Source organism: Flectobacillus longus (assembly GCF_030056705.1).
Lineage (GTDB): Bacteria > Bacteroidota > Bacteroidia > Cytophagales > Spirosomataceae > Flectobacillus > Flectobacillus longus.
In genome coordinates this window covers 115,344-173,014 of the sequence record NZ_JASHIC010000001.1, presented here as the reverse complement: position 1 = coordinate 173,014, position 57,671 = coordinate 115,344, and the positions used below count along the sequence as shown (strand labels likewise).

At 37.1% G+C, this 57,671-nt stretch carries 46 protein-coding genes (2 of these 46 cut by a window edge); 17 read left to right on the top strand and 29 right to left on the bottom strand.

Going from position 1 to position 57,671, the window contains the following annotated elements; all coding sequences use genetic code 11:
- From QM491_RS00725 to QM491_RS00695, 7 genes are all read right to left on the bottom strand, one after another.
- Nucleotides 1-2,241: the 5' portion of a SusC/RagA family TonB-linked outer membrane protein gene (locus tag QM491_RS00725; RefSeq protein WP_283325342.1), read on the bottom strand. The gene continues 873 nt to the left of window position 1, outside the view; only the first 2,241 of its 3,114 coding nucleotides appear in the window; the start codon lies at nucleotides 2,239-2,241; its stop codon lies beyond the left edge, outside the window.
- A 312-nt stretch (nucleotides 2,242-2,553) separates the two neighbouring features.
- Complete coding sequence (locus QM491_RS00720) at nucleotides 2,554-3,006, bottom strand: SRPBCC family protein (protein WP_283325341.1); 453 nt, start codon at nucleotides 3,004-3,006, stop codon at nucleotides 2,554-2,556.
- 387 nt (nucleotides 3,007-3,393) lie between these two features.
- Entirely contained in the window at nucleotides 3,394-3,666 is a 273-nt protein-coding gene (locus QM491_RS00715) for a hypothetical protein (RefSeq protein WP_283325340.1), read from the bottom strand.
- Nucleotides 3,667-3,888: 222 nt separating this feature from the next.
- Nucleotides 3,889-4,653, bottom strand: a complete 765-nt coding sequence (locus QM491_RS00710) for a hypothetical protein (RefSeq protein WP_283325339.1) — start codon at nucleotides 4,651-4,653, stop codon at nucleotides 3,889-3,891.
- On the bottom strand, nucleotides 4,653-5,897 hold the full coding sequence (locus tag QM491_RS00705) for a reverse transcriptase domain-containing protein (protein WP_283325338.1): 1,245 nt from the start codon (nucleotides 5,895-5,897) through the stop codon (nucleotides 4,653-4,655). The genes QM491_RS00710 and QM491_RS00705 overlap by 1 nt, the downstream gene beginning before the upstream one ends.
- 257 nt (nucleotides 5,898-6,154) lie before the next feature.
- Nucleotides 6,155-6,784 carry an alpha-ketoglutarate-dependent dioxygenase AlkB family protein gene (locus QM491_RS00700; RefSeq protein ID WP_283325337.1) on the bottom strand — a complete coding sequence of 210 codons (630 nt, stop codon included), beginning with the start codon at nucleotides 6,782-6,784 and terminating at the stop codon, nucleotides 6,155-6,157.
- A gap of 19 nt (nucleotides 6,785-6,803) precedes the next feature.
- Entirely contained in the window at nucleotides 6,804-7,595 is a 792-nt protein-coding gene (locus QM491_RS00695) for a hypothetical protein (protein ID WP_283325336.1), read from the bottom strand.
- 162 nt (nucleotides 7,596-7,757) lie between these two features.
- Here QM491_RS00695 and QM491_RS00690 point away from each other — a divergent pair, with 162 nt between their 5' ends.
- Nucleotides 7,758-8,756 (top strand): helix-turn-helix transcriptional regulator, encoded by a 999-nt coding sequence (locus QM491_RS00690; protein ID WP_283325335.1) that lies wholly within the window; start codon nucleotides 7,758-7,760, stop codon nucleotides 8,754-8,756.
- Nucleotides 8,757-8,955: 199 nt separating this feature from the next.
- Here QM491_RS00690 and groL read toward each other — a convergent pair whose 3' ends face one another.
- A complete protein-coding gene (gene groL / locus QM491_RS00685) occupies nucleotides 8,956-10,581 on the bottom strand; it encodes a chaperonin GroEL (RefSeq protein WP_095164020.1) in 1,626 nt (541 codons plus the stop codon).
- Between the two features lie 105 nt (nucleotides 10,582-10,686).
- Nucleotides 10,687-10,965, bottom strand: coding sequence for a co-chaperone GroES (locus QM491_RS00680; RefSeq protein WP_095164021.1), 279 nt, complete (start codon nucleotides 10,963-10,965; stop codon nucleotides 10,687-10,689).
- A 578-nt stretch (nucleotides 10,966-11,543) separates the two neighbouring features.
- Here QM491_RS00680 and QM491_RS00675 point away from each other — a divergent pair.
- Nucleotides 11,544-12,260 carry a hypothetical protein gene (locus QM491_RS00675; protein ID WP_283325334.1) on the top strand — a complete coding sequence of 239 codons (717 nt, stop codon included), beginning with the start codon at nucleotides 11,544-11,546 and terminating at the stop codon, nucleotides 12,258-12,260.
- Between the two features lie 170 nt (nucleotides 12,261-12,430).
- Here the strand turns inward: QM491_RS00675 and secG are convergent, their stop codons facing one another.
- The 5 genes from secG to miaB all read right to left on the bottom strand — a co-directional run bounded on the left by secG (nucleotide 12,431) and on the right by miaB (nucleotide 17,360).
- The gene (secG, locus tag QM491_RS00670) at nucleotides 12,431-12,790 is read right to left on the bottom strand and encodes a preprotein translocase subunit SecG (protein ID WP_095164023.1); all 360 of its coding nucleotides are present in this window, start codon (nucleotides 12,788-12,790) and stop codon (nucleotides 12,431-12,433) included.
- A gap of 191 nt (nucleotides 12,791-12,981) precedes the next feature.
- Nucleotides 12,982-13,668 carry a DUF8458 domain-containing protein gene (locus tag QM491_RS00665; RefSeq protein WP_283325333.1) on the bottom strand — a complete coding sequence of 229 codons (687 nt, stop codon included), beginning with the start codon at nucleotides 13,666-13,668 and terminating at the stop codon, nucleotides 12,982-12,984.
- A 224-nt stretch (nucleotides 13,669-13,892) separates the two neighbouring features.
- The gene (locus QM491_RS00660; RefSeq protein WP_283325332.1) at nucleotides 13,893-14,414 is read right to left on the bottom strand and encodes an LptE family protein; all 522 of its coding nucleotides are present in this window, start codon (nucleotides 14,412-14,414) and stop codon (nucleotides 13,893-13,895) included.
- On the bottom strand, nucleotides 14,395-15,765 hold the full coding sequence (locus tag QM491_RS00655) for a sigma 54-interacting transcriptional regulator (protein WP_283325331.1): 1,371 nt from the start codon (nucleotides 15,763-15,765) through the stop codon (nucleotides 14,395-14,397). The genes QM491_RS00660 and QM491_RS00655 overlap by 20 nt, the downstream gene beginning before the upstream one ends.
- A 176-nt stretch (nucleotides 15,766-15,941) precedes the next feature.
- Entirely contained in the window at nucleotides 15,942-17,360 is a 1,419-nt protein-coding gene (gene miaB / locus QM491_RS00650; protein WP_283325330.1) for a tRNA (N6-isopentenyl adenosine(37)-C2)-methylthiotransferase MiaB, read from the bottom strand.
- 376 nt (nucleotides 17,361-17,736) lie between these two features.
- Between miaB and QM491_RS00645 the strand changes: the two genes are divergently transcribed.
- Nucleotides 17,737-19,644, top strand: coding sequence for an AAA domain-containing protein (locus tag QM491_RS00645; RefSeq protein ID WP_283325329.1), 1,908 nt, complete (start codon nucleotides 17,737-17,739; stop codon nucleotides 19,642-19,644).
- A gap of 196 nt (nucleotides 19,645-19,840) precedes the next feature.
- Here the strand turns inward: QM491_RS00645 and QM491_RS00640 are convergent, their stop codons facing one another.
- The 10 genes from QM491_RS00640 to tamL form a co-directional block, all read right to left on the bottom strand.
- Nucleotides 19,841-20,269, bottom strand: a complete 429-nt coding sequence (locus QM491_RS00640) for a hypothetical protein (protein WP_283325328.1) — start codon at nucleotides 20,267-20,269, stop codon at nucleotides 19,841-19,843.
- Between the two features lie 28 nt (nucleotides 20,270-20,297).
- Nucleotides 20,298-20,726, bottom strand: a complete 429-nt coding sequence (locus QM491_RS00635; protein WP_283325327.1) for a hypothetical protein — start codon at nucleotides 20,724-20,726, stop codon at nucleotides 20,298-20,300.
- Nucleotides 20,727-20,850: 124 nt separating this feature from the next.
- Complete coding sequence (locus tag QM491_RS00630) at nucleotides 20,851-22,212, bottom strand: DUF2231 domain-containing protein (protein WP_283325326.1); 1,362 nt, start codon at nucleotides 22,210-22,212, stop codon at nucleotides 20,851-20,853.
- A gap of 5 nt (nucleotides 22,213-22,217) precedes the next feature.
- Nucleotides 22,218-23,327, bottom strand: coding sequence for a twin-arginine translocation signal domain-containing protein (locus QM491_RS00625; RefSeq protein WP_283325325.1), 1,110 nt, complete (start codon nucleotides 23,325-23,327; stop codon nucleotides 22,218-22,220).
- Between the two features lie 41 nt (nucleotides 23,328-23,368).
- Complete coding sequence (locus QM491_RS00620; protein ID WP_283325324.1) at nucleotides 23,369-24,874, bottom strand: DUF1501 domain-containing protein; 1,506 nt, start codon at nucleotides 24,872-24,874, stop codon at nucleotides 23,369-23,371.
- Between the two features lie 139 nt (nucleotides 24,875-25,013).
- On the bottom strand, nucleotides 25,014-28,235 hold the full coding sequence (locus QM491_RS00615; RefSeq protein WP_283325323.1) for a DUF1553 domain-containing protein: 3,222 nt from the start codon (nucleotides 28,233-28,235) through the stop codon (nucleotides 25,014-25,016).
- 408 nt (nucleotides 28,236-28,643) lie between these two features.
- Nucleotides 28,644-31,214, bottom strand: coding sequence for a phosphatidylglycerol lysyltransferase domain-containing protein (locus QM491_RS00610; protein WP_283325322.1), 2,571 nt, complete (start codon nucleotides 31,212-31,214; stop codon nucleotides 28,644-28,646).
- A 98-nt stretch (nucleotides 31,215-31,312) separates the two neighbouring features.
- A complete protein-coding gene (locus QM491_RS00605; protein WP_283325321.1) occupies nucleotides 31,313-32,752 on the bottom strand; it encodes an AcvB/VirJ family lysyl-phosphatidylglycerol hydrolase in 1,440 nt (479 codons plus the stop codon).
- 474 nt (nucleotides 32,753-33,226) lie between these two features.
- Nucleotides 33,227-33,712 carry a PH domain-containing protein gene (locus QM491_RS00600; RefSeq protein WP_283325320.1) on the bottom strand — a complete coding sequence of 162 codons (486 nt, stop codon included), beginning with the start codon at nucleotides 33,710-33,712 and terminating at the stop codon, nucleotides 33,227-33,229.
- Between the two features lie 116 nt (nucleotides 33,713-33,828).
- Nucleotides 33,829-36,306, bottom strand: a complete 2,478-nt coding sequence (gene tamL / locus QM491_RS00595; RefSeq protein WP_283325319.1) for a translocation and assembly module lipoprotein TamL — start codon at nucleotides 36,304-36,306, stop codon at nucleotides 33,829-33,831.
- A 60-nt stretch (nucleotides 36,307-36,366) separates the two neighbouring features.
- Between tamL and QM491_RS00590 the strand changes: the two genes are divergently transcribed.
- Entirely contained in the window at nucleotides 36,367-37,104 is a 738-nt protein-coding gene (locus QM491_RS00590; protein WP_283325318.1) for a TrmH family RNA methyltransferase, read from the top strand.
- A gap of 59 nt (nucleotides 37,105-37,163) precedes the next feature.
- Here QM491_RS00590 and QM491_RS00585 read toward each other — a convergent pair whose 3' ends face one another.
- Together QM491_RS00585 and QM491_RS00580 are read right to left on the bottom strand one after the other, a co-directional pair.
- Nucleotides 37,164-38,039, bottom strand: a complete 876-nt coding sequence (locus QM491_RS00585; RefSeq protein ID WP_283325317.1) for an aldo/keto reductase — start codon at nucleotides 38,037-38,039, stop codon at nucleotides 37,164-37,166.
- A 311-nt stretch (nucleotides 38,040-38,350) separates the two neighbouring features.
- Nucleotides 38,351-39,376: a DNA/RNA non-specific endonuclease gene (locus tag QM491_RS00580; protein WP_283325316.1), complete on the bottom strand. Its 1,026-nt coding sequence runs from the start codon at nucleotides 39,374-39,376 to the stop codon at nucleotides 38,351-38,353.
- A gap of 240 nt (nucleotides 39,377-39,616) precedes the next feature.
- On the opposite strand from QM491_RS00580, the gene QM491_RS00575 reads away from it, so the two are divergent.
- Together QM491_RS00575 and QM491_RS00570 are read left to right on the top strand one after the other, a co-directional pair.
- Nucleotides 39,617-40,843 (top strand): BaiN/RdsA family NAD(P)/FAD-dependent oxidoreductase, encoded by a 1,227-nt coding sequence (locus QM491_RS00575; protein ID WP_283325315.1) that lies wholly within the window; start codon nucleotides 39,617-39,619, stop codon nucleotides 40,841-40,843.
- A gap of 69 nt (nucleotides 40,844-40,912) precedes the next feature.
- Nucleotides 40,913-41,734: a purine-nucleoside phosphorylase gene (locus QM491_RS00570; protein WP_283325314.1), complete on the top strand. Its 822-nt coding sequence runs from the start codon at nucleotides 40,913-40,915 to the stop codon at nucleotides 41,732-41,734.
- A 281-nt stretch (nucleotides 41,735-42,015) separates the two neighbouring features.
- Here QM491_RS00570 and QM491_RS00565 read toward each other — a convergent pair whose 3' ends face one another.
- The 3 genes from QM491_RS00565 to QM491_RS00555 form a co-directional block, all read right to left on the bottom strand.
- Complete coding sequence (locus QM491_RS00565) at nucleotides 42,016-43,284, bottom strand: hypothetical protein (RefSeq protein ID WP_283325313.1); 1,269 nt, start codon at nucleotides 43,282-43,284, stop codon at nucleotides 42,016-42,018.
- 117 nt (nucleotides 43,285-43,401) lie between these two features.
- Nucleotides 43,402-43,779: a hypothetical protein gene (locus QM491_RS00560; RefSeq protein ID WP_283325312.1), complete on the bottom strand. Its 378-nt coding sequence runs from the start codon at nucleotides 43,777-43,779 to the stop codon at nucleotides 43,402-43,404.
- 216 nt (nucleotides 43,780-43,995) lie between these two features.
- A complete protein-coding gene (locus tag QM491_RS00555) occupies nucleotides 43,996-44,325 on the bottom strand; it encodes a tetratricopeptide repeat protein (protein ID WP_283325311.1) in 330 nt (109 codons plus the stop codon).
- A 182-nt stretch (nucleotides 44,326-44,507) separates the two neighbouring features.
- Between QM491_RS00555 and QM491_RS00550 the strand changes: the two genes are divergently transcribed.
- The 11 genes from QM491_RS00550 to QM491_RS00500 all read left to right on the top strand — a co-directional run.
- Nucleotides 44,508-45,242 (top strand): electron transfer flavoprotein subunit beta/FixA family protein, encoded by a 735-nt coding sequence (locus QM491_RS00550; RefSeq protein ID WP_283325310.1) that lies wholly within the window; start codon nucleotides 44,508-44,510, stop codon nucleotides 45,240-45,242.
- Between the two features lie 153 nt (nucleotides 45,243-45,395).
- On the top strand, nucleotides 45,396-46,361 hold the full coding sequence (locus tag QM491_RS00545; protein ID WP_283325309.1) for an electron transfer flavoprotein subunit alpha/FixB family protein: 966 nt from the start codon (nucleotides 45,396-45,398) through the stop codon (nucleotides 46,359-46,361).
- 350 nt (nucleotides 46,362-46,711) lie between these two features.
- A complete protein-coding gene (locus QM491_RS00540) occupies nucleotides 46,712-47,302 on the top strand; it encodes a bifunctional nuclease family protein (protein WP_283325308.1) in 591 nt (196 codons plus the stop codon).
- Nucleotides 47,303-47,471: 169 nt separating this feature from the next.
- Entirely contained in the window at nucleotides 47,472-48,356 is an 885-nt protein-coding gene (locus QM491_RS00535) for a cell division protein FtsX (protein WP_283325307.1), read from the top strand.
- Nucleotides 48,357-48,902: 546 nt separating this feature from the next.
- Nucleotides 48,903-49,106: a DUF3098 domain-containing protein gene (locus QM491_RS00530; protein WP_283325306.1), complete on the top strand. Its 204-nt coding sequence runs from the start codon at nucleotides 48,903-48,905 to the stop codon at nucleotides 49,104-49,106.
- Nucleotides 49,107-49,257: 151 nt separating this feature from the next.
- A complete protein-coding gene (locus QM491_RS00525) occupies nucleotides 49,258-50,061 on the top strand; it encodes an undecaprenyl-diphosphate phosphatase (RefSeq protein WP_283325305.1) in 804 nt (267 codons plus the stop codon).
- A 171-nt stretch (nucleotides 50,062-50,232) separates the two neighbouring features.
- Nucleotides 50,233-50,940, top strand: a complete 708-nt coding sequence (gene truB, locus QM491_RS00520; protein ID WP_283325304.1) for a tRNA pseudouridine(55) synthase TruB — start codon at nucleotides 50,233-50,235, stop codon at nucleotides 50,938-50,940.
- A 63-nt stretch (nucleotides 50,941-51,003) separates the two neighbouring features.
- On the top strand, nucleotides 51,004-51,930 hold the full coding sequence (locus QM491_RS00515) for a bifunctional riboflavin kinase/FAD synthetase (RefSeq protein WP_283325303.1): 927 nt from the start codon (nucleotides 51,004-51,006) through the stop codon (nucleotides 51,928-51,930).
- Nucleotides 51,931-52,582: 652 nt separating this feature from the next.
- Nucleotides 52,583-53,065: a YdeI/OmpD-associated family protein gene (locus tag QM491_RS00510; protein WP_283325302.1), complete on the top strand. Its 483-nt coding sequence runs from the start codon at nucleotides 52,583-52,585 to the stop codon at nucleotides 53,063-53,065.
- A 264-nt stretch (nucleotides 53,066-53,329) separates the two neighbouring features.
- The gene (locus tag QM491_RS00505; protein WP_283325301.1) at nucleotides 53,330-54,682 is read left to right on the top strand and encodes a Gfo/Idh/MocA family protein; all 1,353 of its coding nucleotides are present in this window, start codon (nucleotides 53,330-53,332) and stop codon (nucleotides 54,680-54,682) included.
- Nucleotides 54,683-55,311: 629 nt separating this feature from the next.
- On the top strand, nucleotides 55,312-57,671 hold the 5' portion of the coding sequence (locus tag QM491_RS00500) for a SusC/RagA family TonB-linked outer membrane protein (RefSeq protein ID WP_283325300.1). Its footprint extends 811 nt past the window's final position; only the first 2,360 of its 3,171 coding nucleotides appear in the window; it begins with the start codon at nucleotides 55,312-55,314; its stop codon lies off the right edge, out of view.

The following is a 57,671-nucleotide window of genomic DNA, read 5'->3' as shown; positions in this document are numbered from 1 at the left end:
TGCTGGGTTTGAAATAGCTCCTACATAACTTGGGATACGTGGGTTTTGAAGAATGTTTTTCGTTGTTTTCTGGAAAAACTCTAAAGTCAAAGATAGATTATTGAACAAAGTTGCATCGATACCAATGTTCGCTTGACTCGTTTGTTCCCATTTCAAATCTGGGTTGGCTGGCGCGTTTGGACTATAACCAATAATATAGCTTCCTGAGTTACCAATAGCGTAATTACGACCGCTTCCGATTGTAGATAAGAAAGCAAAATCACCAATAGCATCGTTTCCTACAACACCATATCCACCACGAACTTTCATAAAGTTGACAAAGGTATTTGTTGGGAAAAAGGCCTCACGAGAGGTAACCCAACCTACTGAAACAGAAGGGAAAATACCATATTTGTTGTTAGCGCCAAAGCGTGAAGAACCATCGCGACGAACCAAACCTTGAATCAAATATTTTTCATCAAAACTATAATTCAAACGGGCAAACAATGAAGATACGTTGTGCAACTGACCTTCGCCTGAATCCGAAGAACGTTGGTCATTTGGTACTTTGAAGTTCATCGATGCATCATTGAAATTATCTACAGGGATATTATAGAAGGTAACACTCGTCGAATAAGTTCTATTTTCTGAATAAGCACCTTGACCTAACAACACGCTCATATTGTGTTTTTGAATATCACGTGTGTAAGAAACAGTGTTTTCTAAGTTCCAGTCAAAGCGAGAGTTTAAACCACGGTTATACGAAGTTTGCGACGTGATGTTTGAAGAGTTTAACCAAGAAATAGGCGTAAAGCTTTCATTGCCATAATACGCTACCTTTGAGCCAACAGTTGAGCGAATTTTTAATCCTTGAATAGGACTAATTTCTAAATAAGCATTACCAACAATGTTATCACTCCATCCGTAATTGCCCAAACGTGTAGAGATATACGCCAATGGGTTAATCATTTCTTGTCCTACAGCCGTCGAAATTCCATAAGGAAAGCCATTGGCATCACGACGAATCCCTGTATTTGTGTATGGTGGGGCATTGTAAATAGCTGGGTCTGTAACCACAGCAGCAGTAATAGGGTCGAGGTTGATAGCAGAACTTAAAGGACCACCAAATTCAGAGTTTGTATTTCCCAAACCAACAGATTTGTCATGTGCATAGCCTAAGTTCTGACCAAAAGTTACATATTTTGAAATTTTGTGAGTGCTATTCAAACGGATATTGGCACGTGTGTATTTCGAAATATCTGTAGCTACAATACCTTCTTGGTCAAGGTAGCCAAAAGAAGCATAGTAAGTCGAACGCTCACTACCTCCACTCAAACTAAGCTCATGATTCTGACGACGAGCACTATTATTAAAAATCAAAGCTTGCCAGTCTGTACCCGTACCATATGATTGAGGATTAGCATATACTGGTTGCGCACCAGCATTTACGGCAGACTCATTACGGATTGTCGCATATTGCGTAGCATTCAGTAAATTGAGTTTTTTAGCAGGTGACGAAATACCATAAAAACCATTGTAGCTCACTTGTAACTTACCCGCCTTTCCTTTTTTCGTAGTAACCAAAATTACCCCAGCGGCAGCCCTAGCTCCATAAATAGCCTGTGAAGCAGCATCTTTTAATACTTCAATCGATTCGATGTCTGATTGATTCAAATAACCAATACCACCATTGTCGATTACCACTCCATCCACTACCCAAAGAGGGTCGTTATTATTGAGTGTTGTTACACCACGTACACGTACTGTTGCCCCAGAACCTGGCTGACCAGAACTAGAAGCAATCGTTAAACCCGAAGTACGACCTTGTAATGCTTCCTCCACACGGTTGATAGGCATAGTCTGTAAGTCAGAAGCCTTAACCGACGAGATAGCACCCGTTACCACACTTTTCTTTTGAGCACCATAACCTACCACAACCACCTCATCGAGCTTGTTGATGGCTTCTTCCATCACAAAATTGATGACAGTAGTAGTAGCTTTGACACTCACACTTTGAGCTGATGCGCCCAAATAGTTGGCTACCAAAATAGCTCCTTGGTTTGCCGAAATACTGTAGCGTCCCAACGAGTCGGTAATTGTAGCCTTCGCTGTTCCCATAATAGATACACTGGCGCCAATCAATGGTTCTCCAGAGTTTTTAGAGGTAACTTTACCAGTAACTCTAATACCTTGAGCTAGGAGTGTATTCACGCTACCCAAGAGTAAAAGAATACTAAAAATTAGTAGATGTTTTTTCTGCATTTTGCAAAAGCATTTTGGAGTATAATGAAAAAGAATTGGATTAATCCGATAATGATAGGCTTATCGAACTGCTTTTCGCTTTTGCAAAAGTAGGAGGAAGAACTTCAAATAGTCCAATTAGGTGTTACTACATTACCACTACAAAACCTTTCATTTTGCTCTAAAAGGCATTTTTTACCCCAACATTACCCCAACATGGTAAGTTAAAGTACAAAAAAGATTCATTTATAATAGAAAAACTTGTATTAAAAAGAGTGGAGGAAAATACAAAGTAAGGAGGAAGGAAAGGATGTATTTAAGCGTATTCAAACATCAGATTTCGGCTTGGTATTTTGCGATGGCTAGAGGAAGTTTTTGGGAGAGTAAGCGTTGCCAACTCTTCTGTAAAATAGCATACGGAATCAGGTTTTTAAAACCAATAAATCCTTCTTGTTTGAGTTTCAATAATGTTTGATTAGTGGATTGAGTTTGCAGAGTCCAAGTGATGGTGGTTGCGAGTTGGTGTTGTTCATGGGCGAGTATTCCCTGCCAAGTGTAGCTTATTTCGGAATACTGTTTTAGTTTGAGAATTTGGCAGGAGATCAACCCATCAAAACCAAGTTTTACCCGTGATTTGGTTTTAAACTGGAATTCTCTACCTTTTTCAGGCGTAATGTTGTTGGGCATGAGCCATTCGGACAAAAGACTAGGATTGGTCAAGAAGCTCCAGACGGTTTCAGGTGTTGCCGCCAATTGCGTTTCGATGGTGATAGTTTTGTTTATCATATCAAGGTGGATGCAATAAGTTAAAGGTAGTATGTGACATTTCCTCTAATATGAGAAATTATTCTATTCATGAATAATAATCCCCCTAGTTTTTAATGAATAAATTGATAAATGGTAAGATTTTAGCCCTAAAATTCCGCAATAAACTATTTTATTGGTTGTTGGTAGATTTCAATTTGGAAGGGGGGAGGAGGGTATGATAGAGGATAAAAGAGATTTTGGTATTGAAAAAAGAAGCGACAATGTAAAAAATGAGTCATCCCAAATTTTTGGGAAATAATAAAAAATGTCTCTTCAACCTTTTCCGAATAGGGTGCGACTTAAGTCGCACCCTATTCGGTTTTCTGTTAGACTTATGAAATAAGGTAAATAACCCAAAGCCTAAAATTAAAATTGCTTATCTACCCCAAGGTATTCAATTTTTGACATGTAAGGAAAGTAAGGCAGTATCTCTATCATTTCCTTACATTTAGCTTCGTCTATATCTTTAAATATAAGAACTGCCTCTTTTTTGGTTACAGAAATATAAAAGCTTTCCAAAATACCTTCGTTCTTCCAAAGATGAACATATTCCATTTCCTTTTTAGGAAGCTCTGGCGTTGATTTGATGGTGTCGATACCACTATCTGACAATGTGATGGAAACAATGATTCTGTACATATTCTGGATGATTTAAAAAGTTATGACTTCGCTGAGTTACTAAACAAAATGTTTTATGCCATAAAATTAGGCAGTCTCAATTGCTAAAAATTGTATCAAATCACTTTTTTGCTTCAGAGTCTAAAGAGTATCTACCATTTCAATATCCATTTTTTCAATGAAGTGCTGAATTGCTTGTCTTTGGTTTGATATTTTAGTTTCGGTCTTGGTCATACTGAAATTCTACTTTATTGATTTGAAGCATTGTTTTATCAATTTAAAAACCTCTTCATAATAATCTGTTGGACTATTTTTCAGTAATTGTAATTTTGCTTCGCTCTCTTCAATTTTATCAGGAGCAAATTGATGAGATTCATAATTTCTTATATCATAGACTAATGAAACTTTGTTGTGAGCAATGTATTTTATTCCCAAATATGTTTGAATTGAATTACACTTAGTTCTGAAAGGCATTGTTTTTACACCTTTGTATATTGCTATATAGCTTAATTGAGAATATTGCCTTGTTGGGTTGGCTTCTTCGAACAAAATTAGTTCTGGTTCAAATAGATTAAGGATTCCTTCCAATTGAACAATTAAATATTTAGAGGCTAAACGATGGTCTTCTTTTTTTAAACTTAATTCAAAGAGTTCCAAATTTTTGATTAAAACTTTTTTTAATTCTGTAAGCGTTAGATTTGTAGTTGGAAAATCATTGTAAAAGTGCGAAGCTCTTTTCTCTATTATGCTATCAATTATATCAAACTTATTAGTTACTCTGGTTACTTGGTCAATTATAGTTTCAGTATCCGCTTTTATTGGAATTAGTTCATCACAGCATTCAGATTTACTATTTACTTGTTTTTTCTTTTGAATTTCTGTTTGACTTAATTTTTGAAACAAGGCTTTAGATGCAACTACATCTTGATGATTAGAACCAAGCTCCGCTTCCAACTTGTCAATTTCAAGTTGGACAGACATCATAAATTTTAGTTTCTGTGCATCCATTAAATACCGTATTGTTTTATAGCTGTTTCTATTCCCTTCTTTTCCCACGTTTGCAATAATTCAAGGAGTGATAAAGCGGAATTACTTGGTGTTGAAATGTGATTAGAGTGATTTTTTGGGCTATTCACTGCACTATACAATTCATCAAAACTCATTTTTTGTTTTAAGAATATTTCATCTTTAGCACCTCTAACCATACCCAAGAACAAAATTTTTCCGTAGAGGTAATTATAAAATTGAGGAGTTACACCGCCATATCTTAAAAAGCCCTTTTTCTCAGGAAATTGAGTTAAGAATTTTTGCTGTGTTGCATCAGTTCCAAATTTTTTCCAACACATTAACCAGAAACGAACATCTTTTAAATACTTTCTATCGACATTGCTCTTTCTATTTACAATTATGCCTGTTACAGATTGCCTTTCGCTTCCTTCTTGAAGTCTTTCTTTTTCAAAATTAATTTTGAATTTCTCTTGGACTTCTATTATGTCTATTATTTTTTTCTTAAATGACTCATTAAAGACTGGCTTATTTGATGAAAACGTGATATCGTCAGCATATCTTGAATAAGTTGCATTTATACTTTTAGCAAACTTGTAAAGTTTTTTGTCGAGGCGTTGGCAAACTAAATTTGTAAGTGTTGGAGATGTTGGTGCACCTTGTGGCAAACAACCATTATCGCAACAAAGGTTTGCTATGAGATAACCCAAATAACCTTTCCCCTTTTGCTCCGAAGTTTTCTTTTTTTCTGTATTTGAGTTAATTTCATTCGCATCAGTTAAATAAAATGGTGCTAAACCTAATACAGTTTTAATTCTTCTAAATTCTGTACTTGGAAAAAAGTCTTTCAAATCTGTATTAAAAACAAATTGTTTTCCGATATGCACTTTAGCATTATCAACAATGCTCTTTCTAGGAACAAAACCTGTAGCGGTAAAATGAGGAGTAAAAACAGCATTCAATATTTCGTTGATACATTTTTGAATGGTTTTTAACTTGTAGCGTGGTGCTGAAATTGGTCTTTCACCACCACTTTTCTTTTTTATTGTAAACTGTTTGTATCTATTGGCGGATTTAAAAGCATAATAATTTAAGTGCTTTATCTCAATTATGATAGTTGTTTTTTTGCTACGTTTTGGAAACTTCAAGGCATACACCCAACTTAACAGTTGAGCCAACTCCTCAACGGTCTCCATTTTCGCAAAGCGAACTTTTATTTCTTCTATATTTTCAGGCGTTAATCGCATATTGTTTTTTAAAAAAGAAGTGCCAACTGATTTTCTTTATGGATGAATCCATCATAAATTTAATGATGTCAATATTTATTCATATTTTATTATAATATATTAATTACTGATATATCCAATAACTAAATGTTCATTATAGCTCAATGCTGAACAATGAAAATAACTACCATTTAAACAGCCATTGCTGGCCGACATTGCAAATCGCAATGAACAGTTCAAAATCATTTTGTTGGCACTTCAAAGAACAAATTTATCACTTAATAAATAACTCTGAATGTCAAATTCAGTCTTTCTCCAATTTTCAATGCAGTCTTGGGAACTTGATGTTGCCAAAAATGTTGTGTTGCACCACCCATCACCAAAAAAGTACCGTGTTTTAACTCCACTTCAAATTTCTCTTTGTGGTCGTCAATTCTCCTTAGTTGAAATTTTCGGGTCGCACCAAAGTTCACAGAACCGATAATTGGATTTTTTCCTAATTCCTTTTCTGCATCTGTGTGCCAACCAACGTAATCCTGTCCGTCACGGTAACGATTAATCAACACACTTGAAAATTTTACTTTTGCTTCAACTTCGATTTTTTCCTTTATCAGCAAAAGCTCATCAGTCCAAGGTAATGGATTAAGTGTAATTCCAGAGTAGGTGTATGGCTTGTTGTTATCGCCATACCAAGCAGATAGGCGTGGTAATGGTAATTCCTTTCCGTACATCATTATCTTGTCTTGCTTCCATTCTATAGTTTTTAAAAGCGTTTTGAAGATTCTATCACTTTCCGCTTTATCGAAAAACGAAGGATGATAAAGCAATTCAGCATCTTGCAATTTGATTATTGGATTGGGGGGGGCAATTGTTTGCCCGAATAGATCCGCTTGAATGTTCTTCTCCATATCTTGTAAATTTAATTATTTATAGGTTCGTTTTGAAAATGTATTCCACTCTTGAAATTGACTTTGTTACCTTCCTCATTGCACTTGGTCGGAAAACTTCGGTAACAATGGAACTGCCGTTTGATGATAATAAATTTGACTGACCAAACATTTTGTAAAAGGTCCGTAATCTGAGTCCATTTATTGGGCTTACGCAAACAAAATAATTCAAGCCGTCAAAGTTACTTGTTACATTTTTTAAAACTTGATTCAAGTCTAAAGTATGTATGTCAAGCACATTAGAAAAAAGATGAATTTTAATTTTTCCGCTTGCCTGACAACCTTTAATTGAAAGGCGGGTATCAGCCTTTTTATTTATTGAAAAGGTTTGTGGCTTTGGCTTTCTTTGATAGATAGCATCAATGTGCTCTAATCCTCTTTGTAAAGCCATTGCAGATGGCTCAATTAAAGTGAACTTTGATAAATCAAGTTTGATGTTGTTATTCTTGATAAAGTCGATAAGCACACAAGATGCAAATGCTTGTCCACAACCCCAGTCAATAATTTCAGCCGATTTGTTGTTAAAATCTTCTTTGCCGAATAGTGAAGCGAAAGCAAGGTCTAGTTTGTGTTGGTGCATATCAGCGTATGAGGCTAAATAGGTGTTGAGTTGCTCGGCTGTTTGCAAAATGGCAGTACCATTTCCAAGTTGGCTATAATATCTTGAATATCCATCAACTGGGAATTGTTGGATGTTGAACTCACAAATTGCTTTGAAAGTTGGGTTTACTGCGATTGCAGATTTCACATTGGTTGCGTAATTGGTGCTCATATTTCCCATATTTTGTTTTAAATATTGATTAGATGATGCAAAGATGAAACCTATGTGTTCAGTCAAACTGAACTGATAAGTTTCCGTTTTCTTTGTTTTTTAATTGTTTGTTTGATTACGATGCAAACAAACAATATATTTGTTCAGGCAAACTGAACAGATATGTCAATAAATAAAAAAGCTTTAACACGCTATCTTGCTTACGATAGGTGTTTACGGAATACAGGAGCCAAATACACTTGGCAACGGTTAATAGATGAAGCTAACAAAGCCCTATTAGAAGAAGGGTTGGAAGGTATTGGGAAAACTCAATTTTATGCTGATATGCAGTATATGGAATTGTCGGAATGGAAAGCACCGATAGAGAAATACAAAGACGGTCGAACTGTATATTTCAAATATTCGGATCCTGCTTATTCCATAAATAACCAACCTTTAAATGAAACAGAAGCTAAGCAGTTAAAGTCTGCGTTGCAAGTATTGTCGAGGTTTAAGGGTATTCCGCAATTTGAGTTTATCAATGAAATTATTCCAGCCATTGAATCTAAACTTGGTTTGGTTAGTCTTGAAAGAGAAATTATGTCATTTGAGAGTAATTTAGATTATGAAGGTTCAAAATTTATTACGCCTTTATTCAATGCTATTGTAAACAAACGGTCTTTGACCGTTGAATATCAAGATTTCAAAAGTCCATTGCCTTATTCAATAGCTTTTCACCCATATTACTTGAAACAATACAATAACCGTTGGTTTGTCTTTGGTTATAACGAGTTTACAAAAAGCGAATACTGGAATATGGCTTTAGATAGAATTAAAACTATTGAGGAGTCTAAGACAAAATATATTGAAACAGAAGTTGATTGGGAGGACTATTTTTATGATTTAATAGGCGTTACTAAAAAAGTCGATGATGAGTTACAAACTATCAAGTTGTGGTTTTCTCCTAGTCAAGCCCCGTATGTCGTAACGAAACCAATACATCCAACACAAAAAAGTAAGAATACAGAAGATGGTCTTGAAGTTACCATTAGTGTTGTCCCAAATTATGAGTTAGAAAAGTTGATTTTGTCGTTTGGTGAAACTGTCAAAGTGTTAAGTCCAAAGTCATTTCAAGAGACAATATTAAGTCGTATTAATAAATCTACTTCTCTGTATTGGTAGGTGTTTGATTTGAGTGGTACTTTGTAGAAGTTTTCACTTTTCATAAGCTTTCATAACAAATGCTGTTGGTTGGTTAAACAGTTGCCCTCAAATGAGATACAAAGAGCATTTAACCATCATAGTTGACATTTGTAACCGCTTAACAAAAAAAAGGCCTCTTCCCGTAGAAAGAGGCCTTTGATTTATAAGCAGAAATTGATTACATCATTCCGCCCATTCCGCCACCGTGTGGAGCTGCTGGAAGGTCTGCTGCTGGTTTGTCAGCAATCACACATTCAGTAGTCAACAACAAGCCAGCGATTGAAGCTGCGTTTTCAAGAGCCAAACGAGTTACTTTAGTTGGGTCAATGATACCAGCAACTAACATGTTTTCGTATTTGTCTTCACGAGCGTTGTAACCAAAGTCACCTTCGCCAGCTTTCACTGCGTTGATTACTACAGAACCTTCACCACCTGCGTTAGAAACGATCGTTCTCAATGGAGCTTCGATAGCCTGACGGATGATGTTGATACCAGTAGTTTGGTCATCGTTTTCACCTTTCAAACCGTCCAATGAAGAGATAGCACGGATTAAAGCTACACCACCACCTGCTACGATACCTTCTTCTACAGCAGCGCGAGTTGCGTGTAAAGCATCGTCAACACGGTCTTTCTTCTCTTTCATTTCTACTTCAGTAGCAGCACCGATGTAAAGAATAGCAACACCACCTGACAATTTAGCCAAACGTTCTTGCAATTTCTCACGGTCATAATCAGAAGTAGTGTTCTCGATTTGAGCTTTGATTTGGTTTACACGAGCTTGGATACCATCTGAAGAACCAACACCGTTTACAACAGTTGTGTTGTCTTTGTCGATGATGATTTTTTCAGCTTGTCCTAAATATTCGATAGTAGCGTGCTCTAATTTGAAACCACGCTCTTCTGAAATTACAGTACCACCAGTCAAGATAGCGATGTCTTCCAACATAGCCTTACGACGGTCACCGAAACCTGGCGCTTTAACAGCAGCAACTTTCAATGCACCACGGATTTTGTTAACTACCAATGTAGCTAAAGCTTCTCCGTCAACATCTTCAGCGATGATCAACAATGGACGACCAGTTTGAGCAACACCTTCCAATACTGGTAACAATTCTTTCATTGAAGATACTTTCTTCTCAGAAATCAAGATGAATGGACGCTCTAATTCAGCTTCCATTTTCTCAGTGTTTGTTACAAAGTATGGAGACAAATAACCACGGTCAAACTGCATACCTTCTACAGTTTTAACTTCAGTTTCAGTACCACGAGCTTCTTCAACAGTGATTACACCTTCACGACCTACTTTGTCCATCGCGTTAGCGATCATGTTACCAATTTCAGCATCAGAGTTAGCAGAGATCGTAGCAACTTGAGCGATTTGGTTTGAAGTTTCGATAGCTTTAGATTGAGATTTCAATGAACCTACAACCGCACTAACAGCTTTGTCGATACCACGTTTCAAATCCATTGGATTTGCACCAGCAGCTACGTTTTTAGAACCGATTGTGTAGATAGCTTGAGCCAATACAGTTGCAGTAGTAGTACCATCACCAGCTTGGTCAGCCGTTTTAGAAGCTACTTCTTTCACCAATTGAGCACCCATGTTTTCAACTGCATCTTCCAATTCGATTTCTTTCGCTACCGAAACACCATCTTTAGTGATTGTTGGTGAACCGAATTTTTTGTCGATGATAACGTTACGACCTTTTGGTCCTAAAGTTACTTTTACTGCATTTGCTAAAGTGTCAACGCCTCTTTTCAATTTATCACGAGCGTCGGTGTCAAAAAATAATTCCTTTGCCATTTTTGTATTGTTTATACTATATGTAACAAGCGCTAAATTTGTTACAATGTTAGATAATTAAAGTTTGAAATGCTTACAGCTAATTGCTAAAGCTTACTGTAAAAACTAAACGATTGCGAAAATATCGCTTTCACGCATGATTAAATAATCTTTTCCTTCAACCGCGATTTCAGTACCAGAGTATTTACCGTATAATACAGTGTCGCCTACTTTAACAGTCAACGGCTCATCTTTCTTGCCAGCACCTACTGCTACTACTGTTCCTTTTTGTGGTTTTTCTTTCGCTGTGTCAGGGATGATAATTCCGAATGCAGTTTTTTCTTCTGCTGCTGCTGGTTCAACTAGAACTCTGTCAGCTAATGGTTTGATACTAACTGTTGACATTTGTTTTTGTAAGAGTTATTTTTTGTTTATGTAAATTTTAGGTCAGAGCCAGCCGCAATTATTAGGTGGCTGACATGGCATCTTTGTACATTTTTTGTGCCATTGGGCATTTTGCTGAAATATTGTCAGGTTTTGGCTTCAAACTATGTCATACTCCACTCATTTGTCAATTCAACCTGAAATTTTGTCTACTATTTTGTACTTATTTTATGACAAATTGACTTCAAACAGGTTTCTTCTTTATGCCAATTTCAAAAAGCTCCCTGAATATTTGTTTTTTTTGACAAAGTTTTTAATTTTAAGTGTAGGTGAAATCGCCAGAAAAATTCATGACTCTACAATACTAGTGCGCCAAGGATTGTAAGAATCATCTATTTCGGATATCGGATGTTGGATTTCGGAATTGTACTCTACTTTTTAAGCTATTTTGTAAAAAATAAAAGTATATTTCTTCATTCTCGAAATCAGAAATCCCAAATCTGCAATAGTTATACTTCAAACTCTACCGCAAGAGTCACCTTTAACTTGATTCACCAATTCACACAATCACCACTTAATTTCAAAAAAGGAGGCCCAAGATGAGAAATTTAGAAAAAGATTGGCTCACCGCAGGTTTAATTGACTTCGAGTACAAAAAATATTTGTTGCTCGCCTATCTACAATCTGTCAAAACTAACTTCAAAGAAAAGAAGCTTTACCCTGACTTGTCTGATTTGCAACGTCATTATGAGTACTCAATGTACTTTAAGGATGGTCTTCAACAAATGGCGAAAAATTTTCCTAAAAGAATTAAAGGATTGGATTCGGATGCTTTGCAAGTCGATTATGAAGAAGTAAAACAGCCTGAAAACGAAGTTATATCCGAAATGCAAAGTATTATGGAATATGCTTTGCCAAAATTTAAGTATTCAATTGAAGAAGGAAAGGAGCTTTTATTAAAGGTCGAAAAAGGGATTTCAATTGCGCCCATTGGTGTTTTGCCTTTGTACAAAAATGAAGGTTATTTGTTTTTGTATGAGCCTTGTATTCAAGAAACACGGATTTATCAATTCAATCTGACCATTTTTGAAAATAACCACGAAAAATGTAGAGGTCTAAAAACCTTCTATGTGGATACTGTTCGTCGTTCGATGGCGAATACTTTCGAAAACATGAAGATTGATTTAGTCAAAAAATATAGACACTTGCCAAACCCTGCCACATTTTTGGTTGAATCTTCAAGTATTTTACCCTTAGAAGAAACCTTTTTGCCAATAGCTCAACGCAAAGTAGTTGAAATGGTATCGGCGGCGTAGATGGAGTTTTGAGTGTTGAATTTTGAGTGCGGAGTTGGGAGTTTTGAGGAATCTTCTTGTGTTGAGCTTAACGCTCAAAATGCAACTAGTTCTTGACTAGACATAATTAACAAAAAAAGTCGAACAAGATTTCTTGCTCGACTTTTTTGTTGTATCCGAACCTACGAAAATTATTTCGCTGGTGCAGGCGCTGGTGCTGGAGTTCCTGAAGCTGGAGCAGCAGGAGCTGGTGCAGGTACAGCCGCTGGAATAGTTTTAGTAGCTGCTTTTTCAACGTTCACCGAGTTGATTCCTTCAGAAGCTGTTGGAGTCAAAAACTTAGAACCCAATGTTAACAAAGCAATTAGAATCGCTCCACCCCAAGTAATTTGTTCAAGTAGGTCGCCAGTGCGTTGTACACCGAACATTTGGCTTGCGCCAGCCGAACCGAATTCACCCGATAAGCCACCTCCTTTAGGGTTTTGCACAAGTACTACGAACACTAACAATACCGCTACGATACAAATAATTACAATAACTGCTCCGAACATTTTTTACTTTTACTTTAAATGTGAATATTTTGTATTTGGGAAATGAATTACTAACGCTGTAAGCAATAGCAGTAGGCATTAGGCCAAATTAAGACATTTTAGACGATAAGCTCAAATCGCAAGCTCATTGCTTTGAGAAGAACTTATTGAATGCTTGAAGTGCTAAATTTAGTCAAGTAAATAAACTCTTCCTACTGTAAGGCCTTAATTTTATCCGCAAAGTACGCTTTTTTTTCTGGGAATTTCAAAATTAATTTTTCATACACCTCTATCGCTTTTTCTTTGCGTCCTTGCATGGTCAAAATTTTGGCATAGCTTTCTGTAACAATATCTTTTTCTACTTTCGTGCTTTTGGCAGATAAATCAACATGACTCACAGGCGAATCCATCTGACTTTTAGAGGTGCGAATCAAGCCTGGGTCTTTTTCAATAAACGAATTGATGATGTCAAGCTGTTTTTGTTGCTTATTCAAAATATCGTCCAACAAGGCATCTTCATAAGAGGCAGAAAAAGCCATTAAATCATGATTTGCAAAGTTTTGCGGTTGTTCTTCTGCCGTTGCTTGTTCTATGATTTTATCAACTTTATTGATGTATTCTACTGTGCTAGGAGAATTTTGAGGAACAAGATTTTCGTTCACAAAACTTCCATTGATAATCTTTCTTAAAGCATTACGGTTGAGGGCATAAATAGCAGCCTTACGAATTTTTTCGTTAGCTAACTCTTCAGCGTAATTCGCATGATAGCCTTTTGCCACTAAGGTATGTGCTAGTTGAAAGAAAGGATATTCCTCCAAAATAGCTTCCAAAGATTCAACATCCTTTTTGGAAACTTCATTGGGGTTGGTCACTAAATATGAAAAAGCTTCTTTAGTCATCGAGAAGTTATTGGTAAAAAGAGTGATGAGTTTTTTGAGTGGTGAGTTGGGAGTTGTGAATTATGAGTTTTGAATTGCCTGTATTTTATAGACAAGCTCTTTATCCCCAAACTATAGTCCTACGATGCTAATGCAAGAGATTGATTACTTGAATATTTTCTTAAATAGATTCACAATTCACAACTCATCACTCACAACTCAAAAGACTCATCACTCAAAAGCTCTTACCACTCTCCAGCGGTTTTGTTAAAAATGTCTAAAACAATTTGGTCAAATATCTTAGGGATTAATTCCTTTTCTACCGCTGCAACGGTTTGATTTTGAGGAAAATCCTGATAGAAAGAAAACTCTTGGTCAAAGTTTTTATTCTCGTCTTTAGCATTGGTAAACTTTACTTGAACTCTGATGGTGAGGCGGTTCAAGCCCCCTTTATCGGATGAACTAGTAGCCTTAGCTTCGACATCATATCCTGTAATACTTCCTTCAAACATCAAATCTGGATTGATGTTCGCCATTTTCAATGAAGTGTTTCGTTGAAAGTATTCTTTCATTTTTTCATTGAAAGTCAAGGTTAGATTGGTTGGTCCACCCGCTGCCTGTGTTGTAAAGTTTTGAATTTGGATGGTTTTCAAATTAGGGTCCAAACTAGCCCCACGAAAAGTATAGCAAGCTTGTAATAAACTTGCTATCCCTACAAAAAGTAATATACCAGAAATTTTCCAGAGATTATTCTTCTTCGATATCATATTGCTTGATTTTGCGGTAAAGCGTTCTTTCGGAAATACCCAAATCCTGTGCTGCGTATTTACGTTTATTTTTATTTTTTCTCAATGCTCTAATAATCATATCTTTCTCTTGTTTTTCTAGAGATAAAGATACTTCCTCAGCTACATGAGTAATATCGTAAACATCGTTGGCAGTATTGTTGTCGTCGAGCGAAATAATTTTTAGCTCATTATCACTTGGCGAAACATTTACACTTTGATAGTTAGGCTGCTCGTAATTGGGAGTACTTGGAGGCAAAATACGGTTGGGATTCATTTCTGGCGCTTGATAACTATGTCCATAATTAGTAGGAATCGTTTCACCTTCTAAACCTTGGAAAAGTGTTTCATGCCCTTTGAGAATATCGCCAGTCATTTCACCATTATTTTTCAGCACCTCCAAAAACATCTTTTTGAGTTCAGTCACATCACGACGCATGTCAAAGAGAATTTTGTAGAGTAATTCTCGTTCACTAAAATTTTCTTTATTTTGTGCCTCAAAATCCTTACGTACAAGCCCATTACCTACTTGCTGTCCACTATTCATTTGTAAATAATGGGTCAACTTGTTGGCATCGACAATACGATCATCAACTTCCAAAATGGAGATTTGATCAGCCAAATTTTTCAACTGGCGGATATTGCCAGGAAACCTTTGTGACAACAAAATATTCTGAGCATCCTGAGTCAATTGGATAGGTTTGATGCGATACTTTTCAGCGAAATCCGTTGTGAATTTTCTGAAAAGTAACTCAATATCTAAACCTCTGTCACGCAATGGAGGCACAAAAATTGGAACGGTATTGAGACGGTAGTACAAGTCCTCACGGAATTTGCCACGCTCTACAGCCTGCATCAAGTTGATGTTTGTGGCCGCTACAACTCTGACATTGGTACGCTGTACTTTTGATGAACCCACTTTAATAAATTCTCCATTTTCGAGTACACGTAACAAGCGAGCTTGAGTACCAAGAGGCATTTCGGCAATTTCGTCCAAGAAAATGGTACCGCCATCGGTCACTTCAAAATAACCTTTACGAGCATCTACTGCACCAGTAAAAGCTCCCTTTTCATGACCAAATAATTCTGAATCAATCGTTCCTTCGGGTATTGCACCGCAGTTTACCGCAATAAACTGACCGTGTTTTCGTGCCGAAACATTATGTATAATTTTTGAGAATGATTCCTTTCCCGAACCACTTTCGCCTGTAATCAGCACGGTCATGTCGGTAGGAGCAACCTGTGCAGCTACTTCGATGGCATGGTTCAAGGCGGGAGAATTGCCAATTATACCAAATCGGGCTTTGATGGATTGTAATTCGGAATTAGTCATATATTTATAAGATTTGGATAGGTTGATTGAGTTGTCATTGAGCGATTGAGTGAGTGGTGATTGAGTGATTAGTTAACGATTATTGTTAATATACTGAATGAAATATTAAACACATCTCGGAAAATATTTAATACAATATTCACTAAATCACCATTCACTCAATCACTAACTAAACTCTAAACCACCGCTTCTCCAATGAGGGTTGCTGCGGTACATTCTTTGATAAGAACGTTTACGTAGTCACCTTTTTGGAAGTTTAATTTAGGGAACACCACCACCTTATTTTGGTCATTGCGTCCTTGTAAGAAATCGTCCGAACGTTTTGAGAAACCTTCCACCAATACTTTCTGAACCTTACCAATTGACATTTGGTTTCTTGCCAATGAGTGTTGTTGTTGAAGGGCAATGATTTCATTTAAACGGCGTTTTTTCACGTCTTCAGGAATATCATCTTCCAATTTTTTGGCAGCAGGCGTGCCTGGTCTTTCCGAATAAGCGAACATATAGCCGTAGTCATATTTGACATATTCCATAAGGCTCAAGGTATCTTTATGCTCATCTTCTGTTTCGGTACAGAAGCCTGCAATAAGGTCATGCGAAATACCACACTCTTCGCCCAAAATAGCACGAATCGCATCGATACGGTTCAAATACCACTCACGATCATAAGTACGATTCATGACTTTCAAGACTCTCGAATTACCTGATTGCGCTGGCAGGTGAATATAGTTACAGATGTTATCATACTTTTTCATGGTATGTAGTACTTCATCTGTAATATCTTTAGGGTGTGACGTAGAGAAACGAACACGGAGTTCTGGACTAATCAAAGCCACTCTTTCAAGCAACTGAGCAAAGTTGACAGTCTCACTGCCATCTTCAGATGACCACTTGTATGAGTCTACGTTTTGCCCTAAAAGAGTAACTTCCTTGAAGTTGTTGTCAAATAATTCTTGACATTCTTTTAAGATAGAATGTACATCACGTGAGCGCTCACGACCTCTTGTGAAAGGCACTACGCAGAATGAGCACATATTGTCGCAACCACGCATAATACTTACAAATGCTGTTACGCCATTCGAGTTTAGGCGGACAGGCGTGATGTCTGCATAAGTTTCGTCACGAGAAAGAAATACATTGATAGCTTTTTGACCTTCGTCAACCTCACTGAAAAGGTTAGGTAAATCGCGATAAGAATCTGGACCAGCGACTACGTCAACGATTTTTTCTTCTTCCAAAAATTTCGTTTTCAAACGTTCCGCCATACAACCTAATACACCAACTACAACTTGAGGTTTTTTCTTTTTAAGTGGTGTAAAGTTTTTCAGACGATTTCTCACTTTTTGCTCCGCATTTTCACGAATGGCACAAGTGTTCAACAAGATTACGTCAGCCTCTTCGTATTGGCTTGTTGTAGCATAGCCTTGTTCTTGCAAAATCGAAGTCACGATTTCACTATCCGAAAAATTCATCTGACAGCCGTAACTTTCGATGTATAATTTCTTTTTACTTTCCTTGCCAGTTTCGTCCACTGAAATGCGGGCTACTTCTAACGCTTCTTTGTCTTCGTCTTTGAGTATTTCTAAGCTTCTCATCTTTTGATTAAGAATAATATGATTCGAATAGGGTGTTAGGCGCAATCAGAATACTTTTGCTTCTAATTGACCGCCTCATTCGTTTTAATCTACAAATTTACTGATTTTTCTTGTCAATCCTGCCATTATGTCAGACTTTTGTGGAATTGTGATAATTGTTGATTCTATATCTTAATATGTACAGATTTGACATGATAGTAAAATAGCCTTTTCACAATTTTAGTTCAGCTCCAAAGGTTCATTTAAGGAATTTTAGGAAAATTTAAGCTTTTATCCATTCAATGATGTTGCAATAAGGAGTGAATGTTTTTTCGAAAATAAATTATTGAAAAAACAATTTTGGAATCTCCGCACTCATCATTCATAACTTATACTAATGTCTTATTTTGAAAATTTAACATCTTTATTACAAACTGAGCGAGAAGAAGACCGCACACAATACAAACAACTGACCGAAAGTACTAGTGTAAGTGAGCGTCGAGCCAATGGACTTACGTGGTATCCTGTGGCGATTCGTGGCACAGAGCTGACAAAGGGCGATTATATTAGTGTGGAGTTGGAGCGTACAACACATCATGATTTGGCACATTTGTTTCGCTTTGGTGTTCCTGCAACTTTATTTAGTAACCATAATCCTTCGGATGATAGGATAGAAGGGCTGGTGTCCTATCAAGGTGGCAATAGGTTAAAGCTGACCTTGAGAACTGATGAATTGCCCGACTGGAGTCGCGATGGAAAGTTGGGTATCGATGTCCTTTTTGACGAGAATAGCTATGATGAAATGTTTGCTGCCTTGAAAGTAGCACAAGTACATCTCAATGATAGTAATTCGCCCAAAGCAAACTTGATAAAAGTGCTTACAGGGCAAGCCAAACCTACATTTGATGAATATATTCAGGCTAAACCTAGCATAAAACTAAACGAGTTTCAGAATAAGGCTTTAACAAAAATCCTTCAAGCGCAGGATTTGGCAATTGTTCATGGACCTCCTGGCACAGGTAAAACCACTACCTTGGTTGAAGCCATTCAGCAACTAGCACAAAAAGACCAAGCTCCAATATTGGTAGTTGCTCCTAGTAATGCAGCGGTAGATTTATTGAGCGAAAAGTTGTCTCAAGCTGGGCTCAATGTGTTGCGAGTGGGCAATCCTGCAAGAGTTTCGGATTCTTTGATGGCATTGACTTTGGATGCTAAAATGACGGATCATCCTGCTATAAAAGAAATCAAACGATTTAAGAAGCAAGCGCAGGAGTTCAAAAATATGGCGCATAAATACAAACGTAATTTTGGTAAATCCGAGCGTGACCAACGTAAATTGTTGTTTGAGGAGGCGCATAAAATCATGAAGGAGGTAGAGCGCACGGAGCAATATATGATTGATGATATTTTGACCAAAACTCAAATTGTCACGGCAACGATGGTGGGAGCAAATCATTATACGGTCAGAAAATTGCAGTACAGAACATTAGTGATCGACGAGGCTGGTCAGGCTTTGGAACCTGCTTGTTGGATTGCGATTTTGAAAGCGCAACGTGTGGTATTGGCAGGTGACCATTGTCAGTTGGCACCAACCATCAAATCAAATGAGGCCTCGCAAAAAGGATTAAGTAAAACATTACTAGAAAAATCTGTCGAAACACATCCCGAATCTGTGGTGTTGTTGCAAGAGCAATACCGTATGAATGAGTTGATTATGGGATATTCGTCACAAGTGTTTTATCAGAACTTGCTAAAAGCACATGATTCGGTAGCGCAACAAACCTTGTTTGATGGAGAAATTGCCTTGAATTTTGTAGATACTGCGGGTTGTGGTTTTGAAGAAAAATTAATTGGAACCTCAACCATCAACCCCGAGGAGGCACAATTATTGGTAAAGCACCTTACTCAATTAATAGAAAACTACAAAGCCGATAAACCAGATAGCACCGCACCAAGTATTGCGGTGATTTCGCCTTATAAACAACAAGTGTTAGAGTTACAGCAATTAGTGCAACATTCTGGAATTGAAGAAAGGTATTTGAAAAAGATTTCAGTGAATACCGTTGACAGTTTTCAGGGGCAAGAACGAGATATTGTGTATATCAGTATGGTTCGAAATAATGCAGAAGGGGAAATAGGATTCCTTTCCGACATTCGAAGAATGAATGTGGCAATGACACGAGCAAGAAAAAAGCTTGTGGTTATCGGAGATAGCGCAACTTTGGCACAGTTTGATTTTTATGCAAAATTCATAGAGTATGCAGAGAAGCACGGAGCATATTTAAGTGCGTGGGAGTTTATGTGATTTTTTTACTACTTTTTGAAACTTTGAAAACGAAAAATCAACATTTTTAGGATTGAATGTTGTAAGCCAAAACAGTAAAATTGCTGGCAGAGAGTAAGAAATAATAGTAGAAAGCATATAGTATAGTTAGTGATAGCAAAATATATTCAAATCTACAAAAATATAGCTTTACTTGCATACAAGTAAAGCTATATTTTTATTTCATTTTTGTGTATCTATAAGTAGCATTTGGACATTGGTATATTTCCAAAACTTCTTCGGTTAACTTATTGATATGCCATCCTTTACAGTTAGTGCTGAAACATGAGGCATTTGGGCAAGGTGCTCTAAAACCTGAAAATACTACCCTGTTTTCTACAATCTCAAATTGATTCCCAATATAACCACAGCAATCGTATTCGGCTCCTAGGTGGTTGTTAATCAAAAACTTACTATCCGATGTAAATTCAATATCAGGCAGTAGCATATACGTTTTAATTACTTCCCATTTTTGAGTACTATCATTAAAAATTTCGTAAGTAGGTCGCCACTTACCAATGAGATTTTTAGGCTCAATATCATTCTCATTTTTACATGAGCTAATGAGCATCATAAATACGATTAAAGTACTAAGAAATACTTTCATACATACAGAAGGAAGATACAAATAATGCTTATTTCACTCTCTTGTATCTCATGATTCCGCCTTGGCATTGGGCTATTTCCATTATATCACCTTCTAGTTTTTTGACTGTCCAGCCATCACAATGTAAAGCATAGCAACTGACGTTGGGGCAAGGCTTAAATTCAGAAAAAGTGATTTTAGCATTTTTGAATGAATACTTATTGCCAATAAATCCACAACAGTCTTGATCTCCAGCAGGCTTATCATTTTGTAGTACTTTTCCATCTGCGGTAAATTCGTAAGTTGGTAATGCGACCAGCGTTTGAATAGAATTCCATTTTTGGGTAGCCTCGTCAAATAGTTCGTAAGTCGGAGCCCATTTGCCTACTAAATTTTCCTGAACGCCAATTGACTGACTATCTTGTTTGCAACTTACCACTGCTAATGCCATCAAAATGGCTACAAATAATGTTTTCATAGTTTTAGAAGAATTTTTAATTGAATTTTATATTAAAGAGTTACCGTTTGGGAAAAAGGTTGGAATTAGCAAAAAAATAACCCGATAGATTTAGACTATCGGGTTGTTTATGTAGTTCTAAACTTTATTTACTGATAATTTTTAAAGCATGAGCGTTTGTATCATTATCCTGAATCTCTAAAACCTTGGTTCTCCAAACATATAAATGATTTAATGATTTCAATTTTTTTAATTCATTAACCGTCACATTACTTATCTGTGTTTCGTTGAGATTGAGGGCATTCAGATGCTTTAACCCAAGTAAGTTTTGAGCAAAACCATCAGTAATATTATTTTTTTCTAGACGCAATTTTTCAAGATTCAACATTAAAGCGATGCTTGAACCGATTTTGTTCGAAAGATTTAATTGATTGAGATTTAACCAAACAATATTTTTGGCGATAGGAACGAGCAAAGCCAAGTTGGGAGCAGCTTTTTTATTGATAAAACTCACATCCAACATTACGGGGTTATGATTCATGAAACGGATATTAAAACCTCCATCAATGGCGTTTTGAATAGCTTTTTCATTTACCTTCTTAGGAATATCAGGATTGATGGCTTGTATTTGTGTATTTTCTTGTGGTAAAATAGCTCCAGCGATTCCCAATATGCCAGATGCTGTTGAGGTCATTTTCTCATGATTAGGCACCGTTGTAAAACCAATATTTTCGGCTCCTTTTCCCTCATCTAACCACCATTTCAATAAGGCAATTTCTTCTGGTGTTAAGGCTGGTTTTCCGTCGGTGGGCATGAATTCTTTATGCTCAGAAGGTAAAGTTACACGTCGAAATAGTTCACTTTTTGCAGAAGAACCTAGTATCATGGCAGGACCATTTTTACCTCCTTTAAGTAAATCTTGATAGGTTAGTAGTAACAAACCGCCTTTCTTTTTGCCATTTTGGTGACATTGTTGGCATTTATTTTCTAAGACAGGTAAAACCAAATCCTCAAAAACTTTGGCTTCTTTCAAACTGCTTGGTTTTTCTCTTTTGCTAGCCGTCAAGTTGTCCAAACTCAGGTAGTCTTCTCCATGTGTAAGGTTTCCTCCTTGATGCCCTGAATAACTCAATAAGCACATTTGAGCCAATAATAAGCCTGAAAAAACTTTATCAGAAATCTGAAAAATGCGTTGAACAAATAGGCTTTTTAATCCGTAAAAAATAAAAGAAACTACTGCCACACTAATACCTGTATATTTGTGATTTCGTAAGATTAGATAGTCATAATCACCAGTTTGTGATAAGAGCCATCCCATTACGCAGGCGATTGTAGCTGATATGCCTCCCAAAAGCAAAATTAGAGGAACAGCAGGTTTTAGAAAAGCGTATTTGGACTTATACGTTAAAATGTCGAAAATAGCAGCGAGGACTAAAAAACCAATCGGCAAATGCACCACTAAAGGGTGCATTCGTCCGAGGTAAGAAAAAATATCCAATAAAATCATTTGTATTATACTGTTCGAGTTAGTTTGATTGGCGCGGTATGGTTGGCGTTCCATTGACAGACATAAATGCTATCATCTTCATCAACGCAAACATCATGGCCGTGATTAAAAATTGGATTTGATACCGCTAAAGTTGGTTGTAATTTACCATTTTGATAGTTTGGTGTATTTCCTCCAGGATTACTAATGACTTTGTTGTTTTTGTCTAGAATTGTAACAAAACCAGAGTCGCCCCAGTTTATTTTCCCTTCTTTATCATTGCTCCAACATACACCCGCATATAGGTTGTCGTTGTGAATAACGGCACGACAAGGATACATCCCCGGTAATTCTACTTTGTATAAAAACTTGCCATCGAGGGTAAAAAACTTGAAACAGCTTTCATTTCTCGAAGTACAAATAAGTTTAGGGTTTTTAGGGTCACGCAAATCTACAGATACACCATGAGCATTGCTCAAATTATGGTCTGGATTGGCATTGTGTTTTCCGCCAAAATGACGAATGTATTTACCTTTACTATCATATTGAATGATATAGTCACTGCCATAGCCATCTGCAACATATATGTCTCCATTAGGAGCAACGGCGGTTTCAGTAGGCATAAAGGGCTCGTCGTCTTTGTAAATGCCAATAGTTCTGGGGTGCCCAATAGTAAACATCACTCTACCATTGGTGTCGGTTTTGATAACTTGTCCAGCTTGACTTTTCGATTGTCCTGAACGATCTTGATACCATCCGCAGTCAGTGATAATCAAAAAGTCTTCAGAACCTTCTTTGCTCAAACTCAAACCGTGAGCACCTGGGAACGACAAAGTCCAGTTATCTAATAATTTTCCAGATTTATCAAAAATCAAAATGTTATTTGCCACATGGTCGCCCACCATGATGAGTCGCCCTTTTTGGTCTTGTACCATTTCATGACAATTGAATAGTGGCGTGCGGTTGACGGTGAGCTTTGCCCATCCTTTATCAACTTTGTACTTAAAGTCATTGTGACCAATGAGTAATTCTTGTGGGTTGGTATTAGCCATAGTTTCATAGTTTAGTCCGCCCAAAGCACCAACAGCGGTGATAAGGCCAGTGTTCTTTAGAAAATTTCGTCTGTTATTATTCATAGTTATTTGTTTGGGTCTTTAATAGTTGTATTGATGGTAATTTAGGTCAAAATTCCTTGTACTACTTTTCCACTGAGGTCAGTTAGCCGATATCTACGTCCTTGGGTTTTGAAGGTAAATCTTTCGTGGTCTATCCCTAATAGGTGCATCAAAGTAGCCTGAAAATCGTGTACATGCACAGGTTCTTTGATGATGTTATAACTAAAATCGTCAGTTTCGCCATAACTAATGCCTGCTTTTACACCTGCGCCAGCCATCCACATGCTGAAGGCTCTAGGGTGGTGGTCGCGCCCATAATTTTCGGGCGAAAGCTTTCCTTGAGAATACACTGTTCTGCCAAATTCACCACCCCAAATAACCAATGTGTCTTCTAATAAACCTCTGCGTTTGAGGTCAGTAACGAGTGCAGCACAACCTTGATCAACCTTTTGGCATTGGCTTTGGATACCACTAGGCAAACCAGCGTGATGGTCCCAATCTTGGTGATAAAGTTGTACAAATTTGACGTCTTTTTCTAGTAATTTTCTTGCCATCAGGCAATTAGCTGCAAAAGTACCTGCTTCTCGTGAATCTTTCCCATACAATTCAAATACCTCGTCTGGTTCATCGCTCATATCCATTACTTCAGGAATGGACGTTTGCATACGAAACGCCATTTCATATTGAGCCAATTTTGCATCTACTTCGGGGTCTCCATAATAATCAGCTTGGAGGCTATTGAGTTTGTTCAAATAATCGAGCATCTCACGACGGTCGGCACCATCATAGTTTTCAGGATTATTGAGGTATAAAACGGGATCTTTGCCGTTTCTAAATTGTACACCTTGGTGTTTAGTTGGCAAAAAGCCATTGCCCCAAAGACGAGAGTATAGAGGTTGTCCACCGCCATTTTTCGTAACCAATACAATGAATGAAGGTAAATTTTGGTTATCAGAACCTAAACCGTAGCTTACCCAAGAACCAATAGATGGACGACCCGGTAATTGGTGTCCTGTTTGGAAAAAGGTGATAGCTGGGTCATGGTTGATATGCTCGGTGTACATCGACTTGACGATGCACAATTCATCTACGACTTTGGCTGTATGGGGCAACAATTCCGAAATCATAGTTTTGCTTTGTCCATGCGCATTGAATTTGTACAAAGAAGGAGCTATCGGAAAACGACTTTGACTGGCGCTCATGCCTGTCAAACGTTGATTTCCTCTTACCGAATCGGGCAGGTCTTGCCCAAGCATATTATATAATTTGGGTTTATAGTCAAATGTCTCAAATTGCGAAGGTCCGCCACTCATAAACAAATACACCACTCGTTTGGCTTTGGGAGCAATATGTGGCAAAGCGGCTAATATGTCTTCTTCAATATTGCTTGTGCTCACTTTTTTAGTCGAACTAGCAAACATATCAGTTCCTGCCCACAAGCCGCCAAGGGCTAATGCACCTAGCCCTAAAGAAGTTTTAGTTAAAAAACGCCTTCTATCGTACTTCCGATTGAGTTCATCAAACTCGCCTCCATGTAGGCGAAATTCCTCATCATGTTGATGTGCCATCTGTTTAATTGTGAATTGGTGAGTTGTGAATGAGTGATTTTTATATCGGATTTGGGATTTTTGATTTCGGATATATGATTTTATTTCATTGATAAATAAACTTTATTCCGCAATCCGCAATCCCAAATCCGCAATCTAATTACCTTTTAGTAATAGATGCGTCGGAGTTTAGAATGGTATTGGCAACAATGGTATTGGCCGCAATCCAATCTTGGTCTAAGCTACGGTCTATTCGATAAAGTCCTGTATTGAGCCAACTGTCTTTCTTTTTCGGGTTTGCTTTAAACTTTTGATACAAAGCTTTTTGCTGTTGTAAAAGCAAAGTTAATTCTGCTGGAATTGGTTTACGACCCGTAATTTTCCTAAAAACATGCACTAATGCCGCAGGCGTATTGCCTTCTTTTACCATGTTTTGTCCCATCACTTTACACGCTTCAATAAAAGTAGGGTCGTTCATTAAAGTTAATGCCTGCAATGGTGTGCTCGTTTTTTGTCGTCTTACGGTACAAGAAGCCCTCGCTGTAGCATCGAACGTCGCTAAAGTAGGATGTGGTACAGAACGCTTGACAAGCATATACAAGCTTCGTTTATAAATATCGTTTGTCGAGTCGGGCAAATATGTATCTCCATTAATTGCCCAAAGTCCTTCGGGTTGATAAGGTTTGATACTTTTTCCACCTATTTCATTTTTGAATAAACCACTTGCTACCAGTGCGTTATCTCTTATCATTTCTGCTGTAAGGCGATTGGATGGACCTCTTGCCATCAGTCGATTGTCGGGGTCGAGTGCCAGTAATTCTTTACTTGCTTTTGAGCTTTGTCGATACGTTGCCGAAAGAACAATTTTACGTAAAAGGGCTTTTACATTCCATTGATTTTCTCTAAAATCAACCGCCAAATAATCGAGTAAATCTTTATTAGCAGGTAATTCCCCTTGATTACCAAAGTCTTCAGTTGTTTTTACGATACCTATGCCAAAAAGCATTTGCCAATAGCGATTCACCGCTACGCGTGCCGTAAGGGGATGTTCTTCGTCTGCTAACCAATCGGCCAAACCAAGGCGATTTTTAGCGAATTTGTCTTTAAATGGTAAAATGCTTTCAGGGGTATTCGGAAAAACTTTTTCTCCATGACTATCATACAAGCCTCTTTCCAAAATATAGGCTTGTCGAGGTTTGGGCATTTCTTTCATGACCATATACTCCCGAATTTTTTCGGAACTATCGTTTTGAGCCTTGCGATAATTGGTTATTTCTTTTAACCATTGTTTTGCAACTAGTGATTTTGCGGAGATGAAATAGCCTTTTAACGCATTTTTTTCAACCTCGTTGAGTGCTGTATATGGCTTGTTTAGTAGGTTGTTCCAATGGGCTTTTTCGGCTAAAACAGCAATTTCGTAAGGCGATACCAAACGGTTATATACTTTTAGCTCGTCAACTTTTCCATTTTTTAATCCTAAACCTCTTCCCCAAGCACCCACTTGTAAAGTAGGTTGTACTTTGTAGATATGTTCAAAAAAAACAATATCCCTTGTTAGGTTATCATTGATGACATCGAGCGGAGCTGCTTGCCCATTAACATATATTTTTGCTCCTTTTGCCGACGATGACCCATCATAACTAATCGCCAGATGAATCCATTGGTTTTTGGGTATATCGTTTTGAGTATGTACCACAATAGCATTATCAGGAGCTGTACGAGCCAAATTAAATTCGAGTTTGTTGTTTTTTACCTGCAAATGATAGCCTCTAAAACCATACAAAAGCCCCGAAACACCCCGATGTAGGATTACACCTTCTTTGAGTTCCTTCGGAATGTTCACCCAGATAGATACCGTAAAGGGTTCGTAGCGGTGAAAAGCTCCAACGCCTTGGGTATCAAACCAAAGGTCGCCTTCCATCCAAAGCCCTTTACCTTTTTTGCCTGCTATATAGGTCGCTTTGTCTTTATCGGTGCCACCTACATCACGTGCCATTTTGGGTTGATGTTTTTTGTTTCGTAGGTTGACTAATGCGTCATCGAAAGTATAATATCCCTGTAACCCGACGGTATCGGGCTGAGTTGCCAAGTCTTTTTGGTATTGTTGGCTACTAATCCATTGGTTAAATTCCGTATTGATTTTAGCAGGATAAGCTTTATTTTGAGCTGTTGCAGTAAGTTTGGTTTGGATAAAATTGACAATAGCTTGTTGTTTGACCGTGGGTAATTGCAAGGTTGGCACAGGCAAGGCATCGTCCCACGAAATCTGACCAGCTTCGTTTACATTATTAAAAAAACTAAAAAATTGATAGTAGTTTTTCTGTGAAAGAGGGTCATATTTATGGTCGTGGCATTTAGAGCATTCTAAGGTCATGCCCAAAAATGCTGTGCCAAGGGTATTGGTTCTGTCTACGACGTATTCTACCCGAAATTCTTCTTCAACAATACCTCCTTCCATATTTTGTTGGTGATTGCGTAAAAATCCTGTAGCAATTTTTTGGTCTAAAGTAGCATTGGGCAACAAATCTCCTGCCAATTGATATTTGATAAACTGGTCATAAGGTAAGTTTTGATTAAATGCCTTAATCACCCAATCTCGATATGGACTCATATCTCGAACTCGGTCAACAGTATAACCATGTGAGTCGGCAAAGCGAGAAACGTCCATCCAGTCGGTTGCTAATTTTTCACCATAATGCTGAGAACCAAGCAATTTATTAACTACTTTTTCATAGGCATTGGGCGATTTATCCGCTAAAAAGGCATCTATTTCAGCAATACTTGGGGGTAAACCTGTTAGGTCTAAATATACTCTCCGAAGCAAGGTTTCTTTATCGGCTTCGGGTTGTGGTTTGATTTTTTTCGCTTCAAGTTTGGTTAAAACAAAATTGTCAATTTCATTTTTTATCCAATTTTCACCATCCACCGAAGGCACACGAGGTTTTTCGGGTTTTTCAAATGCCCAATGTGCTTTATATTCTGCACCATCTTTTACCCATTTGATAAGAATAGCTTTCTCTTTATTACTCAAAGAAAGGTGAGATTCGGGTGTAGGCATGATTTCTTTGGGGTTTGCAGTCAGGATACGACGCACCAACTCGCTATCGTCGAGGTCACCCGGGTCGATGGCTACTTTACCAGGGTTTTCGGGCAAATCTCCATAAGCAGCCTCTACCAAGTCTAATCGCAAACCAGCCTTTTGTTTCTTTTTATCAGGACCATGACAAGCAAAGCACTTATCCGAAAGGATAGGCTTTACATCCATATTGTAATCCAGTTCTTCGGGCAGTTGAGCAATTTCCTCCTTGAGTTCTTCAGGCACGTTATCACTACAAGAGGAAAGTACAAATAGAGGAAAAAATAAAAGAAGAAGTTTCTTCATCTGTTACTAGGTTTATTCATAAATATAGTACAATTACTTGTACCTTGTCGATAAAAAGTTGGATGAAATCAATTATACTCAATGCCAAGGCATGATAAGATAAAATGCTACAGGCATTGGCTAATTTTCCACAAAAAGATGGGAGAGGAGGAGGTATTTAAAAATGAAATATTTAGGAAGAGAGATTATTTAGTTAAGACTTAGTCTTGGACTTATTTTTTATACAGTTTCTAAACTGAGGCAAAAGCTAGTCCGAGACCAAGTCTCGAACTAGATAATTTCGAGATCATAAACCCCCAATCTGCAATAGGTTGAAATCCTTCGTAAAGTCCTAATTCACCATTATTACCTATTAGGCAAGGACAAAAATATACTCAGAACTCATCACTCACAATTCAGCACTCATACTTACGGTTTCATGACTTTGCCTAAAGCCATAGGAAGACTAATCAAATCATAGTGATTTTCGTAGACCAAATACTTATTGACCCAAGTTGGGTTAAACTTATCTTTGAAATCCCTTAATCCATGATAATGACGAAACTGCTGAAGTTTTTCGTAGGCAAATTTTACCGTCCATTCTGGAAAATCCTTAGGCTGGTCAATACCAGACATAGGAGCTACGCCCATGTTTAGAGCGCTCAACCCTTGTTCCTTTAACTGGGAGATAAGAGCGATAATCAGGGCATCCATCGAGCCAGAAGGCGCATCTTCGGTTTTTCTAACCAAGTCATACGTTCCTTCATTGGGAGTGTAATCGGGAATGATATTCAAGAAAGATACGATTTTTTCATCACTATTTTCGATAGTAATGATTGTTTGATTTTTCAATTCATTCCAATTAAACATGCCTTGTGAAAATACCATTTCTTTTCGGTCTAAAGAACGTAGCCAGTCATCTGAAACATGTTTTAGTTTTTGTAAAAGCCCGTCTTTGATAGGTGCTTGATGAATCACAGTTTTGAAGCCCTTTTTTTCCAAAGCATTCAAGGCATTTCTTAAGGACTTTTTGTCTTTTCCTTCCAACGTGAAAGTCTGTAAACTCACAATTGCTTCTTGACCGATTGGTAATGATTTTTTACCAAAAGATTCAAAAATAGGTAGTTTGCTCACATCTATTTTGTAGTAAGCAGTTTTTAGACTATTTCTTTTACAAAAAACTTCAAATTCATGAATCAATTTTCGAATAATTTCTGTAGAATTTTCACATACAGGCTCGCCCAAAGCAATGGCAAAACCAGAGGCAATTTTGTAGGCGATAAATCCTTCGGTTTTAGTGCCAAAAAAGAACGTTTTATCGGCATCTACTTTGAAATGGTCGTCGGCTGTGTGTCCATATTTAGCTAATAACTCAAGCGCTTTCGTCTGTTCTTCTTCATCTGAAGAATAGTGAAAAATATAAGGTTTGACAAAAGCATAAATAAGCAAACCCAATGATAGACTTCCTAATAAATTGATAGAATGAATAAAACCTTTAGCAAAACGAGTTAGAGGAGCAACCGTAGTTTCGAGTAGAAAAAAGCTTCTTACACTATTTTCAATAGAATTACTCAGAGAAAAGTCGATACCAAATTCTTTTTTGTCCAAAAAATAAAAGCCAATTACCCCATAAACCAATACCATGGCTAAAACCGAGCTTGCCAATAAGATACCAAAGTTTTGAAGTTTTCGGTCACTTTTAACATAGTATTGTTTTCGAGTAATCACTAAAACACTTATCGTAAATAGCGCTAAGGTAGCTTCTTCGTAATCAATGGCTTTGGTCAAATGTCCGACAAAAGAAATAAGGCTTAATACTAGTGCTATGAACCACGCATTTCGCAATCCTCTTATCAAAAATGCTGCACATACCAATAGCGATATACCTGACATGAGTACTGCCAAATTGGATAAATGCACGGTTGTGATTGGGATAAAATCTTCCAATAATTTGAGGCGCTCGGCTAGAGGAGGTGTCAAAACTGATACGATATTGACCAAGCCTAACAGTGCCAAAAGTATGGCTGGAAGTAACCGAAGTAGTATGTTGCCTCGATTGCATAAAAAACTACCAATCCCTGCTATAAGAGGTGTCCAAAACTCAAATACACGATAAAGTATGGTGATAGAAATAGCTTGGGTTTCACTGAATCCGTAAGATGTTATCAATAAAATCATAGAAACCTCTACAGCTCCCAAACCTCTCAAAAATGGAGAAATAACATAAAAAAGAGTAGCTATCACATATCCAGCAATGCAACTTTCGACGCTTGCAGACAAGCCAAGGGCTTTCATGGCGATACCAAGGTGGAGCATACCTGTGATTTCTATGCCTATCGAAAATACTAATACCAAGAGTATTTCTTTTACCGAAAAATTCCCCACGTTGATTTCCTCCGCCAACATTTCAAACTGGGGATTGACCTTGGTTAATTGTTTGTATATCCATCCTTTTTCCAGAAAAGACCATGTAGCCCACACCAATAATGCCACTAATAAAACAATTCCTGCAAAGGCTATCCATGAACTAGCCGAGGAGCTACGGGCTATTGCTAGATATACCAAAACAGGAAAGGCCACAAGCGCAAGAGAGGCTATACCTACTACAGCATAGATATATGAAGCAAAATTAATTCGAGTTTTGTTAATGCCTTTTCGTTCGATTTCTTGGTTAAAAAAAGCCAATGAAGTAACGCCTCCACCAGGCAAAAATACACTGATAAGGTTGCGTTTAAGAAATAGTTTTATACCATCTTTTACAGAGATGTTACTATCGACTGCTCGGAAGGCATATACATACATTAAACCATTGAGAAGAATATAGAAACCAGTTACCAATAGACCTATGAGGAAGTAATTTGGGGCAGCATTTTTTAATACAGTGATGGACTGCACAATGTCAGATTGTTGTTGTCTGAAGAAATAGATTGCCAGTAATAAAAATAAGAAAGCAATAATTTCTTTTAAATAGTAGTTTCGAGATTTAAGGAGGTTTTTCATATAAGTATTAGATTTTTTGACGGACTAAGAAATATATTATTAGCATAATGCCCTTAATTTCAACTATGTTATGCCTTTGTTACTTTATGTCTTTGCACCTAATTTTCCAGAACTTTATTCACAATACTTGTATAAGCATTGTCAAAATGATGTCCGCCTGGAAGAATTTCTACTTTGGCTCCTGTTTTTCTAAATGAGTTAGTAATGTCGCTGTCCTCATCGCTTCCAAATAGGCAAAGTCGTTTTACTGAGTGAGATAATTCTATTTCTTTTAGTACATCATAAGGGTCGTTATTACCCCCCAAACTGAGCATATCGGCTACATGGATTTCAAAATCCCCTTTAGTATCTGGCGAAAGAAGAGTGATGCCAGATAGTTTTTCTCGGAGAGGTTCGGGAAGTTTGTTGGCAATAAAAGGCGCTACACAAGCTCCGAAAGAATACCCCATAATATGAAATGATTTGACTTCTTTATATTGCAAATAATATTGCGCTATCTCTGCAATTTTTGTCGCTGTTTCTTCTGGAGTTCGAGCATTCCAGAAATATTTCTGTGAGTCTAATCCTACGACAACAACGCCTTTATCTGCAAACGCATTGGCAATACCTTGGTCAAAGCTGGTCCAGCCGCCATCGCCCGAAATAAAGAAAAGTAGTTCTTTATTAGCTACAATTTTGGGTTCGATAACATCAATAGGAAGGTCTGTTTTAAGACTTGCAGGAAGTACTTTGGCAGGATTGACGGATAACTTGCCATAAGCTTGTTTGAACTGAGGCAACCAGTTGCCAGTGTACGAAAAACCATGTCCAACTTTGGGCAAAGTAATAAGTTCCACATTTTTGATACCTTTCAAAAACGAAGCTGTAGCATCGTAAGGGCAGGTTTGGTCTTTTACGCCGTTTAAAACAATAAAGGGAGCAGGAAGTTTTTCGACGCGGTCAAAGTAATATGATTTACCTTCTTTTAGTACATGATACAAAAGCCCATTGCCTTTACAAAAAGGTTTTTTGAGGTCTATATCTGGACAAAACCCAAGCGAAATACCTCCTTTGAAAGTACCAGCAGGTGCCTGAGCGATAAGTCCATAAATAAAAACTGCGCCATAAGAGTATCCTACAAGAATAGGTTTTTGATAAGAGGCAAAATGATATTTGCGTTGAAGCATCATACTTAATTGCTCAAAGTCGGCAGCAGGATACGAACATGCACCTTTGTCTTTTGCCATTGAAGCGGCAAAATATTTTGCATCAATTCCCGCTACCAAGGCTCCTTGATAGGCCAAATAGCGAGCCATACTTAGTACCCCTGACTGCCAGCCGCCATCGCCCGAAACGAAAAGCACTAAGGAATTGGGGGTGCCATTGGGATGGTACATGGTCAGTTTTCCGAATTTTCCATAGCGTAAACTGTCAACGCTAATGGGTTTTGGATCTGAGAATGAATAAGTTTTTACTTGAATGAAAAGAGAACAAGCAGTGAAGAATAACACTTTTTTCAAAAGCGGAATTCTCTTGAGAGTTGAAGCAACCATAGTCATAACTAAATTTAATTTTAGTAAATGTTGACCTAATTTAAAGAAATATAGATGCTCGATTTGGAGCTTAAATATTCAGTAAAATTATTGCTTCATAAGGCGATTGTTGGAGTGGGAATATATAATGCTTGGATAGATTAAGAGTAGAAATGTTTAATGGAGTTGGAACTTTTTTATGAATAATTTATTTGAATTTTGTTATTTTGATGAAAAAGCTGTGCTTAATAATACAAACATGAGTCATTCCTAATTTTAAGATTGGGGTTATTCTCAAAGTTTTCATCCCAAAAGCGGTCGGAAAATATTTTCCGACCGCTTTTGGGATGCTACTATGCTAGATATAACTTGGCTTAAGACGCAATCATTGTGTCTCTACTGCCAGAATACAAATTTTAAATTAATCACTCATTCATTCAATCGCTAAATCACTCAATTAGGGATGAATCATAATAATGCAATTTTATTCTGAATTAATACCTATCGTGTCAGTTCTGAAACAAAACTAATGGCGTCGTCGGGAGTGAGGACGATTTTTTTATTTCCTTCTAGATGAATCATAACAAACTTTTCGCGCTGTGTTGCATACCACAACATTGAACCTTGATTTTTACTGGCATAATAACCAAAATAGCCAAATAAGCCTCCTACACCGAATGTACGAATGGCAAATCCCATTTGTTCTTTGTTCAAAACCTCAACTTTCTCAATTTTTCTTCTTTCATATTTAGCATCATAAAAAAGTCGATTGATGGTCAAATAGTCGCCTGAAATTTGATATGAGCGAGGACTATATCCCAAGCTGAGCGCATAAGTCAATACCAACAAACCACTGATAAAGACGGTTAACCAATAACTTTCATGTTGAAGAATGGGATATTGAAAATATAAAATAAATACAAATAGCAGGGTAATACTGATAGAAGCTATTTTGGCGAGATTATCTAAGGAGGCTTTATATGTCATGACTGTAGGAGTTTAAAAAGCCAAAAATTAGGTATTCAATAAACGTACTTTTAAAGTACTAAAAAAAGCCATCATTTCAAAAAGTGATGTTAAGTGTATTTGTTTTATTCGAATTCTTAGAACGGATACCCAATACCAAAATTGAGTGTCAAAGGGTTTGAATAGGGTTGTTCGGGATAGAGCGGACTTTTGAGGTTATCTCTCAAAAATACCCAATTGTCGCCTTTGAAAGCAGGGTCGAGGACGCGTACAGCCCAATCGAATCGAATCACAAAAAATGACAAGTCATAACGTAGCCCAAAACCAATATCCATAGCTATTTCTTTGTAGAAACGATTCAATTGAAAGTCTGAGCCTGACAAACCCGCCGTGTTTTGATTAGGAAATCTCCAAACGTTACCTGCATCGGCAAAAAGTGCTCCATTCAAATCTCCATAAAAGCGAATAATCTTGAAACGTAATTCGGCGCTAGTTTCCAAAATAATACTCCCAGGATTATCAAACGAACCTGTAAAAGAACCTGGTCCTAAGCCTCTAGGTCGCCATGCTCGTAAGCTGTTGGGTCCACCGATAAAGAAGTTTTTTTCATAAGGTAAATCCTTGTCTGCACCATAGGCAAAGGCAACTCCTGTGTTGATTCGGTATGCCAAAAGCGTTTTATCACTACGCCCAACAGGGATATATTTTCGGTAGTCGGCACTGGCTTTGATAAAGCGATAGAATTGCAAAGAGTCTTGTAAAAGATTGGTCAAGAAACCAAACTTGTTCCCTTTGATGAGGTTCAATGTAGTACCGCCAGACTCGAAAAATAGCTTTAAATATTTCCCCTGTTTGAGTTGCCCATAAGGATTATCTGTATAGGTATAAGTGGCGCTCATACTAGAAATAAACGATTGCTGAAAGCTTCGTTTGAGGTTATTCCCCAAACGTAATAAACTATCCAAAAAGTTACGAAAAGCAGGCGCTTGATTGCTGGTATTGACAAGGTTGACATCAAAAAGGGATACTTGCCAATATTTGTTTGGCGAAGGACGCCAGTTGAACGTACTAGCTACTTTAAAGCCAAAACGGTTATACTCTTGACGACCGATAAACTCCCCCCCAACACTAATACGAGTTTGTGGAGAATAATTTTCGAAACGTTGTGCCAATCCTTCAGGTAAGAGAATTTTAGGAATAATAAATGAGGTATTCAGTCCTAATTCTAAGTTTCTATTTACCGAATCTGGACGCAAAAAGCCTGCTTGAGCTTCAAATCCGAATCGGAAAGTAGTTTCGAAAGAGTTGACGCTGTTATTAATATTTCGAGCTTTGAAGGAGGTATTCAAAAACGGTCCAGGGACCAAATTATTAAGACTTCCACCTGCAAATACACTTCCGCCTGTTTCGACCGAAAATTCGTATTTATCTAAAGGTTTGGCATAAATTGAAGCGTTTATAACGCCTTTGGTAGTATCTAGATTGATACGAGTAAATTGAAATTGCTCCAAACCATACAGTTTCTTTTGGGTCTGGTTGATTTTTTCCTGACTAAAAACCTGATGCTTTCTTAAATCAATTTTGGTATCTAATACACTTGGTGAAAACTTTTTATTTACGAAAATGTATTGAATATTTGGGCTATACACCGTGTCGACTGTAGTGCGATAGGCATTGGCATAAGTACCATCGGCAATAAATTGAATATTCCCGATATTGTATGCAGTTGAATAATTATTGCTACGAGGAGTACGGTCAGGACTTGGGATATACGTAATTACTTGTAATTTGCCAGTTTGGGCAGTATCCAAAGCATTGATTTTTAGACTCAAGAAGTCTTTTGAAAAGGCATAGTAACCATTGTTTTTCAATAGGCTCTCAATTCGTTCTTTTTCGGCATTGTAATTCTCTACAGTGAGTCTTTCGCCTGTTTTAAGAAAACTTTGCTTTTTGTGTTTTTCTAATAATTGTAAAATTTTAAAGTCCTTTACTACTAACGAGTCATTACTGCCAATAGGGTAGCTTACACCCTCATTGATTATATAGGTCACAGCCACACTTCTTTTTTTTATAAACAAAGAATCCACTTTATAGGAAACTTGTGTTAAAAAAAAGCCATGATTTTTGTAGTAAGTCCTAATTTTTTCTACATTTTTCTCTGACTCATCTTTATAGTAATAGGATGGAGGCTCACCAAATGTACGCATGGCCCAGTTGCCCTCGGCAATAGCTCTGGTAAGCTTTTGAGCCTTTTTCTCTTTCTTCTGTAAAAGTTTGTTGTATTCGTTTGAATTAATATCAAGTCCTTTTATTTGTTCCTCAAAATCCTCATTTAACTTTGTGAGTTCATATTCCCACTGAAGTTTCTTTTTAGGAAAATCTTTAGAAAAAAGCTGATAAAAATACAAACCAGGGGTAATTGGAGTACGCAGAATTTTCTTGTTGGGTTTTTGGGGCAATAGGGGCTCTAAATTCTCAGTAGTGATTTTTCGGTTGCCACGAAAGTTTTGAGAATACAATAAAGGATCCGAAAATATGTGAGAAGTAGTACAGCCCGAAAGCCAACTACCAATACTAATCAATGTGAGATATATGCAAAAATGTCTCAAAGTCATACTATATATATGTAACAAGGGTGCTGATATACAGCGACTAACCTTTTAAAATATTGCTTTATGTTGTCAAAAAACCAGATTAAATACATTAATGCTCTTCAGCAAAAAAAGTTTCGTCAAGAATACCAATCTTTTGTAGTAGAAGGCGCCAAAAGTGTTGTCGAATTACTTTCTTCAGATTTTGAGCTTGAGTCGTTGTATGTAACTGAGGATTTTTACAAAGAAACTAAACCTCTATTAGACAAACAACCTTTGAGAGCCGAAATTGTAGGACAGGCAGAATTAGAAAAGGCTGGTACATTTAGTTCGAACAATGCAGCACTTGCAGTTGCCAAGATGAAAGCTAATCAAGAGCTGCTGTTAAATGACACTGAATATGCTTTAGTGTTGGATGAAATACGTGACCCAGGCAACTTGGGGACTATTATTCGTATTGCTGACTGGTATGGTATCCAAAAAATTATTTGTTCAGAAGGAACGGTAGATTTGTATAATCCCAAGGTTATATCTTCAACAATGGGTTCTTTTACTAGAGTGTCCTTGTTTTATACCGACTTGGTCAAATATCTGGAAGGACAACAAAAACCAATTTATGGGGCATTTTTGAACTCAGAAAACGTACATACGCACAATTTTGCACCAAGTGGATATATCATCATAGGCAATGAAGCCAATGGGATTTCTGAGGCAGTTGAGAAGGTCGTAACGCATAAAATTACAATTCCAAGGTTTGGTGGTGCAGAGTCACTAAACGCTGGTATTGCGACTGCTGTAATATGCGATAATTTAAGAAGATAGTTCTTTAGAATTTCTGCTGTTGTTGGAGCACTTTCCAACAACAGCAGAAAAATTTCAATCTATTTCATCAAGGCTACATTATAAATCTCGTACCAGTCTTCGTGGTTCAATTTGATTTCGGTAGCGCTCACAGCATTACGAATACGTTGTTCGGACAATGAACCAATAATTGGTAAAGTTCCCAATTGAATCAACCAAGCTACGGCAGTTTGTTCGATATTTGCATCATATTTTTGTCCAACTTCTGCTAATTTCTCTTTCAATATAGCCGATTTGAAATCTGTCCCATCAAGGATTTTTCCACCTGCCAATGGTGCCCAAGCCAATGGTTTACTAAAACGTTGTTTGATAAAGTCCAAACGCCCATCTTCAATGGCTGAAGTATTTACCAAGTTTAGCTCGATATGATTGGTAACGATTGGTTTACGTAAGTATGATTCCAATAGTTGGTGCTGGAATACCGAAAAGTTACTTACACCAATATGTTTGATTTTGCCAATGTTTACCAATTCACGAAGTGTTTGAGCTGTTTCTTCGGGATTGCTAATCATATCTAATTGATTCAACAAAAAGATATCCAAGTAATCAGTACCAAGGCGTTTTAAAGAGTTATCTACGCTTTCTAAAATGTATTTTTCTGAGTTGTCAGAATACGTATATCCTTTGTTTGATTTACGAACGCCACACTTGCTGAACAGAACAATATCTTCTCTTTTGACTCCTTTATTTTTGATTAATTTACCAAAATATTCTTCGATAGAACAATTACCATAAATGTCAGCGTGGTCAAAAGTATTTACTCCTAATTCAAGGCAAAGGTTTACGATTTTTTCCATCTGGTTAATGGTCTGATCACCATTGTTAGTCCATCTCCAAAATCCATAAACCGCTTCTGAAACTTTAGGACCCGAATCACTCAAATATACTTTGTTCATAAAACAGGGGGTTAAAACACTTAAGTACTTGTTGGTTTTTCAACCGTTTGTTGGTTAAGATAAAATCAAGTTGAAGGAGAAACTCCAGAAATTATTTTCTGCTGTTTTTTCAATTTGCTTTTTTGACAAAGATTGAAAAAAACTCCATAACCCAAAAATCTTGTGTCGAGAATTTATTGAAATAATAAAATATGCTACATATTTTACCATAAATGATGCCTCATGTTCGAGACTAAATTCGTGTTGACATACCTTTAGACGTCACGCATTGCGTCTCTCTAAATCTATCAATCACCATTCACTCAATTTGTTTAGAACCAGTCACCAACATTTACACCAGATTCTATTTGTTTTTGTAGTGATTCTGGAAGTTTAGCAAAAAAATCTATGCCTGTCTTCTTTTCGATACTATCGATACTTACGGCAAAAGAACGCACAGTTTCGTAAGAAGCTTGATTAGGCATCAAAAAAGCGATAGCCTGTTTGTCTCTTGGGTCATACACAATTTTGTAATAATATTCGGGTACCGCTATTTGATTGCGTTTTCCGATGAATTCCAATCCTTGGCGTAAAATAGGACCTGTTACAACAATCAAATCACCTCTGTCTTGCGCCCATTTTCTGACTCTACTTTCCAAATCACTCCAAATACCTCTGTTAAAATCGGGAGCTTGAGGACTCATATTGGACATATAAAAAGTCTCATTTTGTAATTCATGATCATATTTAAAATCGCCCGCTGGACAAAGATGACCTCTATCATACCCTGATCGTGAGTAATCCTGAGTTACCGCCGAACCTGTCGATACTTCGGGGTCGGCTATGAATTCATTCGAACGTGGTTCATTGCCTTTAGCGGCTTCTGATTTTAATAAATGCAAGACCCAAGAGGCTTGTTCATAATCCTCCTGATAGCTCAACATATAGCCTGTATGGCGTACAATTTCATTGTCTTTGGAAGAGTAAGGTTTGTATTTTTCAAGGTCTTTGAAAACAACATTCGAGGAGATATTATCTTTAAAAACCTCCTCCTTAATATTGGGTAGCGTTTTGGTGCCTTCCTCTACTGCATCTTTCAAAATATCTACAATAGAGTGATCTTTCTTAGAAGAACTTTTGGAATCACTCGCTTCATTATCATTTTCTTTGGTATCGCTAGCTACATTGTCTTCGCGTCCTTCACGAGTCCAAGGTTCTTTTTTCTTTTCATTTTTACCGTTAAAAATGTTAGAAACATCGTGTTTAAACTGCTGAAAAGGATGAGGTTGCCCCCAATAATAAAGAATAACTCCTAATACAATGAGGAAAAATAGAAACTTAATTTTACTGGTTTTCATAATACAATTCTGTTGGGCTTTTCTAGACCCATTCTGGTATGAATATCTTAGAGTTGGGTAATATCGGAAAAAGCAGTTTTTGAAAGTAATTTCAGAATAGACTTTTTTGATTAAGCTAAAAGACTACAATTTTACTAATTTCGTACTAATAAACGTAAGAGTTTGAGGCTTTTTGACTAAAAAAACGAGAAATAAACTCGGACAGTATCGAAATTGAAAAGTCTTAGATAAAAAAAACAAATGAGTCGAAAAAAAATAGTCATAATAGGAGGAGGAGCCGCAGGATTTTTTGGTGCTATCAGAGCTGCCGAGAAAAACCCCAATGCTGAAGTTTTGTTATTGGAAAAAAATAGAACTGTTCTCAACAAGGTTCGTATTTCGGGTGGAGGGCGCTGCAATGTAACGCATGCTTGCTTTGATGACAAAAAGCTCGCAAAATTCTATCCAAGAGGCGGAAGCTTTTTGAAGCCACTTTTCAAAGTTTTTAACCCACAAAGCACAATCGATTGGTTTCAACAAAAAGGTGTTGCCTTAAAAATTGAATCAGATGGACGTATGTTTCCTACTACAGATAGTTCAGAAACAATTGCACTATGTTTAGAAAATGAGGCTATTCGAAAAGGAGTTCAAGTAAAAACCTCGACGGGGGTATCCAAAATCCGCCCAAAAGAAGAAAGTGGATTTATTCTTGATTTACTAGATGGTTCTAGCCTTGAAGCCGAAGCCGTGTTGGTAACTACAGGAGGAAACCCGAATGTAGAGGGTTATCGTTGGCTAGCAGATTTGGGTTTGAATATTCTTGCGCCGTTACCATCATTATTTACGTTTAACACACCAGAGGGAGTTTTTAAAGACCTTTCGGGCGTGAGTGTACCCAATGCCAATGTCAAAATTGCAGGGAGAAAACTCAAACAGGATGGTCCTTTATTAGTAACCCACTGGGGATTTTCGGGACCCGCTATCTTAAAATTATCGGCATGGGGTGCCAAAGAATTGGCTGAAGTAGAGTACAAATTCTCTACATTAATCAATTGGTGTGGCGAAACAACTGAAAATGAGGTACGTGAGCAATGGATTTCTCAAAAAAAGCTACATCCCAAAAAAGTAATTCAGTCAAATCAATTATTGGGTGTTCCGTCTCGATTATGGAAACGCCTTTGTGAATTGGCCGAAATAGATGAGCAACTGCGTTGGATTGATGTTTCGAACAAACAACTCAATAAGCTTACCGAGAACCTGATAAATTGTAATCAAGCTGTTTCTGGAAAAACTACTTTTAAAGAAGAGTTTGTAACTTGTGGTGGTATAGATTTGAGCGAAATCGATCCCAATACGATGGAGTCTAAAAAAATCAAAGGATTGTTTTTTGCAGGAGAGGTATTAGATATTGATGCCATAACTGGAGGATTTAATTTTCAGGCGGCTTGGACAACAAGTTATATTGCAGGATCTAATATTTTGCTTTGAGAAAATACAAATTCTATATTTTAGGTGTTCTTGTGGGCTTTTACCAATTTTTCAAAAACTTTAGACAACATGTTAGTAGAACAAGTTCATGAAGCAACTGCGCATATACAAGCTCAATTGCCTGATTTTATACCTGAATTTGGCATTGTATTAGGAACAGGTTTGGGTGCACTGGTAGATGAAATTGTTATTGAAAAGGTTTTATCCTACGAAACAATTCCTCACTTTCCTATATCGACTGTTGAAACACATACGGGGAAATTAATTTTGGGCACACTGTCTGGTAAGAAAGTTGTTTGCATGCAAGGGCGTTTTCATTATTATGAAGGTTATACTATGCAACAAGTGACGTTTCCTATTAGAGTAATGAAATATTTGGGTATCAACAAACTCATCGTTTCGAATGCTTCTGGGGCATTGAATCCCGATTTTAAAGTTAGTGATTTGATGATTATTCATGATCATATAAGTCTTTTTATGCCCGAAAACCCACTAACAGGAAAGCATTATGAGGAGTTTGGTGATAGGTTTCCAGATATGTGTGACCTATATGATTTGAAATTAATAACATTAGCTGAACATGTAGCATCTGAACTAGGAATAGCGTTGCAAAAAGGCATATATGTTAATGCTCCTGGTCCACAACTTGAAACTCGTGCCGAATATCGTTTACTAAGAATGGTGGGTGCTGATGCTGTAGGCATGTCAACAGTTCCAGAAATCATTGTAGCACATCAAATGGGTATTCGTTGCTTTGGCATATCGGTAATAACCGATATGGGTATTCCTGAAACTTTACAAGTTGCTAGTTTAGAGAAAATTATAGCTGCGGCTAACAAAGCAGAGCCCTTAATGACTGAGATAATTAAAGGGGTTGTTGAGAGAGCATAAATGAAGTATGAAACATCAATATGGGGCATTCTACCAAATTTAGTGTTTGAGTGATTTAGCGATTACTTTAGTATGAATTTCTCTCGTAGAGAAGAAATGTTTGGTGTCTAAAAAAGTATGCGTTGGCATATAAAATCAAAAAATCGGTCGGAAAATATTTTCCGACCGATTTTTTGATTTTATATGTTAGATTTTATTCCGTTTAAGACGCAATCATTGAGTCTCAACTGCCAGTATACAAATTTTAAATTAATCACTAAATTAGGAAGGACTCATATCTATTAACGATGTCTACCACCGCCGCCAAAACTTCTACCTCCTCCTGAAAAACCTCCTGAGCGGAATCCTCCTCCGTAATTTCCGCCATAGCTAGGACGACTACCTCCGTTGAAACTACTACCTCTTGAAGCAGTGAAATGGTTGTTCATTGTACCACTAAAGGTATTTCCTCGATAATAATTAGGTCTGCTAGCTACTACATTACGGTAATAATTTCCGTAATGACGATACAAATTTGGATAATTCATATAGTAACCGCCATTAAAGAACCAGTTTGAGAATCCGTATGCTGGAAACATGCCTAAACCCCAGCCTCCAAAACCATAGCTCATCCCAAAACTACCCCAATATGCTCCAGGGTACCACAAAGCTGAGCCATACCAATATGGATAACCAAACCAATATGAGTATGGATTTGCATACCCGTAACCATATCCATTACCATAAGCGATTTGACCATTGGGTAGGATATATCCATTGCTTTTGGCAAAATCCTTAGCCGCTTGGTTCAACTCTTGTTTGGCTTGTGGATTTTTATCCAATTCACGTTTATAGGCAGCCAATTGTGCTTGGTTTTGAACGACTAAACTATCATGTTGTGCAGCCAACTCAGTTTTTAAACCGCTTTGATCCGAAATATACTTTTTACCTAATTGTTGCGTAATGTCCAAATTGTCATTCAAGAATAACATTACATCTGGATATTTTGCCAATGTGGTAAAAGCACTTTGCGCTGTGGCATCAAGTGGCTGAATGGTTTTTTTGAACCCATCCTCTGCTTGTTGGTACAGTTGATCTACTTTATCTAAATCATCTTCGTGATGACGATATAGTTTCCATGCAGCAGTTGCCAAATTTTCATCTTTGTTGGGGAACATTGCTTCAATCTCATCACGACTTTTACCGCTTGGAGTGGTAGCCAAGGTGTGTAACAAATCTGGGTAACGAGTTAGCTCGTAAAACCAACCTTGTTTCTTCTGACTAAAATCTTTAATAACGTTTTGAAATGAGTTTTGAGCCTGACTGCGCAAATTTTGAATCGTTGCCAACGCCACAGGATATTGACTAGTAGTCAATATGGACTCACGAACATCTGCATCGTACGACGCAATACTTTGTTGCATCCCTTTGAGGGTTTCAATCTGATTAGCTTGTCCAAATATTTGACTTTGGAACAATGTCATAATCAATGCTATAAAAGCAACAACTGTGTGACGGAAGCTAATTCCTTCCAATGCTTCCATTCCTCCGAAAAGCTTGTTAGTTTTCATGGCTTTAAATACTATAATGATTAGAAAACGAATAGATAATACTGTGGAAACCGAAAAATCAGTATCCAAAAGGCTATTGTAACTAAAAATGAGGTTACAATGTATTAAAACAAGCAATTAGAAAGGTAGATATTTCCACTCATGGAATAGCACGTAGAGGTGATTGATGTGATAAGGAAAAGTGTTGCCAGTAGATTGATATATTACCAAATTTTCAGGTAATACAAAGGCATCAAAAAAAGCACTAAAATCTGGAAGAAAACCAACAACAGGTACAAGGTCTTGAGTATGTTCTGGTTCTGTTTCGTTGTCATCTGCCAAAACAAATGATGGAGTTGTGTTTTTTACTACTCCATTTACACCAGAAATACTTGAAGCCGCAACAAACTCTTTTCTTCCTGAGTTGACGAATGAAGTAGATTTCATTCCCCAAGCCAAGCATCCATAACCTAAGATTAGGATGAAGAAAAGCAATATGTGTTTTTTGCAGTTCATGACTTTCGTTGTGATTTTACTATTAAACGCTCCGCGAAGGAGTTTGTTATATTTCTTAGAATGTTTGAAAATGGAAAGGTTTAATTGGATTTCGAATTTGGGATATTAGATTTCAGATTTTTTTAATTCGAATTAGATAAACTTTGGATAATCAAAAAAATAAATTGACCATTTCTCGCAAAAAACCAAAATCAGCTATCCCAAATCCGAAAGGGTTTACCATTCTTCCCTCTCATCCAAAAACATTTGATAGGCTCCTTTTAGTTCTTTTAAAGCCTTTTCATTTTGGAGATTTGCTGTAATCTCAATGCCTTTTTGGTAAGTCTGTTCTGCCAAATCAAATTCTTCTAAAGTAGTGTAAAGCGCTGCGGCATGATAATAGGTTGCCCAATAATTTGGGTGCTTTGCTAATAATTCTTCAAATAATTGTCGTGCTGCTTGCAGGTCAAACTTTAATAACTCAGTTGCCAACGCATACGCATTAAAGGGGTCGTTGGGCTCTTCTTCATAAAATTTACGCAATTGTTCAAGGCGAAATTGGTTCATCTTGCTTTAAATAAAAGGGTTTGTAAAAAACTTTGAAAAAATTATTATGCTTGCATACTATTTTTAAAACTTTTCGTTAATATTGCATCAGAATGTTGTTCGAAAAGTTAAAAATATCCTCGGTATAGTTAAATATTAAAGCTGTACGATTAATCTACTGTAAACATAATATTTTAATTGTTATGAAAATCTTAGTATGTATTACCAATGTCCCTGATACCACCGCTAAAATTTCTTTTATCGATGGTGATACCAAGTTTAACAAAACGGGCGTACAATATATTTGCGGACCTTACGACGATTATGCCTTGTCTCGTGCAGTCGAACTCAAAGAACAGCACGGCGGTACCGTAACAGTTTTGAACGTGGGTGAGGCTGAGTCTGAACAAGTAATCCGTAAATGTTTGGCAATTGGTGCCGACGATGCTATTCGTGTGAACACCGAACCGACTGATTCGTATTTTGTTGCAGAACAAATTGCACATATTGCTTCTCAAGAAAATTACGACTTGATTTTGATGGGTCGTGAATCTATTGATTTCAATAGTGGTGTGGTGCATGGTTTAGTAGGAGAGATGTTGGGAATACCATCGCTTTCGCCAGTCATGAAATTGGAAATTGATGGGGGTGTTGCTAAAATGACTCGTGAAATTGAAGGTGGAAAAGAAGATGTTGAAGCTTCATTGCCATTGGTATTAGGTTGCCAAGAGCCAATTGCTGAGTGGAAAATCCCGAATATGCGTGGCATTATGTCGGCTAGAACAAAACCTCTAAAAGTTGTAGAGCCAGTAGGTTCAGGATTGACTATTACTGAGAAATATGCGCTTCCTGCACCAAAAGGTGCCGTAAAAATGATTCCTGCAGAAGAGGCAGAAAAATTAATTGATTTGTTGAAAAACGAAGCTAAGGTTTTGTAAGATTCTCAATCAAGTTTTTATTCAAAGCATTTAACCGTGTTATCTAAAGGTGTTATAAAGCAGTTGGTTATTTAGAAAAATGAAAAAGACTAATAACAAATCAACGATTAACAGATAACAGTTTTTACTGATTAGCACACAAACGATATTATTATGAGCGTTTTAGTTTTTGCCGAATTAGATAACGGCTTAATCAAAAAATCATCATTAGAAGCAATATATTATGGCTCAGAAGTTGCCAAAGCAAAAGGTAGTTCAGTGACAGTTCTTGCCATTGGCGAGTCTAGCAATGAAGCTTTAGCTATCGCTGGTAAGTACGGAGCAACCAAAGTATTGTGGGCATCTGATGCTCGTTTAAATATTGCTTCGATTCAGGCATATTCAAGTGTATTAGCGGAGGCTGTAAATGCGACGTCAGCAGAGTTCGTTATTTTGTCGAAATCTTCATTAGGCGATGCCGTATCAGCACGAGTGTCTGCCAAGTTAAAAGCTTCTATTGTGTCAAACGTCGTTGACTTACCAGATTTTTCTAGTGGTGTCACTGTGAAAAGAAGTATCTATACGGGTAAAGCCTTTGCGACTGTGGCATTGACATCTGACAAAAAGGTGATTGCTATTAAGAAAAATGCGGTAAATGTAGTTGAGGGCGATGGTAGTGCATCTGTCGAAAATTTTGCACCAGCCTTGAACGATGCTGATTTTGCCGTAAAGGTGACAGGTACACATAAAGCATCTGGACAGGTATCCTTACCAGAAGCAGACTTAGTAGTATCGGCAGGTCGTGGATTGAAAGGTCCAGAAAATTGGGGAATTGTGGAAGACCTAGCCAATGCACTCGGAGCAGCAACAGCTTGTTCAAAACCCGTTTCTGATTTGGACTGGCGCCCTCACCATGAGCACGTTGGTCAAACAGGTATTAAAGTTTCTCCTAATTTATATATTGCTTGCGGGATTTCAGGAGCCATTCAACATTTGGCGGGTGTCAACTCGTCTAAAGTGATTGTGGTGATTAACAAAGATCCAGAAGCTCCTTTCTTCAAGGCGGCTGATTATGGGATTATAGGCGACGTTTTTGATGTATTACCTCGTTTGACAAAAGCTATTCAAGCATCGAAGTAATTGTTGATTTTACTTTAATTAAAATTTTTATAACAAGACATAGTAAGTAAACCGAAATTTCTTGCCGTTGCGAATCAGACCTATTCTCGTAAAGAGATAGGTCTTTTTTGTTGATTATCAGAACGAAATACAATTGACCATACAGATATTTCTAAAACTAGGCATATCCTTACTTTTAATTTAGTAAAACAAACAGGAAGAAAACTTTTTTAAAATTAATGAGGTTTATATCTTTGTTATCATCATAAATCCTACTAGTTATGACAAATTGGCATAGTGAGACTGTTTGGCAAGGTTGTAGACAATGTTGGTAGGAATTCAACCGTTTATTCATTATAAGCTCTTACAAAGTGGAGAAAATAAGACTAGAAATATTGGGATTGTCGCCAAGTTCATCACAGACAGGCTCTTTTGCGCTTGTTTTGGGAGAGGAGCACGGACCTCGTCGTTTACCTATTATTATCGGAACTTTTGAGGCTCAGGCAATAGCCATTGAAATTGAAAAAATTGAACCTAACCGCCCAATGACGCATGATTTGTTTAAAACATTTGCTAAGTCATTTGGTTATTCAGTTACCGAAATTACCATTACAGATATAAGAGAAGGCGTATTTTTTGCTAAAATACAATGTTCTGATGGCTTAAGAGATGTCGCAATAGACGCTCGCCCTTCTGATGCAATTGCGATTGGCTTACGCTTTAATGTGCCAATTTATACAACCGAACACGTATTGTCTGAAGCTGGTATTTCTGTAAATGAAACTTCACAGCATGATGATGATGACGAGGCTATCGAGTCGTCAAATCCTAAAAAATCATTTGGCGAAATGCTCAGAGATAATCCTGTAGAAGTACTCAACAAAATGCTTGAGGAAGCTATCGAAAGTGAGGATTATGAAAGGGCAGCTAAAATCAGAGACGAAATCGAACGTAGAAATTAATTCAACTGATAAAAAAAGCCGTTTGAGTTTATCAGACGGCTTTTTTGTTAAAAAGCGTTAAATGTATATTATTGCAATGAAAAACAAGTAAATTTGTTTCAGTAACAATTGAACCTACGAATTACTTGTGCAGCATTGAAGATTACGCTCCAAATCGCACTGTAAAATCATGCCAAAAGTTAAAAAACTAGGAAATACCCCTAACCTGATGGTAGTTGTGAGTTTAACAATTGCCCTGTTCTTGATTGGTCTTTGTGGACTTTTGACGCTTAATGCCCGTAAACTAGCGGAAGTGGTTCGACAAAATGTAGAAGTGCAGGCATATCTAGACAACGAATTGTCTAATACCAAATTGGATTCTATCTACAAGCAAATAGCAAAATATCCTTTTGTTCTTTACAAGGATAACTCTGCTCAGATTAATTTTATCTCAAAAGATGCGGCCGCAAAACAGTTTATAGATGACTCGGGTGAGGATTTTCATAAGTTATTAGGCAAAAATAACAATCCTTTGTTGAATTCTTATTCAATCAAAATCAAGGAAGAATATTTCAGTGAAAGTAGATTGAAGGAAATTAAAAAGTCTTTAGAGCGTATTCAAGGAATCAAAGAAGTAGGTTATGTAGAAAACTTTGTTGACGAAGTCAACAAAAATATTTCTAAGATATATCTCATTTTGTCGGGTTTTGTATTGTTGTTATTGGTAATCATTATTATGCTTGTCAATAATACTATCAAACTTGCGCTATATTCACAACGTTTTCTGATTCGCAGTATGCAGCTTGTGGGAGCTACTGACTCATTTATTCGTAAACCATTTGTGTCAAAAGGTGCATTACAAGGTCTGATTAGTGGTTTTATCGCAAGTACTTTGTTGATTGTAACACAACAATTGGCGGTTAATAAAGTAGATGGGTTAGTGATTTTACAAGAAATAGATAAGATGGTTTTATTGATTCTTATCATTTTGATGATAGGTGTACTGGTGGGAGTAACAAGTACTTTCCGTTCAGTTGATAAATATCTTAAATTGTCTTTAGACGACCTTTATTAAGTATTAATGCAAAATAAAATTGAATTAATACGCTTTAAGCTGTAAGCCGTAGGCATTAGGCAAAAAAGTCTCTATTACTTCGTGAGAAATACTATTTAACTTTTAGCCTACCACATAAAGCCTAGAGCTTAAAGCGGGTAAAATTCATTTTAATTTTGCCTACTTACTTAAGTTAGTAGGCAAAATAAAATTTAAGATTGGGCTTTGGGCTTTCAGGTAACGGCTTTGGGCGGTGGGCTTTGGAAAAAGCATGGCTGTGGTTATTAAAAAACATTTTAACACTCTTTGCCTTGTGCCTGTTGCCTAGTGCCTAAACACATAACTTAAATCTTATTCTGCACGATTACTTAAGTAATTATGCAAAATAAGATTTAATAAATTGATGAGATAAAACATTAGTAATCATAAAATTACACTCAAAACTCATTACTCACAATTCAGCACTCATACTTAAGTGGGAGCAGAGTACCTTCTATACAAAGGAATAAATTATAAAAATGAACTTCGAAGCCATTATGGCTTTAATATCAATAAAATTCGAAAATTATGTCAAATTCATCAAAATTGCCATTTGGAAAAGCCAACTATACATTGATGTTGTTGGGTATTGTTGTTATTCTTGCAGGATTCTTTATTATGAGCTTGGATAAAGAAGAATTCGGCTTTGGTTTCTTAGGATTGACCCTTGGACCCTTGGTAGTATTGGCAGGATTTACAATCGAATTTTTTGCTATTTTGAAAAAATCTTAGACAAATAAAAACCTTCTAATATTCAATCATACGAATATTTACCGTTAAAAAACAAAAAGAGGAATTCTGGATATGAAAACAGGTTCTTCTTTTTGTTTTTTGTATTTTTGAGCCATTAATATTTCCTACTTAAAAGATACTTAAACATTATATGTCTATCATTCAATCTATTATTCTAGCCATCATCGAAGGACTTACCGAATTTTTACCTATTTCATCTACTGGACACATGGTTTTAACCAGCTCGATTCTTGGAATTGAGAATGATAAGTTTACTAAACTTTTTGAGATATGTATTCAACTAGGAGCTATCTTGGCAGTTGTTGCCCTGTATTGGAAAAAGTTTTTTGATTTTTCAAAATGGCAATTCTATGTAAAATTGATGTTGGCGGTAGTCCCTGCTTTAATTTTTGGCAAATTATTCGATGATTTAATTGATGAACATTTAGGTAATCCAGCATTTATCGCAACGGTTTTATTACTCGGAGGTATCATTTTGTTATTTGTCGATAATTGGTTTAAGAAACCTATTTTTGACGAAGAAGCTGATATTACCAATATTACTGCTATCAAAATCGGAGCATATCAATGTTTAGCTATTATGTTTCCTGGATTGAGTCGTAGTGCTGCCACGATTATTGGTGGTATGCAGCAAAAATTGACTCGTAGCTTAGCGGCTGAATTTTCTTTCTTTTTGGCGGTTCCTACAATGGCAGCGGCTACTGGTTACAAGCTTTTGATGTTTATCAAAGAAGAAGGAGCTATTACTTCAGAGCAGGTAAAATTGTTAGCGGTAGGAAACATTGTTGCTTTTTTTGTGGCGGTATTAGCTATTAAGTTTTTCATCAGTATTTTGAATAAATACGGCTTTAAATATTTCGGTATTTACCGTATTATCGTAGGCTTAACCATTTTAGGATTATTAGCAACAGGACACACGCTTAGCGTAGTCTAGGAGCAATGATGTGAAAAATCAAAATTCTGGAGTTATTTTTGTCATAAAAGTGTTTCCCTTCATAATGATGGCTACTCCATTCTTCACTAGAAAGAGAAGTAAACACTTGATATAATAAAATAGAGGTAAGTTTTTAAACAAACTATACCTTCTCCAAGAAATATAATTTTTATGAATGAAAATCAACAAAATCAGCCTGTGCAAGATCCTGGAGAGGTGTTGCTGATTGATAAGCCTCTTACTTGGACTTCTTTTGATGTAGTCAAAAAATTGAAGTATGCAGGTAATTTTAAAAAAATAGGTCATGCTGGTACTTTGGATCCATTGGCAACAGGTTTGCTGATTCTTTGTACGGGTAAAATGACGAAACAAATCGATAGTTTTCAAGCACAAGAAAAGGAATATTCTGGAACATTGGTTTTAGGAAAAACTACCCCTTCGATAGATTTAGAAACTGAATTTGACGGTGAATTTCCGACCGAACATATTACTGATGAAATCATGCAAAATGCCTTGGCGCAATTGACAGGTCCAATTTTGCAAATTCCACCGATTTATTCGGCGATTTCTGTTGGTGGAAAACGTTTGTACGAATTGGCAAGAAAAGGAAAAACAGAAGATGATATCGAAATAAAATCGAGAGAAGTCGAAGTGAAGAAATTTGACATTGATACTTCAGAGTTCCCGACGATTCACTTCCGAATTGTATGTTCAAAAGGCACTTACATTCGCAGTTTGGTACGTGATTTTGGGCTAGCTTGTCAGTCTGGAGCTTATATGAGTGCTCTTCGTCGTGAACGTATCGGGGAATTTGAGGTGACGAATGCTTTAACTATTGAAGAATTTGTAAAGCAAAGAGCGGTTGCTCCTGTAAAATAGTATAACATTGGATTTGTGGTGTGACTGTGTCGTACCACATTTTTTTTCGACTAAATTTGTGATATGAAGGTATATTACGGAATTCAAGAATTTCAAAAACTAGAAAATGCAGTTGTTACCAGTGGCACTTTTGATGGCGTACATCTGGGACACCAAAAGATATTAAAAAGGCTAGCAGAAGTAGCGCAACAAACAGGAGGGGAGAGCGTAGTTATTACCTTTTACCCACATCCTCGCACGGTGGTGTCGGCCGATAATCAGGAAGTAAAACTCCTTTCTACTTTGGATGAAAAAATAGAATTGTTGACTCAAAATGGCGTCCAACATCTATTAGTCATTCCGTTTACTAGAGAGTTCTCGGAGTTAACGTCCGAAGAGTTTATCCAAAAAGTAATCATTCATACTATTGGTACTAAAACCTTGGTGATTGGTTATGACCATCGCTTTGGGAAAAACCGTGAGGGAGGATTTGATTATCTTGTACAAAATGCCAGTCGTTATGGCTTTGGCGTTGAAGAAATTTTACGTCAGGATATAGACCACGTAGCGGTGAGTTCTTCTAAGATTCGTAAGGCAATCCAAGATGGAGATATGACTCAGGCGCAGCATTTTTTGGGGCGTAACTATGACCTAAATGGCTTGGTGGTAAAAGGCAAACAGATAGGACGTACCATTGGCTTTCCGACAGCCAATATCCAAGTGCGTGAACAAACTAAATTGGTTCCTCAAGATGGTGTTTATGCGGTTTGGGTGTATTATAATGCAGAGAAATTGAGAGGAATGCTAAACATTGGCAACCGCCCAACTGTAGATGGTACTTACAAAACGATTGAAGTTAATATCTTGGATTTCGACAAAGAGATTTATGGGGAGAACCTCAAAGTAGAGTTTGTCCAAAAAGTGAGAGCAGAACAAAAATTCAACGGATTAGATGCCTTGAAGGCGCAAATTGCTCAAGATAAACTGACCGTTTCTGATATTTTGCAATAATGAACTATAAGTAATCGTGCAGAATAAGATTTAGGTTATGTGTCTAGGCACTAGGCAACAGGCACAAGGCAAAGAGTGTTAAAATGTTTTTTAATAACCACAGCCATGCTCTTTTCCAAAGCCCACCGCCGAAAGCCGTTACCTGAAAGCCCAATCTTAAATTTTATTTTGCCTACTAACTTAAGTATGAGTGCTGAATTGTGAGTGATGAGTTTTGAGTGTAATTTTATGATTACTAATATCTTATCCCATCAATTTCTTAAATTTAATTTTGCACGATTACTTAAGTAATCGTGCAGAATAAGATTTAGGTTATGTGTTTAGGCACTAGGCAACAGGCACAAGGCAAAGAGTGTTAAAATGTTTTTTATTACCCACAGCCATGCTTTTTTCCAAAACCCACCTCCGAAAGCCGTTACCTGAAAGCCCCAAGCATAATCTTAAATTTAATTTTGCCCATTAACTTATATTCAATTAGCTGATAACTAGAGGTGTCAGCTAATTGAATATAAGTTAGAAAACGATATTAAGTAATCTTATATTCGTTATTTGAAGGCACTTAAAATCAGATGCAGCAAGAAATGCTACCGATATACTATTAATGTAATTTTTATGCTAAAGCCTATACTGTCCTTTAATCAAAATTTGAGCAATGCCTGATATTTTATTAATAGATGCGATATTACCTGTTCAAAAATTTGAGGGAAAAGGAGGCTGGACATACGTGGCTTTACCTACTATTGCCCCAAACCCACAAAATCCATTTGGTTGGATACAAGTAAAAGGTTCTATCGATTCTTATCAATTGTCACGCTATAAATTAATGCCCATGGGCAATGGACATTTGTTTTTACCCCTTAAATCTGAGCTTCGTAAGCAGATTAAAAAACAGGCTGGAGATACAGTACATATTCAACTCTTTTTGGACGAAAGTGCACTTCCTATTCCAATTGCATTTGCCGAATGTTTGGCGCTAGATTCATTTGCCGAAAAAGCATTTAATAAACTAAAAGAAAGTCAGCAAGAAGCATTTGTAAAATGGATTATCTCCGCAAAAAATGAAGATATTCAGGTGGAAAGAATGGCTCAAACACTCAAAGATTTGACTAATGGTTTAACCAAACCTTCACGATAACAATAAGATTTTCCTCTTTCTTTTCTCTATACAGTCTACACTTTTTCCCTTCAAAAAATTTCAACCAACCAATATTTATTGTATTATTCAAAGAATATTCAGTATAAACAGGATGGGGCATGATGGTTCGTTTTGATACAATAGGTTATTTTACAATAAATAATTTGTAAAGTGCAAAGTATAAACAATTGATTTAAAGCGTTTTTGCTTGGCAAAACTTACTTTACAAACCTATGTTAACCGAAAATAAAGGACGTTGCCGAAATGGAAAGTCAAGAAAACAATCTTAATCGAAGAGCATTTTTACAGCAAACATCATTGGCCTCAGCAGGTTTGTTTATGGCAAACTTGTCAGAAACACTTGGAAATACTACCACCAAACGCAAAGTAGCAATGGTGGGTACTGGGCACCGTGGAACAGGCATGTGGGGAACACCAGTTGTGAAAGAATTTGGCGATGTAATTGAGTTTGTTGGTTTGTGTGACATCAATCCTGGTCGTGCCGAAACAGCAAAGCAATTCTTGGGTGTAAATTGTAATGTTTACACAGATTTCGAGAAAATGATGAAGGAAACCAAGCCTGATTTGTTGATAGTAACAACAGTCGATGCCACGCACGATAAGTTTATTATTCGTGGTATGGAATTGGGTGCTGACATCATTACCGAAAAGCCAATGACTACTGACGAAGGAAAATGTCAGGCTATTTTGGATGCAGAAAAACGTACTGGGAAAAAGGTAACGGTTACTTTTAATTATCGCTATTCTCCTCATCGTCAGAAGATCTATGAACTTTTACGTGAGGGTGCTATTGGAAAAGTTACTTCTGTAGATTTTCATTGGTATTTGGATACTCGTCATGGTGCAGATTATTTCAGACGCTGGCACCGACTTCGTGAAAATTCTGGTTCATTATGGGTTCACAAAGCAAGTCATCATTTTGATTTGTTGAACTGGTGGCTAGAATCAGAGCCAGAATCCGTATATGCACAAGCGTCGCTAGAGCACTACGGTAAAAATGGTGAACAGCGTGGAACTAACTGCCGTTCGTGTGCACACAAGACATCTTGTAATTTTTATTGGGATATAACAAAAGACACCCGTTTGACCAAGCTTTATGTAGAAAACGAAAAGCATGATGGCTACTTGAGAGATGGTTGTGTGTTTAAAGAAGATATTAATATTTTCGACAAAATGGCTGCCACCATTCATTACGCTAATGGCGTGAACGTTGCCTATTCGTTAACGACATATTCACCTTATGAAGGATATAGAATAGCGTTTAACGGAACAAAAGGACGTTTGGAAGCTTGGATTAAAGAATCGGGTAAAATGACTATTGAGAATTATGATGAGTTGATGCTTTCTCGCAATTTTGGAGATATCGAATACATCAAAATCCAACAAGCTGAAGGACATGGCGGAGGAGATGCACGCTTGAGAGATAAGATTTTCCGTAATCCTAATGCCAAAGACACATACCGTCAGGCAGCAGGAAGCCGTGATGGAGCTATGGCTATCTTGGTTGGGATTGCAGCAAGAAAAAGCTCAGACTCTGGACAACCTGTAAAAATTGCATCATTGACCGATTTAAAACCATTGGCAGTGAAATCGTAAGAAATGCTATCGAGATGCCTAAAAGCACTTGATTAAAATGCTTTAGGCTGTAAGCCGTAGGCATTAGGCAAAAAGCATAAATTATTTTGTGAGAAATACTTTTCAACTTACAGCCTATAGCATAAAGCCTAGAGCTTAATTCGGATAAAATTGTATTAAAATGCTTTAGGCTGTAAGCCGTAGGCATTAGGCAAAAAAGATTCAATTATTTCGTGAGAAATACTTTTCAACTTACAGCCTATAGCTTAATGCGGGTAAAATTTAAGATTGGGCTTTGGGCTTTCAGGTAACGGTTTTCGGCGGTGGGCTTTGGAAAAAAGCATGACTGTGGTTATTAAAAAATATTTTAACACTCTTTGCCTTGTGCCTGTTGCCTAGTGCCTAAACACATAACTTAAATCTTATTCTGCACGATTACTTAAAATACCAGACTTCTAAATATTTAATTCTAAGACACTATTTGCGCTAATGAAAAGCTTTCCAGAACCTTTTAAAAAAAGGGGCTAGGCTTTTCATTGCCTTTTTGTACTTGGTGTTCTTCAAATTATTTACTAAAAGACTTTACATATATAGTAAAACAGAGGTCCGAACCCTCAATTATCTTTTAATCCAAATTAAAAACAGACTATATGAGATCAATTAGACAATTTGTATGGATCGTTTTGTGCTTGCTTTCTTATGTTGGCTTGGCACAGGAGCGAGTGGTGACTGGTAAAATTACCGACGCATCGAGCAACCAAGGAGTTCCTGGTGTGAGTGTGTTGGTAAAAGGTAGCCAGCGTGGTGTTACTTCTGATGTAAACGGTGGCTATTCTATTTCGGTTGGCAAAGGTGCAGTGATAGTTTTTACTTCGGTGGGTTATGAAAAACTAGAAGTAGCTATTGATGGTCAAACAAAACAAGATGTAAGTTTAAAGCCAGATATTAAATCATTGGATGAGGTTGTGGTAGTTGGATATGGTACGCAGAAAAAAGCGAACGTAACAGGTGCAATGGCAAACTTCAATGCAAAAGATTTGGATCAACGCCCTATCTCTCGTGTTGACCAAGCTTTGGTAGGTCAATTGGCAGGTGTACAAGTAAAGCAAACATCAGGAACTCCTGGTAAAGGCTTTAGTGTGCAAGTACGTGGTTCGGGTTCAATTTCGGCAAGTAACGAGCCTTTATATGTGATTGACGGTTTTCCATTGGAAACTTCTGGACAAAATGCTTCTGGTGGTTTCAGTACAGGTAACCCATTGGACAATATCAACCCGAATGATATTGAAAATATTCAGGTATTGAAAGATGCTTCTTCTGCTGCTATTTATGGTTCAAGAGCGGCTAATGGTGTTGTATTGATTACCACGAAAAAAGGTCAGGAAGGAAAAGCTAAAATTACTTTTAATGCCTATTCGGGTATTACAAAAGCCGTTAGAATGTTGGATATGTTAAGTGCTGACGAGTGGGTAGATCGTGCAACAGAGATGATTAATGCTCAGTGGGTAGCTTCTGGTGTAGGTCGTACTGCATCTCAAACTACTGCCGAAAGAAGAGCCATCTTAGGTTTGGCTTCTACAGCAGTAAACTCAAACTTGATGTTGGATGATCGTTGGGCTCAAGCGGGTCACCCAGGATTAAATTATATCGACTGGCAAAAAGAAGCTTTCAGAACAGGTAAAGTAAATAACTATCAGTTGTCTGCAAGCGGAGGTAATAATTATGTGAAGTACTATGTGTCAGGTAACATGACTCACCAAGATGGTACAGTTTTGAATACCTATTACCGTAACTACTCAGCTCGTGCAAACGTAGAGGTAAAAGCAAACGAAAGATTGAAGTTTGGTGTAAACTTAGCACCATCATATTCTGAAGCAAATGACCCAGGGGTAGAAGGTAAAGACGCTATTTTGCATATTGTAGCAGGCATGACGCCAGTACAAGAAAATGGTTTAGATGCAAACACCGCTCAATATGGTCAATATCCATGGAGTGTGAGCCGTAATAGCCCTATTCGTCAGTTAGAAAGTAACATTGGTCTTACAAAAACGTTTAGAACAATTTTCTCAACTTTTGTAGATTATCAATTAGCAAAAGGCCTAACATTTAGAAGCTCTATCAACTTTGATAATACAGATTTGTCGACCAAAAGATACAGCCCAGACTGGGTAAATGGTAGTTTGTCTGCACGTACTACAACGCCAGGTTTGTCTACTTCAGGTAGTTTCTCGACCTTGAAAAAACAAACTTTTGTAAACGAAAATACCTTGTCGTATTCTACTACAATCAACCAAGACCACGATATTTCGGCAGTAGCTGGTTATGCGTATAACTTGACAAAAATCGGAACATCAACGATGTCATCAAATGGTGGTTATAACAGTAGTACCATTACAAGTTTGAATGCCGCAGTAAGTGTAACAGGTAATACCAACGAAACACAAAATGTATTGTTGTCTTATTTTGGTCGTGTGCAATATGGCTACAAAGGCAAATACTTGTTGTCAGCGAGTGTTCGTCGCGATGGTTCTTCTCGTTTTGGTGATAACAACAAATGGGGTCTATTCCCATCAGCTTCGATTGGTTGGAGATTGAGCGAAGAAGATTTTATGAAGAATGTATCTTCAGTGAGTGATTTAAAATTGCGTGCAAGCTGGGGTAAAGCTGGTAACTACAACATTGGTGATTATAGCAGTATCTCTACTTTGGGCTTCTATAATTATGATTTTGGTGGTGCACAAGCGGGTGGTCAAGCGCCAAACCGTATTTCTAACCCAGATTTAACTTGGGAAAAATCATCTACTATCGATGTTGGTTTGGATGTAGGTTTCTTGAAAAACCGTTTCACTGCATCTTTTGACTATTACACAAAACGCAATACGGATTTGTTGTTGAACGTACCTGTTCCTCAAGCTACGGGTTTTGCTACCTCATTGACTAACATCGGTGAAGTATTGAACAAAGGTTGGGAATTAGAGGTAACTTCTCGCAACATCAACAACTCATCTTT

Coding starts and splice junctions, on each gene's coding strand:
- QM491_RS00645 (WP_283325329.1), top strand. CDS start 17,737: ATGTCTTATTTTGAAAATTTAACATCTTTATTACAAACTGAGCGAGAA.
- QM491_RS00585 (WP_283325317.1), bottom strand. CDS start 38,039: ATGAACAAAGTATATTTGAGTGATTCGGGTCCTAAAGTTTCAGAAGCG.
- QM491_RS00705 (WP_283325338.1), bottom strand. CDS start 5,897: ATGCGATTAACGCCTGAAAATATAGAAGAAATAAAAGTTCGCTTTGCG.
- QM491_RS00660 (WP_283325332.1), bottom strand. CDS start 14,414: ATGATATCGAAGAAGAATAATCTCTGGAAAATTTCTGGTATATTACTT.
- QM491_RS00550 (WP_283325310.1), top strand. CDS start 44,508: ATGAAAATCTTAGTATGTATTACCAATGTCCCTGATACCACCGCTAAA.
- QM491_RS00715 (WP_283325340.1), bottom strand. CDS start 3,666: ATGTACAGAATCATTGTTTCCATCACATTGTCAGATAGTGGTATCGAC.
- QM491_RS00655 (WP_283325331.1), bottom strand. CDS start 15,765: ATGACTAATTCCGAATTACAATCCATCAAAGCCCGATTTGGTATAATT.
- QM491_RS00600 (WP_283325320.1), bottom strand. CDS start 33,712: ATGACATATAAAGCCTCCTTAGATAATCTCGCCAAAATAGCTTCTATC.
- QM491_RS00545 (WP_283325309.1), top strand. CDS start 45,396: ATGAGCGTTTTAGTTTTTGCCGAATTAGATAACGGCTTAATCAAAAAA.
- secG (WP_095164023.1), bottom strand. CDS start 12,790: ATGTTCGGAGCAGTTATTGTAATTATTTGTATCGTAGCGGTATTGTTA.
- QM491_RS00510 (WP_283325302.1), top strand. CDS start 52,583: ATGCCTGATATTTTATTAATAGATGCGATATTACCTGTTCAAAAATTT.
- QM491_RS00680 (WP_095164021.1), bottom strand. CDS start 10,965: ATGTCAACAGTTAGTATCAAACCATTAGCTGACAGAGTTCTAGTTGAA.
- QM491_RS00720 (WP_283325341.1), bottom strand. CDS start 3,006: ATGATAAACAAAACTATCACCATCGAAACGCAATTGGCGGCAACACCT.
- tamL (WP_283325319.1), bottom strand. CDS start 36,306: ATGACTTTGAGACATTTTTGCATATATCTCACATTGATTAGTATTGGT.
- QM491_RS00700 (WP_283325337.1), bottom strand. CDS start 6,784: ATGGAGAAGAACATTCAAGCGGATCTATTCGGGCAAACAATTGCCCCC.
- QM491_RS00570 (WP_283325314.1), top strand. CDS start 40,913: ATGTTAGTAGAACAAGTTCATGAAGCAACTGCGCATATACAAGCTCAA.
- QM491_RS00590 (WP_283325318.1), top strand. CDS start 36,367: ATGTTGTCAAAAAACCAGATTAAATACATTAATGCTCTTCAGCAAAAA.
- QM491_RS00625 (WP_283325325.1), bottom strand. CDS start 23,327: ATGAATAATAACAGACGAAATTTTCTAAAGAACACTGGCCTTATCACC.
- QM491_RS00565 (WP_283325313.1), bottom strand. CDS start 43,284: ATGAAAACTAACAAGCTTTTCGGAGGAATGGAAGCATTGGAAGGAATT.
- QM491_RS00615 (WP_283325323.1), bottom strand. CDS start 28,235: ATGAAGAAACTTCTTCTTTTATTTTTTCCTCTATTTGTACTTTCCTCT.
- QM491_RS00605 (WP_283325321.1), bottom strand. CDS start 32,752: ATGACTATGGTTGCTTCAACTCTCAAGAGAATTCCGCTTTTGAAAAAA.
- QM491_RS00675 (WP_283325334.1), top strand. CDS start 11,544: ATGAGAAATTTAGAAAAAGATTGGCTCACCGCAGGTTTAATTGACTTC.
- QM491_RS00610 (WP_283325322.1), bottom strand. CDS start 31,214: ATGAAAAACCTCCTTAAATCTCGAAACTACTATTTAAAAGAAATTATT.
- QM491_RS00635 (WP_283325327.1), bottom strand. CDS start 20,726: ATGAAAACATTATTTGTAGCCATTTTGATGGCATTAGCAGTGGTAAGT.
- groL (WP_095164020.1), bottom strand. CDS start 10,581: ATGGCAAAGGAATTATTTTTTGACACCGACGCTCGTGATAAATTGAAA.
- QM491_RS00505 (WP_283325301.1), top strand. CDS start 53,330: ATGGAAAGTCAAGAAAACAATCTTAATCGAAGAGCATTTTTACAGCAA.
- QM491_RS00575 (WP_283325315.1), top strand. CDS start 39,617: ATGAGTCGAAAAAAAATAGTCATAATAGGAGGAGGAGCCGCAGGATTT.
- QM491_RS00690 (WP_283325335.1), top strand. CDS start 7,758: ATGTCAATAAATAAAAAAGCTTTAACACGCTATCTTGCTTACGATAGG.
- miaB (WP_283325330.1), bottom strand. CDS start 17,360: ATGAGAAGCTTAGAAATACTCAAAGACGAAGACAAAGAAGCGTTAGAA.
- QM491_RS00710 (WP_283325339.1), bottom strand. CDS start 4,653: ATGGATGCACAGAAACTAAAATTTATGATGTCTGTCCAACTTGAAATT.
- QM491_RS00525 (WP_283325305.1), top strand. CDS start 49,258: ATGTCTATCATTCAATCTATTATTCTAGCCATCATCGAAGGACTTACC.
- QM491_RS00535 (WP_283325307.1), top strand. CDS start 47,472: ATGCCAAAAGTTAAAAAACTAGGAAATACCCCTAACCTGATGGTAGTT.
- QM491_RS00580 (WP_283325316.1), bottom strand. CDS start 39,376: ATGAAAACCAGTAAAATTAAGTTTCTATTTTTCCTCATTGTATTAGGA.
- QM491_RS00695 (WP_283325336.1), bottom strand. CDS start 7,595: ATGAGCACCAATTACGCAACCAATGTGAAATCTGCAATCGCAGTAAAC.
- QM491_RS00640 (WP_283325328.1), bottom strand. CDS start 20,269: ATGAAAGTATTTCTTAGTACTTTAATCGTATTTATGATGCTCATTAGC.
- QM491_RS00630 (WP_283325326.1), bottom strand. CDS start 22,212: ATGATTTTATTGGATATTTTTTCTTACCTCGGACGAATGCACCCTTTA.
- QM491_RS00530 (WP_283325306.1), top strand. CDS start 48,903: ATGTCAAATTCATCAAAATTGCCATTTGGAAAAGCCAACTATACATTG.
- QM491_RS00665 (WP_283325333.1), bottom strand. CDS start 13,668: ATGACTAAAGAAGCTTTTTCATATTTAGTGACCAACCCCAATGAAGTT.
- QM491_RS00515 (WP_283325303.1), top strand. CDS start 51,004: ATGAAGGTATATTACGGAATTCAAGAATTTCAAAAACTAGAAAATGCA.
- QM491_RS00555 (WP_283325311.1), bottom strand. CDS start 44,325: ATGAACCAATTTCGCCTTGAACAATTGCGTAAATTTTATGAAGAAGAG.
- truB (WP_283325304.1), top strand. CDS start 50,233: ATGAATGAAAATCAACAAAATCAGCCTGTGCAAGATCCTGGAGAGGTG.
- QM491_RS00560 (WP_283325312.1), bottom strand. CDS start 43,779: ATGAACTGCAAAAAACACATATTGCTTTTCTTCATCCTAATCTTAGGT.
- QM491_RS00620 (WP_283325324.1), bottom strand. CDS start 24,874: ATGGCACATCAACATGATGAGGAATTTCGCCTACATGGAGGCGAGTTT.